This window comes from Nocardioides sp. NPDC006303, assembly GCF_040613175.1.
GTDB lineage: Bacteria > Actinomycetota > Actinomycetes > Propionibacteriales > Nocardioidaceae > Nocardioides.
Genome location: NZ_JBEXRR010000017.1, coordinates 1 through 57,671, shown reverse-complemented (window position 1 = coordinate 57,671; position 57,671 = coordinate 1). Strand labels below are relative to the sequence as shown.

Annotated in this window: 48 protein-coding genes and 1 tRNA gene (1 of these 49 running past the window's edge); 16 read left to right on the top strand and 33 right to left on the bottom strand. The window is 70.1% G+C overall.

Annotated elements, in window-relative coordinates; translation table 11 throughout:
- Positions 1 to 113, top strand: partial view of a bifunctional helix-turn-helix transcriptional regulator/GNAT family N-acetyltransferase gene (locus ABZY89_RS14980; RefSeq protein ID WP_355228337.1) — the end only. It extends 781 nt beyond the left edge of the window; 113 of the gene's 894 nt are visible here — the last part of the coding sequence; its start codon lies beyond the left edge, outside the window; the stop codon is at positions 111 to 113.
- Here the strand turns inward: ABZY89_RS14980 and ABZY89_RS14975 are convergent.
- Positions 110 to 946, bottom strand: a complete 837-nt coding sequence (locus tag ABZY89_RS14975; RefSeq protein ID WP_355228335.1) for a ribokinase — start codon at positions 944 to 946, stop codon at positions 110 to 112. The two genes, ABZY89_RS14980 and ABZY89_RS14975, sit on opposite strands and share 4 nt — an antisense overlap.
- Before the next feature lie 5 nt (positions 947 to 951).
- Complete coding sequence (locus ABZY89_RS14970; protein WP_355228333.1) at positions 952 to 3,321, bottom strand: phosphoribosyltransferase domain-containing protein; 2,370 nt, start codon at positions 3,319 to 3,321, stop codon at positions 952 to 954.
- 137 nt (positions 3,322 to 3,458) lie between these two features.
- Here ABZY89_RS14970 and ABZY89_RS14965 point away from each other — a divergent pair, with 137 nt between their 5' ends.
- Together ABZY89_RS14965 and ABZY89_RS14960 are read left to right on the top strand one after the other, a co-directional pair.
- On the top strand, positions 3,459 to 4,946 hold the full coding sequence (locus tag ABZY89_RS14965) for a cellulase family glycosylhydrolase (protein WP_355228331.1): 1,488 nt from the start codon (positions 3,459 to 3,461) through the stop codon (positions 4,944 to 4,946).
- A 55-nt stretch (positions 4,947 to 5,001) separates the two neighbouring features.
- Positions 5,002 to 5,577 carry a TerD family protein gene (locus ABZY89_RS14960; RefSeq protein ID WP_355018265.1) on the top strand — a complete coding sequence of 192 codons (576 nt, stop codon included), beginning with the start codon at positions 5,002 to 5,004 and terminating at the stop codon, positions 5,575 to 5,577.
- 15 nt (positions 5,578 to 5,592) lie between these two features.
- Here the strand turns inward: ABZY89_RS14960 and ABZY89_RS14955 are convergent, their stop codons facing one another.
- A complete protein-coding gene (locus ABZY89_RS14955; RefSeq protein WP_355228329.1) occupies positions 5,593 to 6,372 on the bottom strand; it encodes a cobalt transporter in 780 nt (259 codons plus the stop codon).
- 219 nt (positions 6,373 to 6,591) lie between these two features.
- Between ABZY89_RS14955 and ABZY89_RS14950 the strand changes: the two genes are divergently transcribed.
- Both ABZY89_RS14950 and ABZY89_RS14945 read left to right on the top strand, forming a co-directional pair.
- Positions 6,592 to 10,836 carry a LamG-like jellyroll fold domain-containing protein gene (locus ABZY89_RS14950; protein WP_355228327.1) on the top strand — a complete coding sequence of 1,415 codons (4,245 nt, stop codon included), beginning with the start codon at positions 6,592 to 6,594 and terminating at the stop codon, positions 10,834 to 10,836.
- A complete protein-coding gene (locus ABZY89_RS14945) occupies positions 10,836 to 11,498 on the top strand; it encodes a hypothetical protein (protein WP_355228325.1) in 663 nt (220 codons plus the stop codon). Before ABZY89_RS14950 ends, ABZY89_RS14945 begins: the two co-directional genes overlap by 1 nt.
- Here the strand turns inward: ABZY89_RS14945 and ABZY89_RS14940 are convergent.
- Together ABZY89_RS14940 and mca are read right to left on the bottom strand one after the other, a co-directional pair.
- On the bottom strand, positions 11,479 to 11,754 hold the full coding sequence (locus ABZY89_RS14940; RefSeq protein WP_160024995.1) for a hypothetical protein: 276 nt from the start codon (positions 11,752 to 11,754) through the stop codon (positions 11,479 to 11,481). The genes ABZY89_RS14945 and ABZY89_RS14940 overlap by 20 nt on opposite strands.
- Before the next feature lie 33 nt (positions 11,755 to 11,787).
- Positions 11,788 to 12,774 (bottom strand): mycothiol conjugate amidase Mca, encoded by a 987-nt coding sequence (gene mca / locus ABZY89_RS14935; protein ID WP_355228324.1) that lies wholly within the window; start codon positions 12,772 to 12,774, stop codon positions 11,788 to 11,790.
- Positions 12,775 to 12,970: 196 nt separating this feature from the next.
- Between mca and ABZY89_RS14930 the strand changes: the two genes are divergently transcribed.
- Positions 12,971 to 13,354, top strand: coding sequence for a DUF4307 domain-containing protein (locus ABZY89_RS14930; RefSeq protein WP_355228322.1), 384 nt, complete (start codon positions 12,971 to 12,973; stop codon positions 13,352 to 13,354).
- Between the two features lie 82 nt (positions 13,355 to 13,436).
- Here ABZY89_RS14930 and greA read toward each other — a convergent pair whose 3' ends face one another.
- The 5 genes from greA to ABZY89_RS14905 all read right to left on the bottom strand — a co-directional run bounded on the left by greA (position 13,437) and on the right by ABZY89_RS14905 (position 19,379).
- Positions 13,437 to 13,946 carry a transcription elongation factor GreA gene (greA, locus tag ABZY89_RS14925; RefSeq protein ID WP_355228320.1) on the bottom strand — a complete coding sequence of 170 codons (510 nt, stop codon included), beginning with the start codon at positions 13,944 to 13,946 and terminating at the stop codon, positions 13,437 to 13,439.
- A gap of 216 nt (positions 13,947 to 14,162) precedes the next feature.
- A complete protein-coding gene (gene ilvA, locus ABZY89_RS14920; RefSeq protein WP_355228439.1) occupies positions 14,163 to 15,386 on the bottom strand; it encodes a threonine ammonia-lyase in 1,224 nt (407 codons plus the stop codon).
- Between the two features lies 1 nt (position 15,387).
- Positions 15,388 to 16,821, bottom strand: coding sequence for an AI-2E family transporter (locus ABZY89_RS14915; RefSeq protein WP_355228319.1), 1,434 nt, complete (start codon positions 16,819 to 16,821; stop codon positions 15,388 to 15,390).
- 10 nt (positions 16,822 to 16,831) lie between these two features.
- Positions 16,832 to 18,223: a glutamate mutase L gene (locus ABZY89_RS14910; protein WP_355228317.1), complete on the bottom strand. Its 1,392-nt coding sequence runs from the start codon at positions 18,221 to 18,223 to the stop codon at positions 16,832 to 16,834.
- On the bottom strand, positions 18,210 to 19,379 hold the full coding sequence (locus ABZY89_RS14905) for a cystathionine gamma-synthase (RefSeq protein ID WP_355228315.1): 1,170 nt from the start codon (positions 19,377 to 19,379) through the stop codon (positions 18,210 to 18,212). The genes ABZY89_RS14910 and ABZY89_RS14905 overlap by 14 nt, the downstream gene beginning before the upstream one ends.
- A 104-nt stretch (positions 19,380 to 19,483) precedes the next feature.
- Here ABZY89_RS14905 and msrA point away from each other — a divergent pair, with 104 nt between their 5' ends.
- Positions 19,484 to 20,137 carry a peptide-methionine (S)-S-oxide reductase MsrA gene (msrA, locus tag ABZY89_RS14900; RefSeq protein ID WP_355228313.1) on the top strand — a complete coding sequence of 218 codons (654 nt, stop codon included), beginning with the start codon at positions 19,484 to 19,486 and terminating at the stop codon, positions 20,135 to 20,137.
- A gap of 2 nt (positions 20,138 to 20,139) precedes the next feature.
- On the opposite strand, the gene ABZY89_RS14895 is transcribed toward msrA, so the two are convergent.
- Entirely contained in the window at positions 20,140 to 20,631 is a 492-nt protein-coding gene (locus ABZY89_RS14895) for an N-acetyltransferase (RefSeq protein ID WP_355228311.1), read from the bottom strand.
- A complete protein-coding gene (locus tag ABZY89_RS14890; RefSeq protein ID WP_355228309.1) occupies positions 20,631 to 21,170 on the bottom strand; it encodes a DinB family protein in 540 nt (179 codons plus the stop codon). The genes ABZY89_RS14895 and ABZY89_RS14890 overlap by 1 nt, the downstream gene beginning before the upstream one ends.
- A gap of 76 nt (positions 21,171 to 21,246) precedes the next feature.
- Here ABZY89_RS14890 and ABZY89_RS14885 point away from each other — a divergent pair, with 76 nt between their 5' ends.
- Positions 21,247 to 22,362 (top strand): diacylglycerol kinase, encoded by a 1,116-nt coding sequence (locus ABZY89_RS14885; protein WP_355228307.1) that lies wholly within the window; start codon positions 21,247 to 21,249, stop codon positions 22,360 to 22,362.
- A 158-nt stretch (positions 22,363 to 22,520) separates the two neighbouring features.
- A complete protein-coding gene (locus ABZY89_RS14880) occupies positions 22,521 to 23,324 on the top strand; it encodes an SDR family oxidoreductase (protein ID WP_355228305.1) in 804 nt (267 codons plus the stop codon).
- A gap of 11 nt (positions 23,325 to 23,335) precedes the next feature.
- On the opposite strand, the gene ABZY89_RS14875 is transcribed toward ABZY89_RS14880, so the two are convergent.
- From ABZY89_RS14875 to ABZY89_RS14850, 6 genes are all read right to left on the bottom strand, one after another.
- On the bottom strand, positions 23,336 to 24,319 hold the full coding sequence (locus tag ABZY89_RS14875; RefSeq protein WP_355228304.1) for a GNAT family N-acetyltransferase: 984 nt from the start codon (positions 24,317 to 24,319) through the stop codon (positions 23,336 to 23,338).
- Positions 24,320 to 24,365: 46 nt separating this feature from the next.
- Positions 24,366 to 24,989, bottom strand: a complete 624-nt coding sequence (locus ABZY89_RS14870; RefSeq protein WP_355228302.1) for a YigZ family protein — start codon at positions 24,987 to 24,989, stop codon at positions 24,366 to 24,368.
- 4 nt (positions 24,990 to 24,993) lie between these two features.
- A complete protein-coding gene (locus ABZY89_RS14865) occupies positions 24,994 to 25,773 on the bottom strand; it encodes a TSUP family transporter (RefSeq protein ID WP_355228300.1) in 780 nt (259 codons plus the stop codon).
- Between the two features lie 43 nt (positions 25,774 to 25,816).
- Positions 25,817 to 27,832: a VWA domain-containing protein gene (locus tag ABZY89_RS14860; RefSeq protein WP_355228299.1), complete on the bottom strand. Its 2,016-nt coding sequence runs from the start codon at positions 27,830 to 27,832 to the stop codon at positions 25,817 to 25,819.
- Between the two features lie 111 nt (positions 27,833 to 27,943).
- Positions 27,944 to 29,347 carry a magnesium chelatase gene (locus ABZY89_RS14855; RefSeq protein ID WP_355228297.1) on the bottom strand — a complete coding sequence of 468 codons (1,404 nt, stop codon included), beginning with the start codon at positions 29,345 to 29,347 and terminating at the stop codon, positions 27,944 to 27,946.
- The gene (locus ABZY89_RS14850) at positions 29,344 to 32,190 is read right to left on the bottom strand and encodes a BTAD domain-containing putative transcriptional regulator (RefSeq protein WP_355228295.1); all 2,847 of its coding nucleotides are present in this window, start codon (positions 32,188 to 32,190) and stop codon (positions 29,344 to 29,346) included. Before ABZY89_RS14850 ends, ABZY89_RS14855 begins: the two co-directional genes overlap by 4 nt.
- A gap of 114 nt (positions 32,191 to 32,304) precedes the next feature.
- Here ABZY89_RS14850 and ABZY89_RS14845 point away from each other — a divergent pair, with 114 nt between their 5' ends.
- Together ABZY89_RS14845 and ABZY89_RS14840 are read left to right on the top strand one after the other, a co-directional pair.
- Complete coding sequence (locus tag ABZY89_RS14845; RefSeq protein WP_355228294.1) at positions 32,305 to 32,730, top strand: YchJ family metal-binding protein; 426 nt, start codon at positions 32,305 to 32,307, stop codon at positions 32,728 to 32,730.
- Between the two features lie 96 nt (positions 32,731 to 32,826).
- A complete protein-coding gene (locus ABZY89_RS14840) occupies positions 32,827 to 34,464 on the top strand; it encodes a histidine kinase (RefSeq protein ID WP_355228292.1) in 1,638 nt (545 codons plus the stop codon).
- 3 nt (positions 34,465 to 34,467) lie between these two features.
- Here the strand turns inward: ABZY89_RS14840 and ABZY89_RS14835 are convergent, their stop codons facing one another.
- The 4 genes from ABZY89_RS14835 to ABZY89_RS14820 are packed head-to-tail and all read right to left on the bottom strand — an operon-like array spanning position 34,468 to position 40,969.
- On the bottom strand, positions 34,468 to 35,130 hold the full coding sequence (locus tag ABZY89_RS14835) for a response regulator transcription factor (protein ID WP_350662111.1): 663 nt from the start codon (positions 35,128 to 35,130) through the stop codon (positions 34,468 to 34,470).
- Positions 35,124 to 38,486, bottom strand: coding sequence for a thiol reductant ABC exporter subunit CydD (cydD, locus tag ABZY89_RS14830; protein WP_355228291.1), 3,363 nt, complete (start codon positions 38,484 to 38,486; stop codon positions 35,124 to 35,126). The genes ABZY89_RS14835 and cydD overlap by 7 nt, the downstream gene beginning before the upstream one ends.
- Before the next feature lies 1 nt (position 38,487).
- Positions 38,488 to 39,489, bottom strand: coding sequence for a cytochrome d ubiquinol oxidase subunit II (gene cydB / locus ABZY89_RS14825; protein ID WP_355228289.1), 1,002 nt, complete (start codon positions 39,487 to 39,489; stop codon positions 38,488 to 38,490).
- 10 nt (positions 39,490 to 39,499) lie between these two features.
- The gene (locus tag ABZY89_RS14820; protein WP_355228287.1) at positions 39,500 to 40,969 is read right to left on the bottom strand and encodes a cytochrome ubiquinol oxidase subunit I; all 1,470 of its coding nucleotides are present in this window, start codon (positions 40,967 to 40,969) and stop codon (positions 39,500 to 39,502) included.
- Positions 40,970 to 41,425: 456 nt separating this feature from the next.
- On the opposite strand from ABZY89_RS14820, the gene ABZY89_RS14815 reads away from it, so the two are divergent.
- On the top strand, positions 41,426 to 43,990 hold the full coding sequence (locus ABZY89_RS14815) for a LuxR C-terminal-related transcriptional regulator (RefSeq protein ID WP_355228285.1): 2,565 nt from the start codon (positions 41,426 to 41,428) through the stop codon (positions 43,988 to 43,990).
- On the opposite strand, the gene ABZY89_RS14810 is transcribed toward ABZY89_RS14815, so the two are convergent.
- Positions 43,951 to 44,256, bottom strand: coding sequence for a hypothetical protein (locus ABZY89_RS14810; protein WP_355228284.1), 306 nt, complete (start codon positions 44,254 to 44,256; stop codon positions 43,951 to 43,953). The genes ABZY89_RS14815 and ABZY89_RS14810 overlap by 40 nt on opposite strands.
- Positions 44,257 to 44,389: 133 nt before the next feature.
- The gene (locus ABZY89_RS14805; RefSeq protein ID WP_355228283.1) at positions 44,390 to 45,790 is read right to left on the bottom strand and encodes a cystathionine beta-synthase; all 1,401 of its coding nucleotides are present in this window, start codon (positions 45,788 to 45,790) and stop codon (positions 44,390 to 44,392) included.
- A gap of 87 nt (positions 45,791 to 45,877) precedes the next feature.
- Between ABZY89_RS14805 and ABZY89_RS14800 the strand changes: the two genes are divergently transcribed.
- A complete protein-coding gene (locus ABZY89_RS14800) occupies positions 45,878 to 46,900 on the top strand; it encodes an SGNH/GDSL hydrolase family protein (protein WP_355228282.1) in 1,023 nt (340 codons plus the stop codon).
- Between the two features lie 58 nt (positions 46,901 to 46,958).
- Here ABZY89_RS14800 and ABZY89_RS14795 read toward each other — a convergent pair whose 3' ends face one another.
- Positions 46,959 to 47,807, bottom strand: coding sequence for a Bax inhibitor-1/YccA family protein (locus ABZY89_RS14795; RefSeq protein WP_355228280.1), 849 nt, complete (start codon positions 47,805 to 47,807; stop codon positions 46,959 to 46,961).
- Positions 47,808 to 48,448: 641 nt separating this feature from the next.
- Between ABZY89_RS14795 and ABZY89_RS14790 the strand changes: the two genes are divergently transcribed.
- Positions 48,449 to 48,524: transfer RNA gene (locus ABZY89_RS14790), tRNA-Leu, on the top strand.
- A gap of 24 nt (positions 48,525 to 48,548) precedes the next feature.
- Here ABZY89_RS14790 and def read toward each other — a convergent pair.
- The 7 genes from def to eno all read right to left on the bottom strand — a co-directional run bounded on the left by def (position 48,549) and on the right by eno (position 53,872).
- Positions 48,549 to 49,106, bottom strand: a complete 558-nt coding sequence (gene def / locus ABZY89_RS14785) for a peptide deformylase (protein WP_355228278.1) — start codon at positions 49,104 to 49,106, stop codon at positions 48,549 to 48,551.
- Complete coding sequence (locus tag ABZY89_RS14780; RefSeq protein ID WP_355228276.1) at positions 49,103 to 49,621, bottom strand: ACT domain-containing protein; 519 nt, start codon at positions 49,619 to 49,621, stop codon at positions 49,103 to 49,105. The genes def and ABZY89_RS14780 overlap by 4 nt, the downstream gene beginning before the upstream one ends.
- 86 nt (positions 49,622 to 49,707) lie before the next feature.
- Positions 49,708 to 50,370, bottom strand: a complete 663-nt coding sequence (locus ABZY89_RS14775; RefSeq protein ID WP_355228275.1) for a hypothetical protein — start codon at positions 50,368 to 50,370, stop codon at positions 49,708 to 49,710.
- A 98-nt stretch (positions 50,371 to 50,468) separates the two neighbouring features.
- Positions 50,469 to 51,389 (bottom strand): Ppx/GppA phosphatase family protein, encoded by a 921-nt coding sequence (locus ABZY89_RS14770; RefSeq protein WP_355228273.1) that lies wholly within the window; start codon positions 51,387 to 51,389, stop codon positions 50,469 to 50,471.
- Positions 51,386 to 51,895 (bottom strand): DUF501 domain-containing protein, encoded by a 510-nt coding sequence (locus ABZY89_RS14765; RefSeq protein ID WP_141803236.1) that lies wholly within the window; start codon positions 51,893 to 51,895, stop codon positions 51,386 to 51,388. Before ABZY89_RS14765 ends, ABZY89_RS14770 begins: the two co-directional genes overlap by 4 nt.
- Positions 51,896 to 51,899: 4 nt before the next feature.
- A complete protein-coding gene (locus tag ABZY89_RS14760) occupies positions 51,900 to 52,499 on the bottom strand; it encodes a septum formation initiator family protein (RefSeq protein ID WP_355228272.1) in 600 nt (199 codons plus the stop codon).
- 95 nt (positions 52,500 to 52,594) lie between these two features.
- A complete protein-coding gene (gene eno / locus ABZY89_RS14755) occupies positions 52,595 to 53,872 on the bottom strand; it encodes a phosphopyruvate hydratase (protein WP_355228270.1) in 1,278 nt (425 codons plus the stop codon).
- A 225-nt stretch (positions 53,873 to 54,097) separates the two neighbouring features.
- On the opposite strand from eno, the gene ABZY89_RS14750 reads away from it, so the two are divergent.
- On the top strand, positions 54,098 to 56,443 hold the full coding sequence (locus ABZY89_RS14750) for an esterase-like activity of phytase family protein (RefSeq protein WP_355228268.1): 2,346 nt from the start codon (positions 54,098 to 54,100) through the stop codon (positions 56,441 to 56,443).
- Positions 56,444 to 56,506: 63 nt separating this feature from the next.
- Here ABZY89_RS14750 and ABZY89_RS14745 read toward each other — a convergent pair whose 3' ends face one another.
- Positions 56,507 to 56,860 (bottom strand): helix-turn-helix domain-containing protein, encoded by a 354-nt coding sequence (locus tag ABZY89_RS14745; RefSeq protein WP_350662075.1) that lies wholly within the window; start codon positions 56,858 to 56,860, stop codon positions 56,507 to 56,509.
- 93 nt (positions 56,861 to 56,953) lie between these two features.
- Here ABZY89_RS14745 and ABZY89_RS14740 point away from each other — a divergent pair, with 93 nt between their 5' ends.
- Positions 56,954 to 57,577, top strand: a complete 624-nt coding sequence (locus ABZY89_RS14740; RefSeq protein WP_355228266.1) for a malonic semialdehyde reductase — start codon at positions 56,954 to 56,956, stop codon at positions 57,575 to 57,577.
- Positions 57,578 to 57,671: the final 94 nt, after the last annotated feature.

The window sequence follows — 57,671 nt, the reverse complement described above, 5'->3', positions numbered from 1 at the left end:
GCGACGTCCTCAGCGAGGCGATCGGGATGTACGAGCGGGCCGGCTACGAGCGCGTCGACCGCTACAACGACAATCCCCACGCCACCCACTTCTTCCGCAAAGAGTTGGGCTAGACGTACGTCTCCAACGGGCCCAGCGGCGGCTGGGCGCTGGGGTGCGCGACCGCGGCGGCGCCGACCGCGCAGGCCGTACCCAGTGCCTGCTCGTCCGGTGCGCCGGCCTGGATCGCCAGGGTGAGCGCAGCGGAGAACGCGTCGCCGGCGCCGACGGTGTTGACCACGTCCGGCGCCGGCACGGCGGGGACGCGAGCGGTCTCGGTGCCCTCGGTGATCATGGCCGCACCCGAGGCGCCATAGGTCACCGCGACCCGCCGGGCCGCGCGCAGCTCGGGCATCGCGGCGTACTCCGTCTCGTTGACGATGAACAGGTCGACCCGCTCGACGAGGTCGGCCGGGAGGGGCTGGGCGGGAGCGGCGTTGAGCGCGACGAACCCCGGCGCCCGCGCGGCGACGGCGCGGATCACCTCCAGGGACAGCTCGAGCTGCATCAGCACGGCCTCGTCCGCCCCGACCGAGATCCCGTCGGCGCCGACCGACGCGTTGGCGCCACCGCACACCACGATCTGGTTCTCCCCCGCCGCGTCGACGGCGATCAGCGCCGTGCCGGTCGGCGAGTCGGTGATGCAGACCCCGGCGACGTCGACCCCGGCAGCCCGGATCGTCTCGACCGCCCAGGCACCGTCGGCGTCGGAGCCGACCGCGCCGACCATCCGTACCCGCGCCCCCAGCCGGCTCGCCGCGACGGCCTGGTTGGCACCCTTCCCGCCGACGTCACGGCGCAGCCGACCACCACCGACGGTCTCCCCGGCGCCGGGCAACCGCTCGACGAGCGCCGTCAGGTCGACGTTGATGCTCCCGACGACGACCAGGTCCTGTGGCGGGCGCACCGGCATCAGGGACGTACGAGACCGATGCAGGAGTAGGGCAGGCCGGAGATGCGATCCACCGGGACGTCGCGCGCCTCGGCGAGCTTCTTGACGGGGCCGAGGTCGGTGTCGTGGGCCGGGTCCACCAGGATCTTCGCCGGCTCGCCGTGCAGGAGCAGCCGGAGGGTCTCGTCGACGCCGGCCTGGACGAGGCTGACGTCACCGTCCGCGAACTTCTCCGCGACCTCCTCGACCGCGTCCCAGCCCACCCATGTGGGCGTGTGGTCGCCGCCGAGGTGGGCACCGAGGTCGAGCATCACCTTGGTGCGCACGATCGGGAAGCGGGCCGCGACGGTGTCGATGAACTTCTTGGACACGTCGGCCGGAGCCAGGTCGGCGTGGAATACCGCGCCATGGAAGTCGTTGGGGCTGACCCGGTCGTCGTCGATGACGGGGCGCGAGACGAGGCCCGAGACGGTCGAGCCGAGGGATGCCGACGGGATCAGGTAGTCCTCACGGGTGCCGTAGACCGCCACGCTCCGGCCCGGGTCCGCGAGGACCGCGAGCTCCGGGGAGAACGGCGAGGCCAGATGGGCGTCGAGCGTCGAGTTGGCCTTCTCGACCGAGGCCGCCAGCTCGCGGGCGATCGCGCCCGTGCCGGTCCACCCGTCCACGAACATCACCTGGGCGGGGTCGTGGTGGGCGGCGAGATAGGCGAGCGCGGTCTGGTCGATGCCACGACCGCGGATCATCGAGATCGCGTAGTGGGGCAGGTCGAGCCCGTGCACGCGCTGCGCCCAGCGCCGCATCAGCACCCCGATGGGGATGCCGGCACGCACCAGGGAGACCAGCACGGCGTCCTGCCCGCGCCTGGCCAGCACCTGCTCGGTGACCAGGCCGATGGCGTACGCGACCCGCTGAGCCGATGCGGTCAGGGCCTCGTCGAAGAGCTCCCGGTGAGCCTCCGCGTGCTCCTTGGCCGGCGCCTCGGACGTGTCGGCGGACAGATCCTTGAGCAGCCAGGCGACGTCGTCGCGGTCGTAGGAGCCGAAGGCCGGCCCGTGGAGAGGAGCGGGCAGCTGCCGGGCCGGCTGGTCGTGGCGCGGCTCCGGGGTGTACGCCGGGATGGTCACGACCACGACCCGCGGCGCGAGCCGGGCGAGCTGGTCGACCAGGCCGCCCTCCTCGTGCAGCGCGGGGGTGTCGCCCGGCTCGTCGACCACCAGCACGATCGTCTCGAACGCGCCCTCACGCAGGTTGTAGGCGTAGCGCGGCCCGTCGCCGTCGGCCGGGGCGTCGTGGGACGGGAAGGTGATCGCGGTGCGGATCGCGTAGCCCGGGTCGTCGACGTCGAGCACCGGCGACCGCGTCGTCGTCGAGTAGGTGATCTCGTGGCGCCGGCCCTCGGCCGCGCGCCGGTCCGCCAGCGCGGAGGCGATGCGCAGGGGTGCGTACATCAGCTCCTCGGTGCCGAGGACGTGCACCGGGCCGTCGGGGATACGGCCGGCGACCGCCGCGGCGGTCACCGTGACGGCCGACTCGTAGGAGCCGGAGGCGCTGGCTGTGAAGCCGTGGCGGCCACCCTCCGGGACGGCGCGTGGCCAGGTGGCGACGACCTGGACGACCTCGCCGCGCGGACGCCGGTTCGGCTCGACGCCGGCCAGCTGGCGGAGGTTCTCGACGGTGTCGATGAGCCGGTTGCCGTTGTCGGCGAGGTCCTCGGGCAGCTCGATCTCGCCGCTCGCGAGGGAGACCACGTCCAAGGTCGCGCGCAGCCGCTTGATCGAGCGTTCCATCCGGCCGCGGTCGGCCTCCGAGCGCAGGTCGACGAGCGCGGCCACGACGTAGTGCTTGTGCGGGAACTTCTTGTGCAGGGCGCGGATGGTGTTGACGACGGTCTTGCCGGTGATGACCTCGTCGTCGACCAGCACCAGGGTCTCGGCACGGGCGAGGAAAGCCGGGTCGGCGGGGAGCAGCCGGTGGGCGGTCGCGTGCGAGTGCTCCTCGAAGAAGTCGGCGACGGACTCGATACCGTCGACGACCCGGCGGGTGGAGTGCAGGTAGGGCGCTCCGAGGGCGTCGGCGACGAGATGGCCGAGCGCGGTCGCGGTCTCGGCGTAGCCGAGGACCACCGCGTCACCGGTGGCCGCGGCGCGCGCCTTGGCCCCCAGGCGCAGCCCGGCGTCGGTCACCAGCCGCGGGTCGGTCGGGATGTGCTTCCCGAGGACTGAGGAGACCAGGAGCTGCGCCCGGCGGGGGTTGCGTCGCACCGCCAGTCCGACCAGATCGGTGAGCATCATCCCGCTCGGCGCGTCGGTCGTCCGCAGTCGCACGCCCAGACGTTCGGCCACCCAGGTGCCTGACCAGCCGCTCGCTTCGTCTCTCACAGGTGACATTCTCCCCCAATGCTCCTCGTCTGACTCAACCGCACGTAGGGCACCCATGTCCACTGCAGACCCCGTCCTGGCGGGCGATACGTCCAGAATGAGAACACGTTCTTGTCGGTGGTGGCGGGGACCAATAGGTTCCGGACATGCCTCGTCGCTCGGGAAGCTTCGGAATAGTGGCCGCCGCGGCGGCCGTGCTCGCCTTCGGGACCTCGCTGCTGAGCCCGGTCGGGCCTGCCGGCGCGGACCCGGCGGAGGCTGATCCAACGAAGGGGGCCCAACGTCTGTCCCGGGAGGGGCGCTGGCTGGTCGACCAGCACGGCCGGATCGTGCTGGTGCACGGGCAGAACCTGGTCTGGAAGCACGATCCGTACGTCCCACCCGACTCACCCGAGGGCTTCACCGCGGCCGATGCGGAATGGCTGGCGGAGCACGGCTTCAACGGTGCCCGGATCGGCACCCTGTGGGCGGGCGTGACCCCGGACGCCCCCGGGCAGGTCGACGAGGACTACCTCGACGACTGGCAGCGGGTGATCGACCTGCTCGCCGACAAGGGCATCTGGATGCAGTACGACTTCCACCAGGACATGTGGCACGAGACCTACGGCGGCGAGGGCGTACCCGACTGGGCGGCGAAACGGCCGGCGCCCTACAACCTGCACCCGCCGATCAAGCTGTCCTTCCCGGCGACGTACATCACGCCCGAGCTGGCCACCGTCTACGACAACTTCTGGGCGAACAAGAACGGTGTGCAGGACGGCTGGGCCGCGGCCTGGGGTGCGGTCGCGCAGCGGTGGGGCGACCAGCCCTACTCGATGGGCTACGACCTCATCAACGAGCCGTGGGCGGGCCGGGAGTGGCTGACCTGCCCGATCACCGGGTGCGCGAGCTCCTACCGGAACGAGTTCCAGCCGGCGTACGAGAGGGCGACGGCGGCGATCCGCCGCTCCGACCCCGACGGGATCGTCTGGTACGAGTCGCAGCTGCTCGCCAACCAGGTCCCCAACTCGAGCTTCGGTCCGGCCAACGACGACCAGGTCGGCTACTCCTGGCACAGCTACTGCCCCTACGGCTACCTCGACTCCCAGGGCATCCCGATCGGGGTCAGCGGCTGCAAGGACTACGACGAGACGCACAACCTCAAGGCGCTCGAGCAGGCCGAGACGATGGGCGCGACCAACCTGATGTCGGAGTTCGGCGCGACCGACAACACCGAGCTGCTGGCCATCGACACCGCCTCGGCCGACGACCACTTCACCTCCTGGATGCACTGGGCCTACAAGCACTGGGACGACCCGACCACCGCCGACGGCGCGCAGGGGATGTTCGCAGACGACGCCGATCTCTCGACGGTGAAGTCCGAGAAGCTGCGTACGCTGGTCCGCACCTACCCGCAGGCCACGGCCGGCACCCCGGTCGACCTCTCCTTCGACCCCGCCACCGGCGCGTTCAGCTACACCTACGAGCCGTCCGCGGAGATCGACGAGCCGACCGAGATCTTCGTGAGCCCGATCCACTACCCCGACGGGCCCGACATCGCCGTCGAGGGCGGCCGGGTCGTCGGCGAGGCCGAGCACAACCGGATCCTGGTCGAGGCGACCGGAACCGAGCCGGTGACCGTCACGATTGACTAGGGTGGTGGTGTCCCGCCCGCTCCGGCCCGCGTCGGTCCAGCCCTCGGAGGATCAGTTGTCCGTCTCGCTCGCCAAGGGACAGTCGGTCTCGCTCACCACCGGTGACGGCAGCAGCATGACGCACGTACGCATAGCGCTCGGTTGGGACGCGGTCAGACAGGGTCTCTTCGGCGGGTTCCGTGGCGCCGACGTCGACATGGATGCCTCCGCGATCCTCTACGACGCTGCCGGCGGCCACCTCGACCAGGCCTGGTTCCGGCAGCTGAAGTCCAGGGACGGCGCCGTCGTCCACACCGGCGACAACCGCACCGGTGCCGGCGAGGGCGACGACGAGTCGATCATCGTCCACCTCGACCGCGTGCCCGCCGAGGTCGCGCAGATCGTGTTCACGATCAACTCCTTCACCGGACAGAGCTTCGCCCAGATCCAGAACGCGTTCTGCCGGCTGGTCGACGAGAACACCCACACCGAGATCGCCCGCTTCGACGTGAGCCAGACCGGCCCGCACACCGCGGAGATCATGGCCAAGGTCAGCCGTCAGGACGGTGGCTGGGCGATGACCGCGCTCGGCGAGATCGGCAACGGGCGTACGTTCCAGGACCTGCTGCCCTCGATCGCCCCGACACTCTGAGCAGTGAGGTCGCGGTCAGCCGAGTGAGCCGACGCCGACAACGGTGAGGCCGGCGCCGAGGACCGTGACGCCGAGCGCGGCCAGGATCGGGGTGACCTTCGCCGCGACCTGGAGGTAGGTCTTCGACTCGGCGACGCGGACGACGAGGTTGTTGCCGGCCAGGGCCAGCAGGCCGACGCCGAACAGGATCGTCGCGATGCCCAGGCCGAAGGTGATCACCAGCAGCAGCGCGAACGCCGAGCGGCCGGCGAACAGGCCGGTCACCAGGACCAGGAAGGCGCCCGGGGACGGGGTCAGGCCACCGGAGATGCCGAGCAGGACGATGCCGGGGCGACGTACGCGTGACTGGCCGTGACCGTGCCCGCCCGAGTGGCCATGTGAGTGCCCGTGGGAATGCCCGTGCCCGGTGCCCGAGCGGGCAGCGCGCCAGTGCCGGCGCAGCAGCCAGAGCCCGGTGCCGATGATCAGCACCCCGGCGACGATCTGCAGCCCGGCGGTGAGGTTCTCCAGGCGTACGAGATCCGAGAGCGAGAAGAACGCCCACGCCACCGCGATGACCAGGACCGAGAAGGTGTGCATCACCGCCACCGAGCCGCCCAGCCAGGCCGCGTCGCGCACCCGGCCCTCCGCGCCGATCAGGTACGCCGCCGCCAGGGTCTTGCCGTGGCCCGGCGCGATCGCGTGCGCCGCGCCGGCGGCGAAGGCGAGCACGAAGGCGGCCGCGGCGATGCCGGGCTCGTCCAGATAGCCCTGCACCCGCTCGACCAGGGCCGCCGCGCCTAACCAGTCGCCCATCAAGAAATCGTCCATGTCAGGCGCAAACGATGGCACAGAGTTTCGTCCCCGGATACGGCTGAGGCAAGCGTTTACCAACCGGACAGACGGGCGTCAACAGCGGCGCTCGGCCACGTTCACCGGATCTCAGGATCCTCGTCCAATGGCCGGGCGTGTGCCTCGGCCGTTCGGCACCTCGGGCGATGCCGCACGTCATGCCGCACGACCCCAAGGAGCATCGTGTTCGCACCAACGAGTGCCAGCCTCGCCAGACCCGGACGTAGGCGACTGGTCGCCGTTGCCGCCGGTCTGGCCCTCGCCGGCGGTGTCATCGCCGCCCTGCCCGGTGACGCCGTCGCCTCCGCCAGCGCGTCGACCTACACCTCCGTCGGCGCACCGCTGACCGGCCCGCCGCGCGCCGCGCTGGCGACCGTGGACGCGCCGACACCCGACGTACTCGACATCGACTTCGAGGGCGGCGCGCCGCACGAGCGCGCCCAGTCGCTCGAGCCGCGCACCTGGGGTGCGCCGACGTACGGCACCGACGACACCCTCGCCGAGCCGCCGACCGATGTCATGACCGTCGACGGCACCGACGACGCGGTCTCCGTCGAGCACGACCCGTGGGCCGACCTGCAGCAGGGCTTCACCATCGAGTGCGTCTTCCGGGTCGAGACCACGCTGCCCACCACCAACGAGAAGGACCTCTGCTCCAACAAGGAGGCGGGCGGCTACTCGGTCTACGTGACCGGCTCCAACCTGGGCACGATGGCCCACATCGGCGGCGGCTACAAGACGGTGCTGACCCCGATCACGGCCAACCGCTGGTACCACGTGCTCTCGGTCTGGGACGGCCAGACGCTGAGCCTGTACGTCAACGGCACCAAGGCCGGCTCGACCGCCGCCACCGGCGCGCTGCAGGCCCCGGCCGCGACCTCGCGCCGCTTCGTGGTCGGCGCCGACTCGGCTCCCACCGGGATCGGCCAGCCGGCGCCGCCCGCCTCGTTCGCCGCTGCCTCCCTCTTCGCCCGGGCGGTGACCGATGCCGAGGCCGCGGCGCTGGCCGGCTCCTACGACACCGCTCCCCCGGTGCCGGCCGCGGACGTGCTCGACGTCGACTTCGACGACGGCACCCCGGCCGACGACACCGGTCGCGCCGTGACCCCGGTCGGGGAGCCAGTGATCTCCGACGACACCGCGCTGGACGCGAAGGTCGCCTCCTTCGACGGGGCCAACGACGCGTACGCCTATGCGATGGGCTCCTCAGCCTGGGGCCAGATCGACGAGCAGGTCTCCATCGAGTGCACCTTCAAGGACAACGGCATCTTCCCGAACGGGACCGAGCACTCGATCTGCTCGGAGAAGGAGGGCGGCGGCTACTCGATCGTCGTCTACAGCGGCAAGCTGACCTTCGCGGTCCACGCCGGCGGTGCCTACCGCAACGCCCAGGTCGAGATCGAGTCCGGCCGCTGGTACCACGCCGTCGGCACCTGGGACGGCTCGACCGCCCGCCTGTACGTCGACGGCGCTTTGGCCGCCTCGATCGCCGCTCCCGCCCCGCTGACCCGTCCCGGTGGCAACGCCCTCAACTCCTTCTACGTCGGGGCCGACTCGGTCAACCAGTTCTGGTCGCCGGTCACCGTACGCACCGCGCGGATCTTCACCGACGTGCTCACGGCCGACCAGGCCAACGCCCTCAACGTGGCCGCGCTCGGTGACGTACGCGACGCCGGAGTGGTCGTCAACGGCACCACCCCCGCGGCCGGTTCGCACATCACCACGCCGACCGAGTTCGCCGTCGACATCACCAACCAGGGCAACGCCTCCGGCTGGACGTACACGCTCGACGGCGACCCGATCCTGCCCGGTCAGGAGATCGGCGCCGGCCTCGCTCGCGGCGAGCACACCATCGAGATCGCCGCGAAGGACGTCTTCGGACGTCCGGTCGCACACACCTCGACGTTCACCTCTGATGCCATCCCGACCGGCGGCGGCACCGACACCGGTCAGGGCAAGGGGAAGGTGACGCTCACCGCGATCGCCAACAGCCCCGACGGGTCGGACGTGACCACCACCTTCAAGGCGGCCTCCGCCTCGGGCGCCGACGGCGGCTTCCAGGGGGTCGTGCCGGTGCTCCCGAGCGCGCTCGAGTTCGACTACTCCTCCCCCGAGACGATCGCCGGGAACCAGAAGCCGGACGGGCAGACCACCGACAGCGTCTCGAGCAAGCTGATCCCGTTCCAGCGCTACGACGTCTCCGTCCCGGCCTCCGACTCGCGTCGCCACGTGGTCTGGACCGGCACGGCTGACCCGGCCCGCTCGGTCTCGCTGCGGGTGTGGAACACCGTCGAGAGCCGCTGGGACGAACTCGCCTCCGGCCGCGGAATCGCGGACGGCGACACCACGCTGCAGGGCCGCGCGCTCGCCGCCCACGTCGACAACGGCGTCGTGCACGTCCTGGTGACCGGCATCGACCCGTTCGCCGACGACCTCTCGCCGCGCGACGACTCGGCCGCCGATGACAAGGACCACTTCGAGAACCCCGACGACTACGACTTCTCCTTCGCCCACTTCACCGACACCCAGTACATCGCCGAGGGTGCGGCCGGCGGGACGTACGAGAACTTCAACGGGATCGAGGAGCCCTCGGACGTGCAGCTGGTCGAGGAGCAGGCGGTGTGGCAGCGGGCCTACCGAGCCGAGACCGAGTGGATCCGCGACAACGCCGACCAGCGCAAGATCGCGTTCACCTCCCACACCGGTGACGTGACCGAGAACGACACCAAGGACCCGCTGGCCACCGACGCCAACGGCAACCTGCTCTACCCGGGGCTCGACGAGCAGATCACCCGCGAGTTCGAGTTCACCTCGGACGCGCAGGGGATCCTCGACGAGGCGGGCGTGGTCAACCAGGTGGTCGCGGGCAACCACGACAACCAGGGTGGCCGCGAGACCGGTGCGCAGTCGCGGTTCAGCCGCTACTTCAGCCCGGAGCGCTACTACCAGGCAGCACAGGGATGGCCCGAGGGCGCGTCCTACCACGCCTGGGACGAGGTGACCGACGGCTCCGGCAATGTGGTCACGCCGGGCACGGACAACCAGAACAACTACGTGCTCTTCTCCGCCGGCGGGCTCGACTTCGTCGCCGTCGGTCTCTCCTACGGCGTCACTCCGGAGGAGGCGGACTGGGCGAGCGAGATCTTCGCGCGCTTCCCGGACCGCAACGGCATCCTGAGCACCCACGCCTACCTGGCGCCCTCCTCGGCTCCCGACGGGCGTGGGGCCAACTTCTCCACCGACGGCTCCCGGCTCTTCGACCAGGTCGTAGAGGCCAACCCCAACGTGTTCCTGGTCCTCGCCGGCCACGAGCACGGCGTCGGCACCAACCTCAAGCGCGGCATCGGCGCCACGGTCTCGCACAACGTCGTGGAGCTGCTCGCCGACTACCAGTTCTACAAGGTGACCGCCGGTGAGCTCTTCCCCGACTCGGTCGACGCGGCCGGCAACATCGACCTGAACGGCGACGGGACGGTGGACCACAAGTCGACCGACCTGCTGCAGTTCGGCGCCTCCTACCTGCGCCTGCTGCAGTTCGACACCGAGCGCGCGGAGATGTCGATCGACACCTACTCCCCGCACTTGGACGACTTCGGGGCGACGGAGTACGACGACCGGCACCGCTACAACGGCGCCGAGGACAACCTCACGCTCCCCGTGGACCTCTCCACCAGGCGTACGTCCTTCACGACCGATGCGCTGACCGTGGTCACCCCGACCGACACCGTGATCGGCACCGACACCGCGCGTTCGGGCTGGCCGGCGACGGCGGAGTGGGCCGGGCTGACCGAGGGCGAGGTGTACGCCTGGACCTCGACCTCACGCACCGGTGAAGCCCAGACGCTCGGCTCGATCGACCAGTTCGGCGGCGTCTTCCTGGCCACCGCGGCCGGCACCGACGCGACGCCGCCGGTGCTGACGGTCCCGGCCTCGACGACGATCGAGGTGGGCGCGGAGTTCGACCCGCTGGACGGGGTCAGCGCGACCGACAACACCGACGGCGACCTCACCGGCAGCATCCAGGTCTCCGGCAGCGTCGATGTGAACACGCCGGGCGCCTACCCGCTGACCTACACGGTCACCGACTCCAACGGCAACCAGGCCGTCGCCTCGCGCGCGGTCGTCGTGGAAGAAGCCGACACGCCCGAGCTGACCCCGGTCACGCTCACCGCGAAGGACGTCACGGTCCGCTTCGGGCGGGACCTGGTGTTGCGTACGTCGGTCGCGCCGCGCAGCGCCACCGGCACGGTGCAGTTCCTCATCGGTGAGGACGTCCTCTGCGAGGCGCGCGTCCGACGCGGCGGCGCCGAGTGCGAGGTCGACGTGCTGCCGCCGCCGGGCCGTCACCAGGTACAGGTCTTCTACCCGGGTGACGACACGCACGCACCGGCCACGACGGACCTCTCGCTGACGGTCAGGCAGCGTTAGTGGCTCGTCTCCTCCGGGCACTCGCGGTGGTCGCCGGCCTCGTGCTGGCGGCCACCGCGGCCGTGCCCGCCTCCGCTCATCCGTTCGGAGCCCCTCAGACCGCGACCATCGCCGGCACCACCGGCTCTCCCGAGGTGACCTGGCGGTTCGGGGCCACCGACGACATCGCCTACCTGGCGGTGCAGGTCGGGGCCCTGCCGCCGGACCGGATGACGCTCGACGGCGTCGTCCTCTACGAGCCCGGTGACGAGAAGGCGCTGGCGCGGTCGGAGGCCTACGCCGACTACGTGCTCGATCACATCCGGATCGAGGGCTGCGACGGGTCGGTCGAGGCGGGCGAGGATCTGATCGCCGACGGCACCACGGTCACCTTCGACTGCCCGTCACCGGCCTCGGCCACGAAGATCGAGATCGACATGATGACCGACCTGCATCCGGCGTACCAGACCCTTGCCTCGGGGCCGAACGGTCAGAAGGCGGCGTACGCAGGGACCACCCGCTCCCACGGCTGGTCCCTCGACGAGTCCCGGCCCGCGGCAACCGGCCTCAGCGCTCTGCTCCAACTCGGCGGCACCCTCGGCGCGATCGCGCTGGTCGGTGCCGGCGGGTGGTGGCTCGTGCGACGCCGCCGGCAGGCGGAAGCTAGCGCTTCAGCTTCTTGATCTCGTCCTTGGCGGCCTGCTGGGCGATCGCCTCGGCCTGGGCCTCCTCGCCGAAGACACCCTCGACCTTGGCCTTCTCGACCTTCTTGAACTGACGCAGCATGCTCCACGCGATCACCGCGACGGCGACGCAGAGCGCGATGAAGATGCCGAAGGCGGTCCAGCCCGCGACCACGTCCTCGTCCTGCGGCGGGGTGGGCTCAGGAGCGGGCTGGGAGGTGTGCAGTGTGTGCGTCGTCATCGGGAGGCCGGACATACCGACATTGTCTCACCCTCTCCTGAGGAAAGCTCAGGCGGTGACGACCTTGCCGAAGCTGATGTCGCGTCCGACTGCGGCCTTGCCCTCGTCGTCGGCGGTGGAGACCTCGAGACCGGCGAAGAGATCGGTCTCCTCGCGCTTCTCCGCCTCGGGCACCGGCACGTAGGAGGTCACCAGCTCGTAGTCCTCGGTCGGCCAGGCCTCCTTCTCGATCTCCCGGGGCACCGCGAACCAGGGGCCGTCGGGGTCGATCTGGGTGGCGTGCGCGAGCAGGGCCTGGTCACGTACGCCGAAGAACTCGGCGCACTCGACCTTCGTGGTGACCCGCTCGTCCCAGCCCGGATCCGGCTTCCACTCCTCGAGGCGCTCCTCGTACGGCGAGGCCAGGCCATGACGCTTGATCGCCTCGTGCAGGGCGATCATGCGGGGGTAGTTGAAGGTGTGGCTGTAGTAGAGCTTCAGCGGCTGCCACGGCTCACCCGCATCCGGGAACAGGTCAGGGTCGCCCGCCGCCCGGAACGCCTCCACCGAGACCCGGTGGCACATGATGTGGTCCGGGTGGGGGTAGCCACCGTTCTCGTCGTACGTCGTGACCACATGCGGCCGGAAGGAGCGGATGATCTCGACGAGCCGGCGCGTGCTCACCTCGAGCGGCGTCCGGCCGAAGCAGCCCTCGGGGAGCAGCGACCAGTCCTTGGCCCCCATCTCCTTGACCAACATGAACTCCTCGACCCAACCGGAGTCGACGAAGCCGAGCCAGTCCTGCTTGATGCCGAGGATGTCGCGGGCGCGGTGCATCTCCTCGCGGCGGATCTCGTGGATGTTCTCCAGGATCCCGGGGCGCTCCATCTTCGGGTTGAGGATGTCGCCCCGCTCGCCGCCCGTACACGTCGCGACATGGACGTCGACCCCTTCGGCGACGTACTTCGCGGTGATCCCCGCGCCCTTGCTCGACTCGTCGTCGGGGTGCGCGTGCACGTGCATCAGGCGGAACGCCTGCTGGAGCTGCTCTGGCATGGGTTCAATCCTAACCACGCTCCGTCTCACCAATCGGTTACCCGCTCCCACTCCGCGGACAACTTTGGTGGTAGGCGTCCGGGGACGGATGTGCGGTCTCCTTCGGCGAGGTGGGACCATGTTTCCCGTGAGCACGCCGTCATCTGCCGAAAGCGGATCCCGAAGCCGTGAGTCTGCTGAAGCGGAGCCCGAAGCCATGAACTCTGAAGAATCCCGCATCGCGGCCCGCTACGGCCGCGGCCCGCGCCGTCGGCCGGGCGTACTCATGGTCGGGCTGGTCCTCGCCCTAGTCGCCGTCGTCGGCTGGTTCGGCTGGGCGCTGTGGATGGCCCTTCACCCTGAGGTCTCCTCCGGGCTGGAGAAGTGGGAGGCGGTCAGCGAGAACGAGGTCGAGGTGACCTTCGTCGTACGTCTCCACGACAAGGACGCCAAGCCGGTCTGCTCCGTCGAGGCCGAGGACGACCAGGAGGAGAAGGTCGGCCACCTCGAGTTCACCGCCACCGAGGGGCGCCAGACGATCACCATCCCGACCGAGCGCCGCGCGCTGCGGGTCGAGTGGGGTGAGTGCACGGTCGACTGACCGTACTTCTCAGGCAATCCCTGCACTTCTCTGGCGTTGCATTGCCAGAGAAGTGCAGGGATCACCGGTTAACCGGGTATTCCTACCCGGTGAAAACCTCAGTCTTCAGGATCTCGACCTTGAGCGGCCCGCGAGGACCCTCGTAGGTCACGGTGTCACCGACGCTGGCACCGATGAGGGCAGCGCCGATGGGCGAGGCGGCAGAGGAGATCTCGACGCCGCCCGCGTAGTCCTTCATCTCGATCGAGGCGATGAGGCGGGTCTCGGCCTCGTCGTCGTCATCGCCCTCGAACTTGAACGTGACCAGCTTTCCGACCGAGACGACACCGTCGTCCTCGGGGACGGTGGTGTCGGCCTTGCGCAGCAATGCCTCGAGCTGCTGGATCTGACCCTCGAGCTTGCCCTGCTCCTCGCGAGCGGCGTGGTAGCCGCCATTCTCCTTGAGGTCACCTTCGTCGCGGGCAGAGCTGATCTCGGCAAGGATCTCCTGGCGTCGGGGGCCCTTCAGGTCTTCCAACTCGGCGGTGAGCTTGTCGAATGCACCCTTGCTGAGCCAGATAGTGGCAGCCGTGGTCTCGGTCGACTGAGTCATAGCGAGTTACTCCTGATGGGTAGTGAATAGGTAAGGGGCGCCGGTCAACCCCCATCAACCGGCGCCTTTTCTCCCTGCTTTGCGGGCATGGTTTCACCCAGCCGAACGTTCCGCGGGAGATTGTCAGAAGGTTCAGTTTAACAAGGCAACCACACCCGAAGACAGTTCGCGACCGAAACGTCGCGCAATCTGACCTCGGGACCGTTCCCCGGAACGTCAGGCGTGGCCTTGGTACGTGGTCGCCGGATATCCCTTGCTGCGCAGCTGTTCGAGCACTCGCTCGGCGTGGGTCTGACCTCGGGTCTCCAGTTGGAGCTGCACCCCGACCTCGGCGAGCCGCAGTCCGGGGTTCGTACGCGAGTGCACAACCTCCATGACGTTGGCTCCGGTGTCGCCGATCACCGACAGCAAGGTGGCCAGCGCCCCGGGCTGGTCGGGGATCGTCACCGCGACCGGCAGGTAGCGCCCGGCCAGCGTCATGCCGTGCTGGATCACCTTGCCGAGCAGGAGCGGGTCGATGTTGCCGCCGGAGAGCACCACCACTACGGGGCCCTCGAAGGCCTCGGGCGCGTCCATCAGAGCGGCCACACCGACCGCGCCGGCGGGCTCGACGACCAGCTTGGCCCGCTCGGCGAGCGCCAGCAGCGCGCTCGAGATCGCCTCCTCCGAGACTGTACGGATCTCGTCGACGTAGGTCTGGATCATCGGGAAGTTGGTCTCTCCCGGCAGGCCGACCGCGATGCCGTCGGCCATCGTCGGCATCTTGTCGAGCCGGATCGGACGGCCCTCGCGCAGCGAGACCGGGTAGGCGGCGGCCGTCTCGGCCTGCACGCCGACCACCTTCACGTCGGGGTGCTTCGCCTTGATCGCGAGCGCCGCACCGGCGAGCAGGCCGCCACCGCCGAGCGGGATGACGACCGTCTTCACGTCCGGTGCCTGCTCGAGGATCTCGAGCCCGATCGTCCCTTGGCCCGCGACGACGTCGGGGTGGTCGAACGGGTGGATCATCACGGCACCGGTGCGCTCGGCGAAGGCCATCGCGGCCTCGAGGCACTGGTCGACGTACTGCCCCTCGAAGATCACCTCCGCGCCGTACGCCCGGGTGGCCTTCTCCTTCGGGATCGGCGCGCCTTCGGGCATGAAGACGGTGGACGGGATGCCGAGGGTGGTCGCCGCCAGCGCGACGCCCTGGGCGTGGTTGCCCGCGCTCGCGGCCACCACCCCGTTCTTGCGCTGCTCCTCGGTCAGCCGGGCGATGCGTACGAAGGCCCCGCGGGCCTTGAAGGAGCCCGTACGCTGCAGGTTCTCGCACTTGAGGATGACCGTGTCGCCGATCATGTCGGTGAGCCAGCGGGCTCCCTGGACAGGCGTCTCGGTGATGTGGTCGCGCAGCAGCTCGCGGGCCTCGAGGATGTCGTCGTACGTCGGCTGACCATGCATCTCAGGCACTGCCTGCTCCTGGGCTCGGCGGGGGTGGGGAGGTCGGCCCGTTGGCCGGCAACGGAGGCGGAGGCGACGTCGGCGCCTGAGCCGGGGCCGTGGCGGTCAGGTGGTTGGCCACCGCGTTGAGGGCCGCCACCAGCGGCACGGCCACGAGCGCACCCGCCACGCCACCGAGCACGATGCCGGTCGCGACCGCCAGGATGACGCCGAGCGGGTGGACCCGGACCCAGCGGCCGAGCAGGAACGGCTGCAGGCCGTGGGCCTCGAGCTGCTGGACCAGGATCACGCCGCCGAGCATCAGCAGTGCCGTCACCGGTCCCTGGGAGACCAGCGCGACGAGCACGGCGACCGCGCCCGCGACGGTGGCACCGATCAGGGGCACGAACGAGCTCAGGAAGACGAGCACGCCGATCGCCGCGACGAACGGGACCTGCAGGGCTGTGGCGATGATCATGATGCCGACCGCGTCGACCGCGGCCACGATGACCGTCGCCCGGGTGAACTGGGTCAGCGACACCCAGGCGACCCGGCCGGAGCTGTCCATCCGGCTGCGGGCGGCCCGCGGCGCGAGGCGGACCAGCCAGCCCCAGATCCGCTCGCCCTCGGCGCAGAAGAAGTAGGTGGAGAAGAGCACGATGAACAGGCCGGCGAAGACGTCGAGGGCGACCCCGCCGACCTCGCTGACCCGGGAGAATGGGTTGGAGGCGTACGACGCCGCCCACTCCTCCAGGGTGTTCTGCACCGTGTTGAGCCAGGTGTCGATCTGGGTCTCGCTCGCGTTGAACGGCCCGTTGATCAGCCAGTCGCGGATCTCGTCGAGCGCCTTGACGGTCTGCCCGGCCAGGTCGTTGAAGCCGTTGGCGACCTGCGTGCCGGCGAAGCTCAGCATGGCGATGACCGCCACGAGCACGCCGATCACCACGAAGAGCGCCGAGATGCTCCGCTTCAGCCCTATCCGGGCCAGGCCGTTGACGATCGGGGAGACGAGCGCGGCGATCAGCAGCGCGATGACCACCGGGACCACGACGATGCTGAGGTAGCCGAGTGCGCGGACGATGAGGTATCCGGCGGCAACGATGACCAGGAACCGCCAGGCCCACTGCGCGGAGAGCTCGACGCCATAGGGGACGTAGGTGCGGCTGACGGCCTTGGGCGGCGTCACCGGCTCGGGGGCGGCCAGCTGCTCCTGGCGCTCCTCGCGCAGGCGCTCGAACTGGTTGACGAGGCGCAGCGCGAAGTTCTCGGCCGACTCACGGGCCTCCGCGGCGGCCTCCTTGGCAACCTCGGCGGACTCGCGCGCGTCGGCTTCCTCCTGGGCGAAGCGATGTGCCTCGCGCGTCTCTCGGCTGCGTCTGAACGCGCCCTTCATCCGCTCGAGGCCATCCTTGGCGGTCCGCTTCTCGCCCCCGGGAACATCCCCCTGATCTGTCACCTGACAGAGGCTACCGGGAGGGTGTGAGGTGGGTCGCAAGGTGCCGGGCCGTCGCGGGGCGCGACCTCGCAAGCAGGCCCACCGCGGCGAGCACGTAGTCGCTGTCGACCGCCCGCAGTGGTCGCTCCGGGAGCTGCCATCCGCCGCGCGCCGACCAGCGCATCACCCGCTCCTCGATGCCCCGGCGACCGTGCCGGAGAACGCCGCCGGAGCCGATCACCACGCCGACCCGGCGCAGGTCGGTGCCGGTGCGCTCGATGACCTTGCCGCTCGGGGACAGGACGACCCGGGAGCGTCCCGCGTGCCGCTGCAGGGCCGTGGAGATCGCGATCCTCGCCAGAAGCTCGTCGATGTCCTTGTCCTGCTCGGTGCGCGGCAGCCAGCCGGGGTGGTTGCGCCGATGCTCGACCTCGCCGGAGAGATCCGACTCGGCGAGGCTCGGGTCGGAGTGGTCGGCCGCCGCGAGGGTCGTGGTCGCCGACCAGCGCATGCCCAGATCGCCCTCGACAGTGCGGGTCACAGGGGTGACGGCGACGACCTCCTCGCGTACGTGCTCCGCCTCGGGGTCGGGACGGACCACGCTGTGCACGTCGGTCGTGGCGCCGCCGACGTCGACGACGACCACGTCCTCGCCGAGCACCTCGGCCAGCGTCTCGACTCCCTGGAGAACGACATCGGGCGTCGCCCCCTGGACGATCCGCCGGAAGTCGGCCCGGCTGCTGAGGTTCTTGCCGCCGATCACGTGCTCGAGGAACATCTCCCGGACCGCCGCGCGGGCGCTCTCGGGGGCCAGCACGCCGATCTTGGGAACGACGTTGTCGGCGACAATGACGTCGAGGCCCACCTTGGTGTTTGCCATATACCCGGCGGCCTGATCAACAACCGCGTTGTTGCCGGCAACTACCACCGGGCCGTGCCACACGCCGGCGCGTGTTGCCGCTGCCAGTTCCTCCGCGCCCTGGAGCAACGCCTCCCCGTTGCCTCCATCCGTTCCTCCCGTGAGCAGCACAAGGTCCGGCTTTGTCGTGTCGAGTGTGCGGCGAAGTGCGGTTCTGGCGTCAGGTGAGGCCATCGAGACGACCGCGACGACCTTGCCGCCGCTGGACAGCGCCACACGCCGCCCGGCCTCGGCGGTCACCAGCTCCTCGTTGCCGACCACGGCGATCCGGAGACCACCGCCGGCCGACGAGCAGGCGAGGATCTCGGCGTCGGCCGCCCGGGAGTCCTTCTCGGTGAGAGCGGCCAGGCAGGCGTCGTACGCCTCCATCACCTCGTGCAGCGACGTCGGTGCGCTCGCGGTGCCGAGGATCTCGCCGGAGACGAGGTCGACGTGGAGCGCCTTGGTCCAAGTGGAGCCGAAGTCGACGCAGACAGCGGTCTGGGGCGCTTCAGCTCTGGTCAAGGGCCTGCTCGAGGTCCGCGACGAGGTCCTCGGCGTACTCGATCCCGACGGAGAGCCGCACCAGGTCGGCCGGCACCTCGAGGTCGGTGCCCGCGACCGACGCGTGCGTCATCCGCCCCGGGTGCTCGATCAGGCTCTCGACACCGCCGAGCGACTCGCCCAGCGTGAAGATCTTGGTGCGCTCGCACACCGCGAGCGCAGCGGCCTCGCCGCCCTCGACGCGGAAGGAGATCATGCCGCCGAACCGCTTCATCTGCTTCTGGGCGGTCGTGTGGCCGGGATGCGTCTCCAGGCCCGGGTAGATGACCTCGCCGACCTTCGGGTGCGAGGTCAAGAAGTCGGCGACGCGCTCGGCGTTGTCGCAGTGTCGGTCCATGCGTACGGCCAGGGTCTTGAGGCCGCGAAGCGTCAGCCAGGCACCGAACGGGTCGGCGATCGCACCGGCGGCGTTCTGGAGGTAGCCGATCTTCTCGGCGAGCCCGAGGTCGCGGACGACCACGGCGCCGCCGACGACGTCGGAGTGGCCACCGACGTACTTCGTCGTGGAGTGAACCACGACGTCGGCGCCCAGGGTGAGCGGCTGCTGCAGGTAGGGGCTGGCGAAGGTGTTGTCGACGACCAGCAGTGCACCGGACTCGTGGGCGACCGAGGCCAGGGCCGAGATGTCGGCGATGTTGAGCAGCGGGTTGGTCGGCGTCTCGACCCAGACGACCTTGGTCTTGCCCGGCTGGATCGCGGCCGCGACCGCGTCTACGTCGGCGACCTGAGCCGGCGTGTGCGCGATCCCCCACTGGCTCTCGACCTTGTCGATCAGCCGGTGGGTGCCGCCGTAGGCGTCGTCGGGGATGACCATGTGGTCACCGGGACGCATCAGACTGCGGATCAGGGTGTCCTCGGCGGCCAGACCGGAGGCGAAGGCGAACCCCTTCTCGCCCTCCTCGACCGCCGCCAGCGCACCCTCGAGCGCGGTGCGGGTCGGGTTGGCGGAGCGGCTGTACTCATAGCCGTTGCGCAGGCCACCGACGCCGTCCTGCTTGTAGGTCGTGGTGGCGTAGATCGGCGGGATCACCGCACCCGTCGTCGGGTCGGGCTCGTAGCCCGCGTGGATCGCCTTGGTCTCGAAACCGGCCTTGCCGAGGTGCTGCTGCTCGCTCACACCGCGAGCCTACGTCCGATCCCACCTCGCGGCCCATCCGGGAACGTTCGCACGTCGAACTGTGTTGGAGACTGATAGTAACCCTGACTTTCTGGAGGTCACTCATGTTCGGTCGACCACGACAGCTCTTCCCCGAGGACCGCACCCTCGCCGGGCGCGACCAGGCCCTCTTCGACCTGCCCGCCAAGCACCGCGTCCTGGGGACCCCGCTGCTCGCCTCCGCCGAGGACGGCACCGCGCCGGAAGGGGCTGAGGTGGCGTACTTCGGTCTCGGCTGTTTCTGGGGCGCCGAGGAGATCTTCTGGCAGACACCGGGGGTCTACTCGACCGCCGTCGGGTACCAGGGCGGCACCACGGCCAACCCGACCTACGAGGAGGTCTGCAGCGGCCAGACCAACCACACCGAGGCGGTCCGGGTCGTCTTCGACCCCACCGTGGTCTCCTACGCGGACCTCGTGAAGAAGTTCTTCGAGGTGCACGACCCGACGCAGGGGATGCGGCAGGGCAACGACGTCGGGACCCAGTACCGCTCGGCGCTCTACTACGTCTCCGACGCGCAGCGGGAGACCGCTGAGGAGCTGACGAAGGTCTACGGCGACGAGATCGCCCGGCGGGGCTACGGCGAGATCACCACCGAGATCCGCGAGGTCCCGACCTTCTACGCCGCCGAGCCTGCGCACCAGCAGTACCTGGACCGCGTTCCCAACGGCTACCGCTGCCACGCCAACACGGGCATCGCCTTCCCCGCGACCGCCTGAGGTCAGGCCAGCGGCAGATACATCACATGGAGGCCGACCCGGCCGTGCGACGTCGAGTCGAACGCGTCCGGGACGGTCCCGATGATCTGGAACCCAAGGGACTTCCACAGGCGTACGGCGGTGGTGTTGGTCTCCACGACCGCGTTGAACTGAATGCCGTGGAAGCCCTGCTCGCGGTGCCAGCTCACGCAGTAGTCGCCGAGGGCGCGGCCGACGCCCTTGCCGCGGGCGTTCGGCGAGACCATGAACGAGGCGGTGCCGATGTGGCCGCCGCGGCCCGGGCGGTTGGGGCCCATCTTGGCGCTGCCGAGGATGTGCTCGTCCTTGGCGTCGCCCTCGACCGCGACGACCACGTGGTCGTACATCCACAGGTCCTTGGCCTCCTCGGAGGACAGGCCTTCGGGGTAGGCGTAGGTCTCCCCCGCCGCCACGATCTCTGACCAGAACGGGTAGATCTGCGGCCAGTCCTCGGCCGTCGCTTCGCGGATCTGCATCAGAGGTCAACCTTTCCGTCGATGGCCTCGCGCATGAGGTCGGCGTGGCCGCAGTGGCGGGCGTACTCCTCGATCATGTGGACCAGGATCCAGCGCAGGCTGATCGACTGGCCGTCGCGGGTCGTGCCGGCCGCGATCTGGTCGAGGGAGCCAGCCGCGTCGGTGAGCTCGTTGGAGCGAGCGATCGCGTCGCGGAGCAGGGTGCACAGCGCCTCGGGATCATCCTCGGAGGCGCTGGTGAACTCCCAGTCCTTGTCGTCGTCCCAGGGAGCCGTGTCGAACGGCGGGACCGGGCTGTTGCCCGCCAGGCGTACGCCGAACCAGATGTCTTCCACGTACGCCATGTGCTTGAGGAGTCCGGCCAGCGTCATGGCGGTGGGCGGGAAGGGACGGTTGAGCTGCTCGTGGTCGAGGCCCGCGACCTGCCTGAGCAGGGTCGCCCGGTGGAAGTCGAGGAACGTGCGCAGGGTCGTGGACTCGTCCGCGACATAGGGGGCACCGGTCGGATGGCGGGTGTCCTCGAAGAGTGCCTCGGTCATGGGCGCCAACGTAGCGGCGGCGAGTTTCCTCGGCGAATCACTTTCGCGAAACTGAAACGCGTTCTAGATTTGGGCCATGCCCCACGCGCCCCGAGGTCCACAGAGTCCCGAGAAGCCGCTCAGAGTCGTCGTCTGGTCCACCGGGACGGTAGGTCGTCATGCGATCGCGGGAGTCGATGCCCATCCCGACCTGGAGCTGGTCGGGGTCTGGACCTCGACCCCGGCGAAGGCGGGTCAGGACGCCGGGGAGCTGGCCGGGCTCGGACGTACGCTCGGGGTGGCGGCGACCACGTCGCGCGACGAGCTGCTCGCGCTCGCCCCGGACTGCGTCGTCCACGCGGCGATGACCGACGACCGGGTCTTCGAGGCGATCGAGGACCTGACCGGGCTGATCCGGGACGGGGTCAACGTCGTCTCCTCCGGGCCGGTGATCCTGGTGCACCCGCAGGGGACGCTGCCGGACGAGATGATCTCGGGCATCGACGAGGCAGGCCGCGAGGGCCGTGCGTCGCTGCACGTCAACGGCATCGACCCGGGCTTCGCCAACGACGTCCTGCCGCTCGCGGTGACGTCGCTGTCCCAGCGGATCGACCACCTCCGGGTCAGCGAGATCGCCGACTACTCGACGTACTTCCAGCCGGTCGTGATGAAGGATCTCTTCGGCTTCGGGGGCTCGCTGGAGGACAAGCCGTTCCTGTGGGAGCCGGGCGTGCTGAGCACCGCCTGGGGCCCCGTCGTCCGGGTCCTCGCCGCCGGTCTCGGGGTGACCCTCGACGAGCCGCTCGTCGAGCATGTCGAGCGCCGTCCGGCGGTCAAGGACACCAAGACTGTGTCGGTGGACATCGCGGAGGGCACCCAGGGCTCCGTACGCTTCACCGTCACCGGCAGCGTCGACGGAGTCCCCCGCATCACTCTCGAGCACGTCACCCGGACCGACGCGGAGTCCGACCCCGATTGGCCCACCCCGGCGAACGGCGATGGCTGCTACCGCATCGAGATCACCGGCGAGCCGTCGATGACCGTCGAGTTCAGCCACCACGGCGAGCACGGCGACCACAACGTCTCCGGGATGATCGTCACCGCCCAGCGCCTGGTCAACGCCATCCCCGCCGTCGTCGCCGCCGAACCCGGCCTGGTGAGCCCCCTCGACCTCCCCCTGATCACCGGCCGCGGCCTCGTAGCCGCCGAGTAGGCAGTTGTGGGCGCCGAAACCGCACCTTTGGCGGCCGAGATCGCAGAAGTGGCGAGCGAATCTGCAGTTCTGGCGAGCGCCAGAACTACCAACTCGTACGCCACAACTACAGATTCGGCCACCACTTCTACCTTCTCGACGAGACTTCAGGAGACACGATGAGCATTCTCGAACGATTCAGGCTGACCGACCATGTGGCTGTCGTGACGGGAGCGGGGCGTGGGATCGGGGCGGCCACCGCGGTGGCGCTGGCCGAGGCCGGGGCGGACGTGGTGATCGCCTCGCGCACCGAGAAGCAGCTTCGGGAGGTCGCCGAGAAGGTCGAGGCTGCCGGTCGGCGGGCGCTGGTGGTGCCGGCGGACCTGGCCGACACGGACGCGACGGCGGGGCTGGCGGCGACGGCGTACGAGGAGTTCGGGCGTCTCGACATCGTGGTCAACAACGTGGGCGGGACGATCCCGAACACGTTCCTCGACACCGACGAGGGCTACCTCGAGGAGGCCTTCCACTTCAATGTGACCACGGCGCACGCGCTGACGCGGGCGGCGGTGCCGTACCTGGTGAAGAGCCCGGACGGACAGCAGTCGGTGGTGTCGATCAGCTCGATGATGGGACGCACCGCGGGACGCGGCTATCTGGCCTACGGCACCGCGAAGGCCGCGCTGGCGCACTGGACGCGGCTGGCCGCGACAGACCTGGCACCGCGGATCCGGGTCAACGGCATCTTCGTCGGCTCGGTGCGTACCAGTGCCCTCGAGTTCGTGGCGGGCGATGACACCATGCGCGGCGAGATCGAGTCGAAGACCCCGCTCGGACGGATCGGGGAGGCGGAGGACATCGCCGCCGCGGTGGTCTATCTGACCTCCCGGGCCGGGCAGTTCGTCACCGGGAAGATGCTCGAGGTCGACGGCGGCACCGAGGCGCCGACGCTCGACCTCAAGCTCCCCGACGTCGGCGCCTGATCCTCACACGGCTAGACCGTGACGTCCTTGTGCCAGGACTCGGTGACGTAGTCGGTCACCCAGCCCATCGACTTGTAGAGCCCGTCTGCCCCGGTGGGGCTGTCGGCGTCGACCTCGAGCGAGACCCGGTCACGGCCGCGCTCGATGGCGTCGCCGATGACGGCGTAGAGCAGCCCCTTCGCCACCCCGCGGCCGCGGGCGTTGCGGTTGACCCCGATGTACTCGACGTACGTCCCCTCGACCCCGGCCGCATTCGCGGGCAGCACCGAGGCGACCAGCGAGCCCGCAGGCAGCGTGTCGTCCACATACGCGAGCCACCAGTGGTCCCAGCGGTGACCCGGGTCCTCACGGAGGCGCTGTACGAACTCCGGGAAGCTCTCCCGGTAGGAGTTGAAGTGGTCCTGGAAGGACTCCTCCAGGGTCTGGTGGACCGTCTGCAGGTCGGCCGCGACGGGCATGCCGTTCTCGTGGGTCTCGACCGGGCGGATCGTCACCCCTTCGCGGAGCGGGGGCACCTTCTCGTCGGGCAGCACCGGCCGGCTCATGTGCAGCCAGGTGCGCTTGTTGGTGAACTCCGCCGCGGCCAGCCACTCCCGCTGCACGGTGTCGTCGGCGAACGGGCTGGCGTCGAGGTGGGACTCGGTGATGCCGCGCAGCGCGGCCATCGAACGTGCCTGGTCCTCGAGCCAGGCGTAGAGCCCGGCCGCGACCTCGGCGGCTTGGGCGATGGTGCGGTCGACGTAGAGGTAGACGAGCGTGCGGCCTGCGGCGCGGTCGTGGGCGATGGCCCAGGCGCGGATGTCGCCGGCGGGGTCGACCGCGACGAGCTGCTGGCGGGTCCAGGAAGCGGGGCCGGCGATCTCGCCGGTGATGGCGTCGGCATCGACCTTTCCGGAGCCCTCGAACGGCGTCTTGTCGACCGCCCGCAGCCTCAGCAGGGCGGGCAGGTCGTCGAGGTCTGGGACCTTCGCCGTCCATCCGGCAGGGAGTTCCACGGGCGTCTCGCTATGGTCGCTCACCCGTCCATTCTCCCAAAGCGAGTCAGCGGTCGACCCAGCGGTCCGTGCCTGGGACCAGCGACGATGCTCCGGCGGTCAGCTCGGCGAGCAACGATTCCAGTCGGTTCTCGTCCTCCGGAGGAGCTCCGATCCGCAGGGTCACGGCGGTCCCATAGGCAGTGTCGAGGACGGTCACACCGGCAGATCGCAGGTCGGTCTCGAGGCGGCCGGCGGCATCGTACGGAACCTCGATCCGGTACTCCCGGACCAGCTCTCGCCGTAGCGTGCCGACCTCGTCGAGCGCGGTGCGGACGGCGTCGGAGTAGGCCCGGACGAGGCCACCCGCGCCGAGCAGGGTTCCGCCGAACCAGCGAGTCACGACGGCGACCGTGTCGGAGACGCCGGCGCCGCGGAGCACCTCGAGCATCGGCGCCCCGGCGGTGCCGGCCGGCTCGCCGTCGTCGTTCGAGCGCTCGACCGGCTGCGGCGGCGGGCCGATCCTGAAGGCGGAGCAGGTGTGGCGGGCGTCCCAGTGCTGCTTGCGCAGCCGCTCGACCACCGCCCGCGCGTCGGCCTCGTCCTCGACCCGGACGAGCGTGCACAGGAACCGGGACCGCTTCTCCTCGATCTCGGCGGCGCCGTCGCGGCCGATGGTCAGGTAGTGCACGGTCTCACCAGATCCCCAGCACGCTGCCGCCGAGACGGATGATGAACCCGGCGACCACGACGATGAAGAAGACGCGTACGAACCCGGCGCCCTTCGCCACCGCCGTCCGCGCTCCGAGGTAACCGCCGATCAGGTTGCAGACACCCATCACCAGGCCGGTCTTCCACAGCACCGCGCCCTGCGGGATGAAGACCACCAGGGCGGCGAGGTTGGTGGCGACGTTGGCCATCTTCGCCTTCGCGCTCGCCTCCAGGAAGGAGTAGCCCAGGAGGCCGACGAGCCCGATCACCAGGAAGCTGCCGGTCCCGGGGCCCAGCGCACCGTCGTAGAAGCCGACCGCGAACCCGACCGCCATCGCGCCGATCAGGTGCCGGTGACCGTCGTACCTCAACTCGGTCGCCTCGCCCAGGGACGGCTTGAAGAGCACCCACGCGCCGACCAGGATCAGCGCGATCAGGACGATGGGCTCGAAGACGCTCTCCGGGAGATAGGAGGCGACGCCCGCGCCCAGCGCGGACCCGGCGAACGCGAGGATCATGAGCGGGATGAACGTCTTCGGGTCCGGGCCCACCCGCCGGTAATAGGTCGCCGCACTGATCGAGGTGCCGAAGATCGAGGCCAGCTTGTTGGTCGCCAGGATCTGCACCGGCGCGGCGCCGGGAAGGAAGAGCAGCAGCGCCGGGAGCTGGATCAGCCCGCCACCGCCGACCACCGCGTCCACGTAGCCGGCGGCCAGGGCCGCGATCGCGAGAAGGGCAAGTACGTTCAGCGTCTCCTCGGGCACGAGCGCAGATTACGCGGCCGGATGCTCACCGAGTTAACTCGGTTCAGCCGGCCCACCAGCCGCGGCCGCCGAAGGCGTCGGGGTAGCCACCGTAGGAGTTAGACGTACGCCGCGCGGTCCTGTCCCCGAGATAGGACCCGACCACGGCCGCGCCGAGGTCGTCCAGCTCGGGCGCGACGACGCGGCCCTCGACGCGGCGGGCCATGGAGTCGATGAAGCGGGCCAGACCGGGATCGTCGCCGAGGCGGAAGAACGTCGTCTGGGCGCCGAGGCGGCGGGAATTCTCCAGCTCCTCGACGGACCGGGCGATCGTCACCGGGTGCGGCGGGTAGGAGAACCAGACGTCACCGCCCGCCTCCAGATGGGCGGTGGGCTCGCCGTCGGTCACGATCAGGAGCACCGGCTGGGCGCCGGGGTGCTTGCGGAAGTGCCGGTTGGCGAGCAGCAGCGCGTGGTGCAGGTTGGTGCCCTTGTCCCAGATCGCGTCGAGCGCAGTCAGCTTCTCGATCTCCATCGTCTGGGCATAGCGACCGAACGAGATCAGCTGCAGGTCGTCGTTGCGGAAACGGCTCTTGATCAGGGTGTGCAGGGCCAGCGCGGTGCGCTTCATCGGCACCCAACGGCCGTCCATCGCCATCGAGAAGCTGGTGTCGACCAGAAGGGCGACCGCTGCCTGCGTACGGGCCTCCGTCTCCTGCACCTCGATGTCGTCGACACTCAGCCGCACACCCGGGCCGCGTCGGCCCTCGCCGACCTCCCGGATGACGGCGTTCGTGATCGTGCGAGGTACGTCCCAGGGCTCGGTGTCGCCGAAGGCCCAGGGCCTCGAGGAGCCGGAGAGGTCGCCCGCCGCACCGGCGCGCTGGAGGTCGCGCTCGCCCTGGCGACCGGAGAGCCGCTGCGCGACGTCGCGGAGCAGGGCCTTGCCGAGCTGGCGCATCGCCTTCGGGGTCAGCCGGAGGTCACCGTCGGAGCCGCGCTCGAGCTGGCCGGAGTCGCGCAGCGCCTGCTCGAGCTCCTGCAGGGTGCGCGCGTCGACCGCGGCCTCGTCACCGAGCTGACGGGAGAGGGCGTCGAGGTCGATGTCGTCGAGCCGCGAGCCGGCGTAGGACTGCTGGAGCTGCTCGGAGAGCTGGTCGAGCTCGGCGATGTCCTGCAGTACGCCGGTGCCGTCACCGAGGCCCAGTCCCTCGCCGCCGCCGAACTCCTCGGAGCCGTACCAGTCCTCGCCGGGCCGCGCTGCCTGCAGGTTGGCGTCGAGCTGTGCCATCTGCTCCATCAGCGCGGGCGACCCGAAGGCCTGCTGGGAGAGCTCCATCAGCTCGCGTCGCTGCTCGGCCGACATCGAGTTGAGCATCCGCTGCGCGGCCGCCGAGCGCTGCGCGAGGGTGTCGAGCAGCTCGTCGATGTTCTGCGGGTTCTCCGGGAAGTACTGGCCGTGCTTGGTCATGAACTCGTCGAAGTCCTCGGGGGTGTCCTCCCCGCGGTTGTGCTTGTCGAGGAGCTCGTTGAGATCGCGCAGCATCTCCGCGATCGCCTCACGGTCCTCGTCCGTGGCCCCTTCGAGCGCCTGCTTCATCCCGGCGAACCGCTGGTCGAGGAGCTCACGGCCGAGCAGGTCCTTGATCTCCTCGTAGGCCTCGCGGGCCTCGCGCGAGGTCCAGTCGTACGAGGCGAGCTCGCTGACCGCGGCGGCGGTGTTCGGCGAGAGGTTGTCGATCTGCATCTCCCGGAACGCGCGGTCGCCGTCGTCCATGGTGACGTCGCGCGCCAGCTGCTTGCGCTCCTCCAGGACCGCCTTGTCGAGCAGCTCACGCACCTGCTCGAGCGTGCCGTCGAGGTTGTGCCGCTGCAGCAGCTCACGGCGCCTCTCCGCGACCTGCCGGGCGATGTCGTCGAGCCCGCGCTGGTCCTGTCCCCCACGCCGCAGGAACTCCCGCATCGCCCGCTCGGGCGAGTAGCCGGACATCACGTCCTCACCGATCGCGTCGAGCGCCTCGGCGATGTCGACCGGTGGCGCGAGCGGGTCACCCCCGGCGTACTTCTTGTAGCGGCTCATGGTCGGTGCTCCTTCACGCATGTAACACGCTGTTCGTAGGTCTATCCGGTCGTTCTGATAGGGCGAGTAGTCCTACGAACGACGTGTTACCCCCTGCCGATGCCTCCCGGCTCAGCCATAGATCGTTTCCCCATCAGCCGTGTCCTTGCCGATCTTTCTCGCTAGGAACAGGCCCTCGAGGGCCAGCTCGATGGCGCTGGCCAGCTGGCCGTCGTTCTTGGGGCCGCCGGTGGACTCGTAGACGCGGTCGCCGATCTGGTCGTAGAGGTCGGACTCGCCCAGGACGGGGAGGCCGGCCAGGAAGTCGGCGGCAGCGACCTTGGTGCCGGTGGTGACCATGCGGCCGTCCTCGATGGCGTCGATGAGCAGCGCGAAGTCGAGGCCGCGGAAGGACTTGCGGACGGTCTCGGCGATGGCCGTACGCAGCAGGTGGGTGAGGATCTCGGCCTCGCGGCCCTCCTCGCCGGACTCGAACTCGATCTTGCCGGAGAGCACCTCGACGGCCGTCTCCAGGTCGACGATGCGGGCGACCGCGTCGGCCTCGCCCTGGACGGTGGCGCGGTGCAGGGCCGCGGCCGCGACGGTCTCCGCGCCCGCGATCGAGAAGCGGGCGGAGACGCCGGAGCGCTGGTCGACCGCGGAGGAGCTGCGCAGGTGACGGGTGAAGACGGCGAGGATCTCGAGGAGGTGGTCGGGTACGTCGGCGACCAGGGCGGCCTCCTGCCGGATGACCGCCATCTCCGCGGCGAGCTCGCGCGGGTAGTGGGTGCGGATCTCGGCGCCGAAGCGGTCCTTCAGCGGCGTGATGATCCGGCCGCGGTTGGTGTAGTCCTCCGGGTTCGCGGAGGCGACCACGAGAAGGTCGAGCGGCAGCCGCAGCACGTAGCCGCGGATCTGGATGTCGCGCTCCTCCATCACGTTGAGCATGGCGACCTGGATCCGCTCGGCGAGGTCGGGCAGCTCGTTGATCGCGACGATGCCGCGGTGGGAGCGCGGGATCAGGCCGAAGTGGATCGTCTCCGGGTCGCCCAGCGAGCGTCCCTCGGCGACCTTCATCGGGTCGACGTCGCCGATCAGGTCGGCCACGGAGGTGTCGGGGGTGGCCAGCTTCTCCGAGTAACGCTCGGAGCGGTGCTTCCACGCGATCGGCAGCGCCTCGCCGGCCGTCGCCGCCAACCGCTGGGACCCCACGCTGACGGGCTCATAGGGGTGCTCGCCGAGCTCGGATCCCTCGATGACCGGGGTCCACTCGTCGAGCAACCCCACCAACGTACGCAGCAGCCTGGTCTTTCCCTGACCACGCTCGCCCAGCAGGACGACGTCGTGTCCGGCGATCAGGGCACGCTCGAGCTGCGGGATGACGGTGTCCTCCAGGCCGTGCAGCCCCGGCCAGGGGTCCTCTCCGGCTGCCAGCTTCGCCAGCAGGTTGTCGCGGATCTCCTCGCGGAGCGACTTGAACACATGGCCACTCGCGCGAAGCTGGCCGAGGGTGCTGATCGTGGGTGCGGCAGTCACGGACGCAACGCTACGCCGCCGCCCAACCCCTGGGCGGCCTCGGCGTCGACGTCCCGATCCGCGGATGCGGAGGACCCGACGCTGGCGAGGAGCTCCTCGACCCGCTCCCGGGTCAGCGCGGTGCGGTCGAGCTCTCCCACCTCGTCCAGGATCGCGACGACCTCGTGGAGCGTCGCCCGGGCCTGCGCGACACGCTCGGTCTCGCGCTCGACCACGGCCCGGCGTACGAGGACGTTGGCCTCACCCCACCGGTTGCGCTCCTCGAGGCGGTGGGCCAGCTCCAGCCGCAGATGGGTCTCGGCCTCGGCGTAGCGCCGCAGGCCGATCAGGGCATCGACCAAGGTCATCCGTGGCGAGGCGGAGGAGTCGACGTCGACCGACGCGTAGCCGATCTCCTCCTCGACCAGCCGCACGGCGTCCTCGTAGCGCTCCATCCGGACGTAGACCTCGGCCAGCCCGATCAGGCTGGCGCGGGCACGGTCGTCCATCCCGGCCGAATCCGCGACGGCGTACGCCTCCTCGAGGACCGAGACGGCCTCGTCGAGGGAGCCGGTCATGCTGAGCGCCTGGCCGCAGTTGGACAGCGCCATCTCCAGGCCGGCCGCGATCCCGGCCTCGCGGAAGACCTCGGCGGCGCCACGGAACTCCGAGATCGCCCGGGTCAGGTCGCCGACCCGCGCCCGGCTGATCCCGAACTGGTTGCGGATGTAGGCCGCGTCGACGTGCTGACCGGCGCGGAGGGCGGCGTCGAGGCCGAGCTCCTGAAGGGGAATGGTCTCGGCGGGTGGGTGCCGCATCGAGAGGCTGAACATCTTGTTGACCAGCTGGTACGCAGGGCCCAGCAGCCCCGCGCGCACGGCGAGACGTACGGCGCTGCCCATGGTCAGCCACTCCCGGTCGCCCCAGGCGCGGGCCTGCGGCGAGGTGGCGAAGCTCAGCGGCGTCACCCCGTCGACCACGGGGTCGAGGCTCATCAGCCGGAAGGACCGGCCGTCGGCCTCAGAGGCCGCGACGAGGGAGTGGGTGTACCAGCTCACCAGCCGCAGCAGCGCCTCGCCGGACTCCTTCTCGGAGCCCATCTCCAGGGCGTAGTCGCGGATCAGGTCGTGGAGCACGAAGCGTCCGGGGCGGTGCTCGCGGACGAGGTTGGCGTCGACCAGCTTGTCGACCAGGCGCCGGGCGGCGGCGATGTCGACGGCGAAGAGCGCCGCCATCGCGGGCATCCCGATCTCATGACCCGGGCGGAGGCCGAGGAGGCGGAAGGCACGCCGCGACTCCTCGTCGAGGGAGTCGTAGGACCAGGAGAAGACCGCGCGCAGGTCGGAGATGGGGTCGAGCGGTGCCTCCAGCGCCGCCAGCCGGCTGGTCTCGCCATCGAGCTCGGCGACCAGGTCGGTCAGCGGGAGGTCGGGGTAGCGGCTGCAGCGCTCGGCCGCGACGGCGAGCGCCAGCGGAAGGTGTCCACATCGATCCGCCAGGGCGCGGATGTCCGCCTCGTCGGCCGTCCGGTCGATGAGCCGCTGCCTCAGGAAGGCCGCCGACTCCGCCGGTGCGAGCGTGTCCAGCGCAAGCCGGCGGGCGCCCTCGCGGGTCGCCAGACCACGCAGCTGGCTCCGGCTGGTCACCAGCACCAGCGAGTCACCACCCGGCAGCAGGGGCCGCACCTGGGTGGAGTCGCGAGCGTTGTCGAGCACGAGGAGCATGCGCCGCTGCGCGAGGGTCGTACGCAGCAGGGCCGATGCCGCGTCCACCTCGGCCGGCACCGAGGCGGCGTCGACGCCGAGCCCGATCAGCAGGGTCGTGAGCGCCTGGGCGTGCGAGAGTGGCTCTCCCGGCCCGAAGCCGCGCAGGTCGATGAAGAGCTGACCGTCGGGGAAGTGCTCGGTCCGGGCGCGGGCCCAGTGCACCGCGAACGCGGTCTTGCCCACCGCCCCGATGCCGTGCACGGCCACCACGCTCGGCCAGCCGGCGTCGTGGGAGATGGTCACCGCATCGAGCAGCCGGAGCTCGGCCTCACGCCCGGAGAAGCTGGGGATGTCGGCCGGGAGCTGCCTCGGAACCATGTCCTCCTCCGAGACGCGCTGCGCGGGCACGGTCGCCTGACCCTGGGAGACCTCCGGGGCCGGCGAGGAGCCGGTCAGCAGCCGGGTGAACGTGGAACGCAGCTCCGCGCCGGGGTCGGCGCCGAGCTCGTCGGCCAGCCGCGCCCGGACCTCCTCATAGGACTCCAACGCCTCGGCCGTACGCCCCGCCGCGTCCAGCGCGTCCAGGAGCACCACCCACAGGGACTCCCGCAGGGGATGGTCGCCCACCACCCGGCGCACGTCGGCGACCGCCTTCGCAGCCCGGCCGGCGGCGATGTCGAGCTCGGCGCGATGCTCCAGCGCGGCCAGGTAGCGGTCGACCAGCCACGGCCGGGTGCGCTCGGCCAGCGAGTCCCCGGAAGGCTCGTCGAACGGCTCGGCACGCCACAGCGCGATGGCCTCCTCGAGCCGGTCGTAGGCCTCCGGGCCCTCGGCCGCGTCGAGCAGGTCGATGAAGGCCAGCGCGTCCACCGAGGAGCGCGGCAGGTCGAGGATGTAGCCGCCGGCGGCGCGGCGTACGACCTCCTTGCCGAGCACCCGACGCAGCCGCCCGATGTAGGTGTGCAGGCTGCCGCGCGGGTTGTCGGGGAGCTCCTCGCCCCAGATCCGGTCGGCGAGCAGGTCGGCGGAGACCGGGGTGCCGGCCTCCAGGGCCAGCAACGACAGCAACGTGCGCGGACGTCGTCCCGGGACCTCCACGGGCTCGCCTGCGCGCGTGACGATCAGGGGGCCCAGCAGACAGATGTTCACATCCGTCACCGATGCACCCCCGCCGTCCCGAGCCGCTTGCGCCTGAGAGCCACCCCCACACAATAGACGGGGCGCTTAGGGCCTACGACGAGAATGCGCCCTTTCCAGTACACAATGGGGCGCATGTCTCCCTTCGGCCGCACCGCCACCGGATCGCCCCTGACCGAGGAGTGCCCGTGCGGCAGCGGGCGGCGCTATGCGATGTGCTGCCACCGGCTGCACCGTGGCGGCGCCCTGGCCGAGACTCCCGAGGAGCTGATGCGCAGCCGCTACGCGGCGTACGCCCTCGGGGACTGGGACTACATCTTCCGCACCTGGCATCCGGGGACCCGCCCCGACGACCTGGGCGTGGCCGCACCCGACTCACGGCTGACGTGGACGGGGCTGCAGATCGAGGGCTCCGGGCTCGATGACGACACCCACGGCTGGGTGGCGTTCCGGGCGTCCTACCAGGCACCGTCGGGCGACGGGGTGCTCGCCGAGCACAGCCGGTTCGAGGTGCGTGCCGGACGGTGGCTCTACGTCGATGGCGAGATCGCGAGTCAGTGACCAAACGCAAGCATTCGCGTGAGTTTGAGGCAGACAGTGGAGAAACTGTTGCCGATATGTGGACGCGACAGGGTCCGGCACGACAGACTCTGACAAGTGACCACTGACGCGACCGAGGACCTGACCGGTCTCGAGCCATCGGCGCGCTCGCTCTTGGACGCGGTCATCGCGATGTCGAGCGAGCTCGACCTGAGCGCCATGCTGGAGAGGATCACCCGCTCCGCCTGTGAGCTGACCGGGGCGAGCTACGGCGCCCTCGGCGTCCTCGGCCTCGACGGCGAGCTGCAGAACCTCATCACCTACGGCCACCAGCAGGAGCCGACGCTGCAGGTCGTGGGCAAGAGCCGCGGCCGCCGGGCTCGGGTCGACGTCGAGGACGACGGCGAGCCGGCATCGACGACCCGGCCCAGGGGGATCACCGCTCCCGAGCCTCTCCTGCTCGTCACCCCACGCACCTCTGAAGGCGGCGGCAACCACGCGCTGCGTACGGGCGACCCAGGCAAGCGCAAGTTCATCGAGGTGCCGCTGCGCATCGACAACCGCGACTTCGGCCACCTGCTCCTGTCCGAGAAGGTCGGCGGTGCCGAGTTCACCAGCCACGACGAGCAGCTCGTCGTCGCCCTCGCCCGCGCCGCCGGCGCCCAGATCGACAAGGTGCGCGAGCTCGAGCTCAGCGAGCAGCGCCGCAGGTGGCTCGAGGCGAGCGCCGAGCTCAGCCGCGCCCTGACCCCGCCGCTGGACCACCTGGTCGCGCTCGAGCGGATGTGCGAGACCGCGCTGCCGCTGATGCGGGCGATCGGGGTCGGTGCCGGCACCCGCATCGAGCACGGTCTCGTCTCCGGTGTCGCTGCCGCGCCCGGTCATGAGGAACGGGTCCGCGCGGTCACCGAGAAGGTCCCGCTCCTGATCGACCGTCGCATCGTCGAGCCGCTCGACCTCGAGGTCGACGGACTCTACGTCGTGGTCGCTCCGGTGCGCTCCTCGCTCGCCGGCCGAGGCGCGCTGCTGGCGATCTACGACAACGCCGGCGCCGCCCACGACGAGCACGAGCGCGAGCTGTTCTTCGGCTTCGCCGGCCAAGCCGCCCTCGCCCTGGACCGCCTCCGCGCGGTCGAGGACCGGGCCGACCTCGCCGTCATCACCGACCGTGACCGGATCGCCCGCGACCTGCACGACGTGGTCATCCAGCGCCTCTTCGCGATCGGTCTCCAGCTCGAGACCCTGGGTCGCAACCCGCAGCGGGTCGAGGACCTGCCCAAGCGGCTCTCGGAGCAGGTCGACGCGTTGGACCAGACCATCAAGGACGTACGCGGCTCCATCTTCGACCTCAGCAACCACGACGCCTCCTCGCTGCGCGCGCAGGTGCGCGAGGTCGTCCGGGAGTACGCGGGCGTCATGGACTTCACGCCGGAGATCAAGATCACCGGGCCGGTCGACACCGCGGTGCCCGACTCGGTCCGCAACCACCTGCTGCCGGTGCTGCGCGAGGCGGTCTCCAACCTCGCCCGGCACGCCCAGGCCCACAGCGCCCAGATCGAGCTGACCCTTCAGGACGACGAGATCAAGCTGGTCGTACGCGACGACGGCGGCGGCGTCCCCGAGGAGGCCGAGGAGAGCGGGCTGAAGAACGCCCGCTGTCGCGCGGTCCAGCTCGGTGGCCAGCTCGAGATCGGCCCGCGCTCCCCCAGCGGCACCGAGCTCGTCTGGCAGGTGCCGTTGGGCGCTGGGGTCTGATCCCTACTGACCCCGGCGGGGGTGGAGCAGCTCCTTGGCCATCAGCGCCGCCTGGGTGCGCCGCTGCACGCCGAGCTTGGCCAGGATGCTGGAGACGTAGTTCTTGACCGTCTTCTCGGCCAGGAACATCCGCCCGGCGATCTCGCGGTTGGTCAGGCCCTCGCCGATGAGCGCGAGCAGGCGCTTCTCCTGGGGCGTGAGCGCCTGCATCTGCGGCGACTCACCGTCGGGGTTGCGCATCTTCTCCATGACCTTCGCGGTCATCAGCGGGTCGAGCAGCGAGCCGCCACCGGAGACGGTGCGGATCGCCTCGACCAGGTCGTTGCCGCGGATGTCCTTGAGGACGTACCCCTTGGCCCCGGCCATGATCGCCGAGAAGAGCGCCTCGTCGTCGTCATAGGAGGTCAGGATGAGCGCGAGCATCTCCGGGTAGGCCGCACGGACCTCACGGCACACCTCGATCCCCGAGCCGTCGGGCAGGCGGGCGTCGAGCACGCACACGTCCGGCTGGAGGCGGTCGATGTCCTCGCGTGCCTGGGCGGTGGTGCCGCCCTGGCCGACGACGGCGATGTCGTCATGACTGTCGAGCAGTGTCGTCAACCCTTGGCGCACGACCTCATGGTCGTCGAGCAGGTAGACCCGGATCGTCCTTGTCTCGGTCAACACCGTCTCACTTCCCCCATTCGTTGAAGGGAGACCACGGTATCGGTCAGCCCCAGTCCGGTCGATGTGTGAGTCATCCACAATACGGTTTTCGTGCCGCCATGCGGACCAGGCTCTGCGCCAGCTGTCGAGCCATCCTCCCGCGCGAGCACCTCACGCGCCAGCGACGCGGCGGTCGCGGTGTCCAGATGAGCCAAAGGTTCATCCAGAACTAGGACCTTGTGCCCTGCCAGCAGCGACCTCGCCACCGCCAGCCTTGCTCGCTCGCCGCCGGAGACCTCGGCGGCGCCGTCGCCGAGCCTGGTCTGCATCCCGGCGGGGAGGGCATCGAGCCAGTCGCCGAGGTGGGCACGCCGGATCGCCTGCTCGACCTCCTCGTCGGTGGCTCCGGGCCTGGCGAGGCGTACGTTCTCGACGAGGCTGGAGGCGAAGACGTGCGGGTCGTCGTCGACGAGACCGACGATCTTCCGTACGTCCTGTGGGTCCATGTCGCGCGTCGACCGGCCGCCGAGCGTGATCGTGCCGGTGTCCGGGTCGAGGAAGCGCAGCAGCAGTGCGGCCAGGGTGCTCTTGCCGGAGCCGGACGGACCGACGATGCCGATCCGCGCGCCCGGCTCGAGGTGCAGGTCGGGGATCTCGACACTCTGGCCGATCGTCTGGCCGCCGGGGTGGGCGGTGACGCCGGTGATCGTGATCGTGGTGTCGTCGGTGGGCCGCTCGGGGTGCTCCGGGGCTACGACCGCCGGCGGGCGGCCGGTGAGGTCGTCGAGCCGGCGCTGCGCGGCCCTAGTGCGGGCCCGGGCCGCACCGGCGTCGGCGAGCGTGGCCGCGGGCTCGGCCAGCGCCAGCGGGACCAAGGTGAGCAGCGCGAGCATCGGTCCGTCACCGACGGTGGCGTAGGCAGCGGTCGCGGCGACCGCCGCGCCGGCGGTGACCAGCACGATGGCCTTGGCGAGCGAGGAGGCCGAGGCCGCTGTCGTGGTCGCCTTGGTGGCTGCGCCGGCCAGGTCGTCGAGGGTCTGCAGCACCGGCTCGCCGGCCTGCCACATCCGGCGCTCGGTCGCCGTCTGGGTCGCCTCCACCACCTGCTCGGACACCCTCGCCCGCACCGTGACCGAGATGTTCTCGGCGCGTGCGGCGCCTGCGTACGCGATCCCGAAGGCGGCGCCCGCCGCCACCACCGTGGCCATGGTGAAGGCCCCGGCGACGGGGTCGATGAGCGCGGTCGCCAGGACCGCGAGGGCCGCCACGACGGCGTACTCCCGGATCGGCAGCCGCACCCGCAGCTCCTCGTCGAGCACCGCGTCGACGTCGTCGACGACGCTGGCCAGCACGTCTCCCCTGCGGCCGGGCAGCGCGCCGGGCACCAACGGCACCAGCGCGTCGTAGATCTCGACCCGTCGCTTGGCCAGCAGCCGCAGCGCACTGTCGTGCGACCACAACCGTTCCAGGTAGCGCAGCACCGGCCGCGCGATCCCGAACGTACGCACCCCCACCATCGCGGCCACCAGCGTCAGGATCACCGGGTGGTAGGAGGCCTTGATGATCAGCCACCCCGCCAGCGCCGTCAGCGCCACCCCCGATGCCCAGCTCAGACCACCGACCACTGCCGACCCCCACAGCGCCACCCGCGCCGAGCCGTCAGGTACGTCGGCCGAAGCGTCAGGTACGTCGGTCGACACGTCAGCGGTTGCCGTCTCGACCGACGGGAGCGACGTCTCGGCCGACGCGGGCGACGCCTCGACGGGCGGGGTTTCGGCGGAGAGGGTGATGACCTGGTCGGCGATGTCGATGAGCGCCTCGCGGTGGGCGACGAGGACGACGGCTCGATCGCGGGCGAGGTCGGTGACGGTGTCGGCGATGATCCGCTCGGTGTCGGGGTCGAGGTGGGCGGTCGGCTCGTCGAGGAGGACCCAGGAACGATCGGAGAGTACGACGCGGGCCAGCGCCAGTCGGGCCCGCTCGCCGGCCGAGAGGGAGCGGCCGTCCTCGGCCAGGTCGGCGCCGAGACCGCCGGGGAGGTCGGCGATCCGGTCGGCGAGGGCTACCCGCTTGAGTACGCGCCACAGGTCGCTCTCGGTCGCCTCCGGCGACCCCAGCCGCAGGTTGTCGGCGATCGTGCCGCTGACGAACACCGGACGCTGGGGCAGGTAGGCGAACCGTCGTCGCCACTCGTCACCCGCGGCCGGCGTCTGTCCGTCGAGCTCGACGGAGCCCGCGTACGTCTCGTGGAGACCCGCGATCGTCGCCAGCAGCGTGGACTTCCCGCAACCGCTCGGCCCGACGATCGCGGTGATCCCCCGAGCGGGGACCGTCGCGGAGACCGGCGCCAACGCCGGCCGCTCGCGGTCCGGATAGGTGACGGACACGTTGCCGAGCTCGAGCCCGCGCGCGTCGGTCGAGCCGCCGGAGCCGCTAGGCGAAGGCGTGTCGAGACCAACACAGTCCGCGGTGGCCTCGAGGGTGGCCGTACCCTCGGCGGCCGCATGGAACTCGGTGCCGACGCGACGCAGGGGCCAGTAGGCCTCGGGGGCGAGCAGCAGGACCACGAGAGCCGTCTGCAGGTCGACCGAGCCGGCGGCGAGCCGGACCCCGATGATCACCGCGACCAGGGCGACCGAGATGGTCGCGACGAGCTCGAGCACGGCCGAGGAGGCGAACGCGATCTTCAGGGTCTCGAGCGTGCGGCGGCGGTAGCGGTCGGTGATCGTGGCGATGACCCGCGACTGGGCCGTGGCGCGACCGAAGGCGACCAAGGTGGGCAGACCCTTCATCACGTCGAGGAAGTGACCGGCCAGGGCCGACATCGCCCGCCACTGGCTGGCCGCCTGGTCACGCGTGGCGAGCCCGACCAGCACCCCGAAGATCGGGATCAGCGGCAGCGTGAGCCCCACGATGAGACCGCTGAGCGGGTCAGTCCAGACGATCACCGCGAGCACCATGACCGGCAGCACGCACGCCAGCACCAGCGCCGGCACATAGCGCGTCAGATACGGCTCGGCGGCCGAGACCCCGCGCGTGGCCAGCGCCGAGAGCGAGCCCGAGCTCTCCGACCGGCCGCGCAGGATCGCCCCGACCACCCGGCGCCGCAGGTCCGCCCCGACGACACCGGCGGCCCGGGCACCGGCCACGTCGGAGACCACTCCGACGACGGCGCGCCCGGCGAAGACGGCCACGACCGCCAGGGCCCAGCCGCTCACCGACCCCGTGTCGCGGATCGCGGAGATGAGCAGCCCGGTGATGGCGTACGTCTGGGCGATCAGCAGCACCGCACCCAGCACCCCGGCGGCCACCACGACGGCCAGCGGCCGCCGGGCTACCGACAGCTGGGCGCGCAGTCGCGGGTCGTTCGGGCGCATCTCAATGGGCGGCGGGGATGTGATGGATCGAGATCCGCTTGCGGAAGATCCAGTACGTCCAGGCCTGGTAGCCCACCACGATCGGCGTGAACACCGCCGCCACGATGGTCATCAGCTTCAGCGTGTAGGGCGTCGCCGCGGCGTTGGTCGTCGTCAGCGAGTTCGCGACGTCCGTGCTCGAGGGCATCACGTCGGGGAAGAGCCCAACGAAGAGCCCCGCCACGGCCAGTCCGATGGCGAGGAAGGTGCCCGCGAAGGCGAACCCCTCACGACCGACGTACGCAGCCGCCAGCCCGCCCACGAGCGCGAGCGCCGCCACCACGAAGATCACGGCGGTGCCGAGGTTGCCGGTCAGCCCCTGCGTCCACACCAGGAACACCACGGCGAGCACGGCGGCGACGACCCCGACGCGGAGCGCCAGCGCACGGGCCCGGCCGCGGATCTCGCCGTCGGTCTTGAGGGCGATGAACAGCGCACCGTGGGTCACGAACAGCGACAGCGTGACGAGTCCGCCGAGGAGGCCGTACGGGTTGAGCAGCGTCAGCACCGTCCCGGTGAACTCGAAGTCGGCGTCGATCGGCACCCCGCGCACGATGTTGGCGAAGGCCACACCCCACAGGAACGCGGGGACGTAGGACCCGAAGATCACCGCGCGGTCCCACCAGCCTGCCCAGGTGACCGAGGGCCGCTGGTGGCGGTACTCGAAGGCGACGCCACGCACGATCAGCGCGATCAGGATGAGGAACAGCGGCAGGTAGAAGCCGGAGAACAAGGTGGCGTACCACTCCGGGAACGCCGCGAACGTCGCCCCGCCCGCGGTCAGCAGCCAGACCTCGTTGCCGTCCCAGACCGGGCCGATCGTGTTGATCATGACGCGCCGCTCGCGGTCGTCGCGGGCCAGCACCGGGAGCAGCATCCCGACGCCGAAGTCGAAGCCCTCCAGGACGAAGTAGCCGATCCACAGCACGGCGATGAGGCAGAACCAGACAGTCGTGAGTTCCATCAGTTGCTCCTCAGTACGCGAAGTTCATCGGCTCGTCGGCGTCCGAGTCGGAGCCGCGCAGGGAGGGGTCGGGTGGCTCGACGAACGGGTCCGGAGCCTTCTTCACATACTTGATGAGGAGGCCGACCTCGACCACCGCGAGAACGGCATAGAGCAACGTGAAACCGATCAGCGACATCCACACCTCCCAGGGCTCGACGCCCGGCGAGACGCCGTTGGCGGTCGTCAGCACCCCGAAGACCACCCATGGCTGACGCCCCATCTCGGTGAAGATCCAGCCCATCGAGTTGCCCAGGAGCACCATCACCGGCGCCGAGATCGCCAGCGCGGGCAGGAAGCGCCCGACCAGCCCTGTCGGCGTACGTCCCCGGCGGGTGAACCAGAGCACCGCCAGCCCGATGAGGCTACCGACGACGCCCAGGCCCATCATCCAGCGGAAGGTCCAGTAGGTGACCGGGATGTTCGGGGTGTAGTCGCCGGGTGAGTAGTAGGTCGCGCCCGGCGTCGAGCCGTACGTCTCCCGATACTGCTCCTGCAGGTCGTAGATGCCCTCGACCTTGCCGTCGAATGTGCCGGTGCCGAGGAAGGAGAGCACGCAGGGCACCTCGAGCGCCCACTTCTCGTGCTTCCCGTCGCGGGTGCCGATCGTCAGAATGGAGAACGGCGCGCACGAGTCGGAGGTCTCCCACAGCGCCTCCGCGGCCGCCATCTTCATCGGCTGCACCTCGGTCATGATCTTGCCCTGGATGTCGCCCGAGACCGCCACCCCGATGCCGGAGAAGACCATGATCCAGGCCGCCAGCACCATCCCGCGCCGGTGCATCGGACGGTCGGCGTTGTTCTCGCCGGGCCGGCGCAGGTAGAGCCAGCCCAGGATGCCGAGCATGAAGGCGGCCGAGGTGAGGTACGCCGCGAGGATGACGTGCGGGAACGTGCCCAGCTGCACCTTGTTGAACATCACCGCCCAGAAGTCGGTGAGCTCGGCGCGGCCGGTGATCTCGTTGAACTTGTAGCCGACCGGGTGCTGCATCCAGGAGTTGGCCGCCAGGATGAACCACGACGACGCCAGGGTGCCGAGGTGGACGATCCACATGCACGCGTTGTGCAGCGCCCGCGGCAGCTTGTCCCAGCCGAAGATCCACAGCCCGAGGAAGGTCGACTCCAGGAAGAAGGCGAGGAGCGCCTCGATCGCCAGCGGAGCCCCGAAGACGTCCCCCACGAAGCGGGAGTAGTCCGACCAGGTCATCCCGAACTGGAACTCCTGCACGATCCCGGTGACCACACCGAGCGCGAAGTTGATCAGGAAGAGCTTCGCGAAGAACTTGGTCAGCCGAAGCCACTCAGGGTTCTTCGTACGCAGCCAGATCGTCTCCAGCACGGCGACGAGCATGGTGAGTCCCACCGTGAGCGGGACGAACAGGAAGTGGTAGACGGTCACGATGCCGAACTGCCACCTGGCTAACTCCAGGACGCTGTCCACGGCAGTCACTATGTCACTGGAGCAACACGAACCTCATCACCCCCTCCCGGGGGCATACGTTTCTTGTGAGCCACCGCACCTCGACCAGTCGTGGGCACAGTCGCGGGCACACAAGAAACCCGGCCGCCCTGGGCTCGAGGTCACGACCGCGGGGGGATGATCGCGACCTCGAGTCCGGGACGGCCGGGCTCTCAGGTCTTCGTGCCACCAGGGCCGCATACAGATGGGGGAGCCGATGCGGCAACCTGGTGTCACTCAGTGCTACAGGCCGAGGAGAACCTCAGCCCGTGAGATCACTATCTCATCATCTGTGGCCAGAGGTTGCGGTCTGGGACGGACTGTTTACGTACTGTAAACAGGTAACCTGCGTATCAGTAGACCTAATACGCGGGCGATACAGCGTCCCCACAGAAAATCCGGTATGCATTTGGATGTACCTTGAGGTAGGGGGTGAGCATGTCGGATCGCGAAGGTGTCCTCGCGCGGGTGGTCGACGAGGTCATCGACTACGTCGGTGCGGGCCTGAGCGTCCACCTGGTGGGGCCCCGCGGATCCGGACGCAGCGAGCTCTGCTCCCTGGTCGCCAACCGGCTCGAGGACGAAGGCCGGTCCGTGCTGCAGATCAGCGGCCACCGCGCCTGGCAGAACGAGCCTTTCGCCGCGCTCACCGCCGCCGGCATCGGCAGCGCGACGCCCACCGGCCCCCGTCGCACCATCGGCGAGATGACCACGGCACTGAGCAAGCAGCTCGGCAACGGCACCGTCCTGGTGATCGACGACGCCGACGCGCTCGACACCTACTCGGTCGGCGCCCTGCGCAACATCCACCGCCAACGACGACTCCTGGCCGTGACCAGCAGCCGCCACCAGCACCCCGTCGCCGAGAACACGCTGATGCTCGGCATCGCTCCGTCGGTCCAGGTCCGCTGCCCCGCGCTCGAGGTCGACGAGGTGCACGAGGTGTGCCGCGGCATCCTCGGCGGGCCGGTGGAGGCCGGTTCCCTGGCCCGGATCGCGATGGCGACCGGCGGCCTGCTCGGCCTGGTCCGGGCCATCGCCACCGTCGGGCCGCGGGCAGGGGTCCTGGAGCAGCTCGACGGACTGTGGCGGCTGCCGCGGCGTACGGGCTGGGCTCCTGAGCTGGCCTCTGCCGTCGAGCCGCTGGTCGCCGGGCTCGACCAGGCCGCCTGGGACGGCGCGACCGCGCTCGCGGTGACAGGTCCGGTGCCCCTGGACGAGGCCGAGAAGATGATCGAGCGCAACGTGCTCGACGCGCTCTTCGCCCACGGCCTGGCGCGGCACAGCGAGGACGGCCCGGGCAGTGGCGTCGTGGGCCTCTACCCGCCGCTCATCGGCGACTACCTGATCACCGAGGGCTCGGCGTTCGGTCTGGTGATCGCGCGCAACCACCTCGCCGCCGAGCAACCGCTCCTCGACTACGCCACCCACCGTCCCCGCGGCGCAGACGCCGCCCTGCTCCACCAGCGCTCGCTGCGCCAGATGGCCGACGAGGTCACCCGCGCGCGCCGCTCCTGGACCGAGATGCCTTCACCCGAGACGGCGCTGCCGCTGCTGGTCGCCCTCCGCAACACGGCGGCGCCCAGCGACCAGATCGAGGAGGTCGAACGGCGTACGCCGCTGACCGACACCCAGGAGTCGGCCTGGATGCTGGCCTGGTTCGCCACCTGGAAGGCGGTCGAGCTGGGCGATCTGAACGCCGCCAAGGCCGTGCTCGACGACGGGCTGAAGCGGCTGCCGACCTTCGCCGCGACGCTCGAGGCCTCCCGTGCCCACCTGCAGTTCCAGACGGAGTACGTCCCCGAGGTGCCCACGGTCGATCCCGACCCGCGCGACACGGTCGGCCCCGAGATGCTCGGAGTTGTCGCCGCCGAACGCCTCCTCGCCGCCGGGATGGTCGAGCAGGCGCGCAACCTGCTGGAGAGCCAGCGCCCGGAGAACCCGCTGCCCGCCGGTCTGCACGCCTTCCTCATCGGGCTCGCCGACATGCTCGGCGGCGACCTGGAACGTGGCATCGACTTCGCCCGCGAGCAGCTCGAGGCGGCCAACCAGAGCTCGAGCGCCATGCTCATCCAGGCCCACGCCTATCTCTGCGTACTCGGTCTGAGCATCGCCGGCCGGCTGACCGAGGCGAGCCAGGCGGCCTTCCAGAGCCTCGCCTCCTCGAGCGTCGCGGCCTACCGCGATGTCGCCCACACCGGCATTCTGACCCTCGGCGCCGAGATCGCGATGGCGCAGGGCCGCCCGGAGTACGCCCGCAGCCTGGCCTCCCAGATCGGCGGCGCGAAGGTGGCCTTCGGCCCCTGGCCCGGGATGGTGGCCAGCATCATGGCCCCTGCCAGCGGCCGGATGCCCAGCCTCAAGGAGCTGTGCGAGCTCGTCGGCCAGCGACTGGACGCCGGCTACATCACCGGCGGCATCTTCCTCGCCGTCGAGGCGGTCGAGCGCGGCGCCAACGAGAACAAGCACATCACCCGGGCCGCCAGCCTGGCGGCCGGCACCGAGAGCCCGCTGCTGCAGGGCATGGGAGCGTACGCCGCGACCACGGCCGCCGGCGACGTCGACGGCCTCCGCGAGGCGATCGTGAAGCTCGCCGACGCCGGCGCCCTCGTCTTCGTGACCAGGGCCGCGATCTCGCTGGCGATCCTCCAGCGCGAGGCCGGCGACCTGGCCGGCGCCGCCGAAACGCTCGACACCGCCTGGGAGCGCTCCGAGATCTCCGGCAGCCGAGCCGGCATGTTCCGTCGCGCGGCCACCCACATCGGCCTCTCCGGACGCGAGAGCGAGGTGCTTCGGCTGCTCCCGGAGGGACCCACGACCGCCTCGCTGGCAGCGGACCTGGAGATGAGCACCCGCACCGTCGAGACCCACCTGCACAACATCAGCCGCAAGACCGGGGTCTCGGGTCGCGAGGACCTCGCCCGGGTGGCCGACACCTGGCTCCGGCCGGCACCGAACGGCGACTACTCAGCCGGCGACAGGCACTTCACCAGCGGCTCGTAGAGCTCCTTGCTGGCCTTCTGGTCCGCCTCCGAGAGATCCTCCGGGCTGATCTTGGAGACGTCCTCGGCCTCGACCAGAAGGCGTACCGCCTCGTCGGAGAGGTCCGACTCGTAGTAGGTCTTCGCCAGGCATGCGGCCTGCTTCTCGGTCACCTGGTCCTGGCTGCTCTGGGTGATCTGTCCCTCGATGTCCTCGACGCTCGGCCGATCACCACCGCCGCTGCTGTCCCCACCACCACATGCAGTCAGGGAGACCAGGGAGATCACAGACGCCGCAGCAATCGCTACAAGGCGACCAGAAGTGCCTCGGGCTCCGCTTCGGCGGTGGGGGTTCGCCATCATGAGCACGCATCATGGCGTACGCGACCCTCCCCCGCTAGGGGGGAGGGTATCCGCGGACTCAGGAGCTGGTGAGGAAGAAGAGCAGGTCCTGACGGGTGAGGACACCGACGGGCTTGCCGTCCTCGTGCACCAGCAGCGCGTCGGAGGAGCCCAGGGTGTGGGCGGCGTCGTGTGCGTCGGCGCCGGAGCCGATCGAGGGCAGCGGCGGGGACATGTGCTCCTCGACGGAGTCGGTGAGCTTGGCCTTGCCGGTGAACAGCGCCTCCAGCAGGGTCCGCTCCGAGACCGAGCCCGCGACCTCGGCGGCCACGATCGGCGGCTCGGCGCGGACGACGGGCATCTGCGAGACGCCGTACTCCTGCAGGATGTGCACCGCCTCGGCGATGGTCTCGCCGGGGTGGGTGTGGACCAGGTCGGGCAGCCGGCCGGACTTGCCGCGCAGCACGTCGCCGACGGTCTGCTTGCCGGCCTCGCCGGTCGCGAAGCCGTACTGCGCCAGCCACTCGTCGTTGAACACCTTGGTCAGGTAGCCGCGCCCGGAGTCGGGCAGCAGCACGACGATCACGGCGTTCTCGCCCTCCGGCGTGCCGGCCAGCTCCGCGGCGAGCTGCTTGGCGGCGTACGCAGCCATGCCGGCGCTGCCGCCGACGAGCAGCTGCTCCTCGCGGGCGAGCCTGCGGGTGTAGGCGAAGGAGTCGGCGTCGGAGACCTCGATGATCCGGTCGGCGACATCGCGGTCGTACGTCTCCGGCCAGAAGTCCTCACCGACACCCTCGACCAGGTAGGGCCGCCCGCTGCCGCCGGAGTAGACGCTCCCGGCGGGGTCGGCGCCGATCACCTGGACGTCGGGGTTCTGTTCCTTGAGGTAGCGGCCGATCCCGGAGATCGTGCCGCCGGTGCCGACACCGGCGACGAAGTGGGTGATCTTCCCCTCGGTCTGGCGCCAGATCTCAGGGCCGGTCTCCTCGTAGTGGGAGCGCGGGTTGTTCGGGTTGGCGTACTGGTTCGGCTTCCAGGCACCGGGCTGCGAGGCGAGCCGGTCGCTGACGTTGTAGTAGGAGTCGGGGTGCTCCGGCGGCACGGCCGTGGGCGCGACGACGACCTCGGCGCCGTAGGCCTTCAGCACGTTGCGCTTGTCCTCGCTGACCTTGTCGGGGCAGACGAAGATGCACTTGTAGCCCTTCTGCTGAGCCACCATCGCCAGGCCGACACCGGTGTTGCCGGAGGTGGGTTCCACGATCGTCCCGCCCGGCTTCAGCTCACCGGACGCCTCGGCCGCCTCGATCATCCGGGTGGCGATGCGGTCCTTCACCGAACCGCCCGGGTTGAGGTACTCCACCTTGGCCAGAACCAGCGGTCCCTCCCCCGGTTGGGACGCCCCGGCGCCGTCCAACGCACGCTCCAGCCGAACGAGCGGAGTGTTGCCGATAAGGTCGAGAAGCGAGTCCACGTACTCCATGGCCACAGCGTATGTCCACTAGGTGAGATCCCCTATATCCCGATACTGAGTGCCCGGTAATGGGCCGAAGACTTTAGAGTGGTCCCCGTGGCGAAGAAGAGTCTGGCACGCAAGACCGCGTACGCCGGCGGGGGTGTTCTGGCCGCGACGGCCGCGTTCGCCGGGGTCCTCGTCGCGGAAGCGGCGCTTGCCGTCAAAGCGACGCATCAGGTCAAGATGCCGGTGGCACCCTCCCCGACCGGGTGGTACGGAGCACGGCATCCGGGCCGACCGATCAGCATCGCGCTGCTCGGCGACTCGAGTGCCGCAGGCTATGGAATGACCGAGGTCGAGGACACGCCTGGCGCCGTCCTCGCCTCCGGCGTCTCCGAGAAGGCGCACCGGCCGGTGCGCCTGCACGACCTCTCCGAGATCGGCGCCAAGTCCTCCGACCTGCACCCGCAGGTCGAGAAGGCGATCGCCGCCGACGCCGACATCGCGGTCATCCTGGTCGGCTCGAACGACGTGATCCGCCGGGTGCGCCCGCGGGTCGCGGTGAGCCACCTCGCCCAGGCCGTCATCCGGCTCCAGGAGGCCGGCGTGACCGTGCTCGTCGGCACCGTCCCCGACCTCAGCACCGCCACCCCGATCCTGCCGCCGCTGCGGTCGATCATGCGGGCCTGGTCGATCCGTATCGCCGCCGGCCAGATCTTCCACGTCATCCGCGCCGGTGGCCACACGGTGTCGCTGGGTGACGTCCTCGGTCCGGCCTTCAAGGCCACCCCGGCGTTCTGGTTCGGCGCCGACCAGTTCCACCCCTCCGCCGCCGGCTACCACGCCCTCGGGGAGGTGCTCGTGCCGCCGACGCTCTCGGTGCTCGGCCTCGTCGGCGACGAGAACGCCATCCTGGAGACCTACAACGGCAAGCAGGTGATGCCGCTGGCAGCGGCCTCCCTCCGCGCCGTCATCCGGCCAGGAACCGAGATCGACCCGGCTCCGCGCCCCCGTGGCCGCTTCGGCCGCAACTGGGCCCGCGCTCGTTCTTTCGAGAACGAGCACCGCGAGCCTCGCCGGGGCGAGCGCCCCGACGAGACTCCCCCGGTGGCCGAGCCCCACCACTCCCAGCGCTGACGACAAACAAACCGCCCCGCTCCATTTCGGAGCGGGGCGGTTCTGTTGGTTCGTTCGATCAATCCTGCTGGAAGATCGCCAGCAGGCGGAGCAGGTTGGTGTAGATCCAGACGAGGCTGACGGTCAGACCGAAGACGGCGCGCCACGACTCGCGCTCAGGGAGCTGGGCACGGATGCCGTACTCGATCTGGTCGAAGTCGAGGATCAGCATGAACACACCGAGCGCGAGGCCGGCGATGGCGGTGATCATGCCGAGCGTGCCGAAGCCGAAGAGGCCGAAGCTGGCGCCGAACATGCCGAGCACGAGCTCCATCAGGCTCAGGCCCACCATGCCGAACATGGCGGCGATCACGAAGGTGCGGAACTTGTTGCCGACCTTGATGTTGAAGAACTTGTAAGCAGCCAGGGTGCCCGCGAACGCGGCGAAGGTGCCGATCACGGCCTGGACGACGATGCCGCCCCCGAACAGAGCGTCGAAGGTCTTGCTGAGCGCACCCAGGGCGATGCCCTCGGCGAGAGCGAAGGCCAGGACCAGCGCCGGGCTGACCACGCGCTTGAACGAGTTGACCAACGACAGGATGAACGCGGCACCGGCACCGAGAGTCGCGGCCAGGTAGAGCGGCGCGAGGTTGGCGTCGGAGCTGATGTCGGGGGTCATGATCCACGTCGCGATGGCCGCCAGGAAGACCACGCCGAGCGTGATCGCACCCTTCTGCACCACCGAGTCGATCGTCATGGGGGCGCCCGTGGCGGGAGCCTCGGGGCCGCCGGTCGACCACTGGCTCGGGTCCTGCCCGTAGCCGGCGTACGAAGCCCCGTTGCCACCGTAGGTCGCGTTGCCGTAGGCGTTCTGCGACGGCTGCCCGAAGCCCTCTGCCCTACGGAACACCGGGTTGTTGCTCTGCATCTGGGGGTCACTCCTCGAAAGCGACTGGAAAGGTTCCGCCACGGTGGCGGCTCCTGTGGCCAGCGTACCGGCCCTGTGTCTCACTCAACGTCCGGGACAACCCCGATGTTCCATGGTCGCGTCCCCCGCAAGTCGCATCAACGGCAGACGCATTGACGTGCCATACTGACTCGTATGCCGGGTCAAGCACGGGCATGGACAGCCAGCGATCTCGAGCACGCGGTGATTGCATCCATCTCCATTGCCCAAGTGCTAAAGCGACTCGGCCTACGCCCCGCAGGGGGCAATTACCGCGTAATTCGTGGGGCGATCGAGCAAGCGAACCTAGATACGTCGCACTTCAAAGGCCAGGCGTGGAACAAGAATGTTCCCTTGGGACCGAGGCGCTCCCTCGAGGCGTACCTTTCAAACCAGTATCCAATCAGCTCCCACCGACTCAGGTTGCGCCTGATCGATGAGGGGGTTTTCACTGCTACATGCAACAGGTGCGGTGGAACGGAATGGCTCGGCCAGCCGATTCCGTTGGAACTTGAACATCGAGACGGCAACTCTGCAAACAACAGTCTCGAGAACCTTGAGCTACTCTGTCCGAACTGTCACGCTCTGACCCCCACCTACCGCGGCAAGAACATGAACCGCAAGCGGGCGTAGGCCAACGGCGAGCCGGGGACCTTAAAAGTCCTGTCGAACGTGTGGGTTCGAATCCCACCGCCCGCACCCAGCATCAACAAACCCTTGGCGTCACAGGTACGTCTGCCGCTGGTGCAGCGCGTGGGCGCCGGCGACGCGGTCGATGAAGAGAAGGCCGTTGGTGTGGTCGATCTCGTGCTGCAGGCAGCGGGCCTCGAAGGCGTCGGTGACGATCTCGACGGTCTCGCCGGTGACCGGGAGCTGGCCGCGTACGGTCAGCCGGGAGGCCCGCTTCACGTCACCGGTCAGGTCGGGGACGGACATGCAGCCCTCGCGTGCCTTCTCGTTGCGGCTGGCCTCGACGACCTCCGCGTTGCACAGGACGTACGTCCCGTGGTGGGTCTTGGTCTTGACGTGGGTGGAGACGTCGACGCAGAAGACCCGGGCCGAGACGCCGACCTGGTCGGCGGCCAGGCCGACGCAGCCGGGCGAGACCCGCATGGTGGCGATCAGGTCGGCGGCGAGCTGGACGGTCTCGGGGGCGGCGGGGTCGACGTCCTTGCCGGGCACGGATAGGACCTGCGCGGGAGCGCGCACGACCTCGAGGACCTTGCCCTCGACACCCAGCTCGGCCTCGGTCCAGGCCAGCACCCGTTCGTTGATCGTCACAGGTCGTCGGCCTCGATCGGCCGCAGGGTGGCGTCGACGCCGAGCTCCTGGGTGACCCGCTTGATCGACGCCTCGAGGACGGAGACGTCGACGTCCGCCGGCAGCTCGAGCTCGGCGACGACGACATAGAGGTCCCCGGAGAGACGGGTGGTCAGGTCGGTGATGTTGCCGCCGACGGCGGCGATCTCCGCGGTCACCGTGGAGACGATGCCCGGGCGGTCACCGCCGTGGACGGAGAGCACGAAGAGCTGACCGGCGCCGGCCGGAGGCTGCTCCTCGGGGAGCTCGTAGACCGTGACCGTCAGGGTGCCGTCGGCCGCGATCGGCTCGAGATCGGCCTGAATGGCCTCCGTGGTCGCCACACCCGCGCAGAGCAGCGTCATCGCGAAGTGACCGCGGAGCCGGGTCATCGTCGAGTCCTCGATGTTGAGTCCGAGTCCGGCCAGGCGGGCGGTGGTGTCGGCGATGATCCCCGGGCGGTCGTGTCCCAGGACGGTGATGGCGTGGATGGTCACCAAACCATTGTCACCCGCGGCCCGCCATTGGCGGACCGCGGGTGACTCAGATGGCCCCGCTATAACAGATCAGCTCTAGCTGCGGCTCAGCCGCGGAACCACTTGTCCTTCTCCTCCTCGGGAGAGTCGACCGGCTCGGGAGCGAACTCGGGCGTGCCCTCCGAGGTGGGCTTGACCGCGGTGTCGCCACCGCCCAGGTCGTCGTAGGACGCCTTGTCGGGGTCGGCCGGCGGGGGCGGCGGAACCTCGGTGGCGTACGGGTCGGCCGGGGCGATCGGGTCGGTGAGCGGGTCACCGGTGACCCCGGCCTGCGGAGCAGACGGCGAGGGCGGAACCGGCGGAACCGGCGGAGCAGGCGGGTAGCCGCCGTACTCGCTGCTCGAGGACGAGCCGGTGGTCGACTCCGGGGTGGATGTCGGGGTGGACTCCGGGGTGGAGCCGTTGCGGTGCAGCTTTTCGGAGGCGACCTCGGCGGCGGCCGAGACCTTCTCCTTGGCCTGCTCCGCGTAGGGACCGGCCTTCTCCTTCACCGTGGCGGCGTAGGGACCGGCCTTGGCCTTGGCGGCTTCGGCGTAGGGAGCAGCCTTCTCCTTGATGGGCGCCGCCTTCTCCGAGGCGGTCGCGAGGGCCGACTGGACGCGCGGGTCATGGGTGACCTTGTTCGCGCCGGCCTTCAGCTGCTCAGACTTGTTCTTGACCAGCACGCCGACACCAGCGGCGGCGATGGCAAGCAGGATGAGCTTTTTCACGTCTTGACCTTCCGAGAGACAGCTTTGGTTCTGTTTGATGGGTACGCCGGTGAACCCAAACCTAGGCGTCAAACACAAGATCAAGTCCCCCGACATGCCTAGTCTCTAACGGACCAGGCGATTCCGTCGAGGATGTCGGACTCGGAGACCAGCAGAGACTCGACCCGCGAGCGCCTCAGGATCCGGCTGAGGATCACTCCACCGGCGGCGATCACGTCGGCTCGGCCGGGGTGCATCCAGGGCAGCGCCAGCCGCTCCTCGACGGTCATCGCCAGCAGGCGGTCGACAAGCCGGTAGACGTCCTCGGGCGCGACCTCGGCGTGGTCGGTGGCGGTGCGGTCGTACGCAGCCAGCTCGAGCAGCCCCATGGCCAGCTGGATCATGGTGCCGCCGACGGCGACCACGGTGTTGGCGGCCGCCGGGTCGACGGGGCAGTCGTCGAGGTGGGCGTCGATGTCGCGTACGCAGGCCTCGATCTCCTCCCGCGTGGGCGGGTCGGAGCGCAGGTGACGCTCATGCATGCGCACCGAGCCGATGTCCATGCTGTCGGACGCGCCGACGCCCAGCGCCGGGCCGTCCCCGAGGATCAGCTCCGTGGACCCGCCGCCGATGTCGATCACGAGCACCGGCGGCTCCGGGGTGCCGCGCAGGTTGCGGACCGCGCCGCCGAAGGAGAGCGCCGCCTCCTCCGCCCCGGTGACGACCTCGGGCGTGACTCCGAGCCGAGCGCGTACGCCGTCGATGAAGGTCGCCGCGTTGGCGGCGTCCCGGGTGGCCGAGGTGGCCACGAAGCGCACCTTCTCGACACCGTGCTCGCGGATCAGCGTCGCGTACTCGTCGATGGCCCCGAAGGCGCGCTGCAGGGCCTCCTCGGCGAACACGCCGGTGCGGTCGATCCCCTGGCCGAGGCGGACCATGCGGGCCTCGCGTACGTCCTCGTTCAGGCCGTCGGCGGTGACCGTCGCGATCAGGAGCTTGATGGTGTTGGTGCCGCAGTCGATCGCAGCGACCCTCGTCACTGCTCCTCGTCCTCCAGCTCCAGGTCCACGCAGGGACCGGACTTCCACCACTCGCCGAGGCGCTCGAGCACCTCGTCGCCGAGCGGGTTGACGCCGGGGCCCTGGGCGAGCGCCTGGCCGGCGAGGACGTGCAGGCACTTCACCCGGTTGGGCATCCCACCTGCGGAGATGCCGTGGATCTCGGGCGGGTCACCGAGCTCGTAACGCGCCTCGAGATAGGCCTCATGAGCCTTGGCGTAGGCGGCGGCGAGCTCCTCGTCGGACGCCAGCCGCGCCTCCATGTCCTTCATCACGTGGGTGCCCTCGAGGGTGCCGATCTTCGAGGCGGCACGCGGGCAGGTGAGGTAGAAGGTCGTCGGGAACGGGGTGCCGTTGGGCAGCCTCGGCTCGGTGGTCACCACATCGGGCAGCGAGCACGGGCAGCGGTGCCCGACCTCGTGGATCCCCCGTGGCTCGCGTCCCAGCTGTGCCGTGATCGCTGACACGTCCTTGGGATCGATCGCCATGTCTTCAGTCTTTCTTCTGCTTGGGCGGGTCGATCTCCGACTCCGGCCCGTCTCCTGTCTGCTCCGGCGGGTCACCGGCCAGCAGCACGGAACCCCACGCATCGTCCCACCAAGCCTTCGGCTGCTCCGCACTGCCCACCTTGCCGGGGTCGGTGAGCTCCGGCTCGGTCTGGATGCGCTCCCCGTTCTCGTCGAGGGCGACGTACGCCGTCTCGCCCGGCATCACGAAGCCGAACCGCTCCCGGGCCTGCTGCTGGACGTAGGCCGGGTCCTCCCAGCGACGGGTCTGCTCCTCGAGCTGCTTGATGTGTTCCTTGCGCTCGGCGATCTCGGTCTGGAGGGCGTTGATGTCGTGGCGCTGCTGGATGTAGGCGCGCAGCGAGGAGGCGTAGGAGATCACCATCACGGCGGCCACGACGATGATCATCATCGCCCGGCCGGTGAGCTTGGGCCGGCGCAGCCGCTTGCGCAGCGCATCGATGCCGCCGATGCCGCCGATCGACGGCGGGCGGGCCGGGATGGGGGCACGCGGCCGTCGCCCCGGCCCCTGCGGGGCCCGAGGACCGCGTACGCGCTTGCTCTGACCGGGTCCCTGCGTTGCCACGTCGCTCATCCTCCCATCCACGACCTACCTCCTGGCGGCAGACGCGCGGCGGCCCGTGTCCTGAGGACACGGGCCGCCGCGGCGTACGGAACTGTCTACGCCTGGTAGCGCGGGAACGCGGAGGCGCCGGCGTAGCGGGCGGCCTCGCCGAGCTCGTCCTCGATGCGGAGGAGCTGGTTGTACTTCGCGACGCGCTCGGAGCGGGCCGGGGCGCCGGTCTTGATCTGGCCGGAGCCGACGGCGACGGCGAGGTCGGCGATGGTGGTGTCCTCGGTCTCGCCGGAGCGGTGGGACATCATCGTCTTGAAGCCGGCGCGGTGAGCCATGTCGACGGCGTCGAGGGTCTCGGTGAGCGTGCCGATCTGGTTGACCTTGACCAGCAGCGCGTTGCCCTGACCACCCTCGATGCCGCGGGCGAGGCGCTCGACGTTGGTGACGAACAGGTCGTCGCCGACGAGCTGGGTCTTGGAGCCGATGGCGTCGGTGATCGCCTTCCAGCCGTCCCAGTCCTCCTCGTCGAGGGGGTCCTCGATGGAGACGATCGGGTAGGCCGAGACGAGCTCCGCGTAGTAGGCGGTCATCTCCTCGGCGGTCTTCTTCGCGCCCTCGAAGAGGTACGCCCCGTCCTCGTAGAACTCCGAGGCGGCCACGTCGAGCGCGAGGACGACGTCCTTGCCGAGCTCGTAGCCGGCCTTGCCGATCGCCTCGGCGATCAGGTCGAGGGCGGCGCGGTTGGACTCGAGGTTGGGCGCGAAGCCACCCTCGTCACCGAGGCCGGTGGCCAGGCCCTTCTCCTTCAGCACGGACTTGAGCGCGTGGTAGACCTCGGCGCCGATGCGCAGCGCCTCGGCGAAGGTCGGCGCGCCGATCGGCGCGATCATGAACTCCTGGATGTCCACGTTGGAGTCCGCGTGCGAGCCACCGTTGAGGATGTTGAGCATCGGCACCGGGAGCACGTGGGCGTTGGGGCCACCGACGTAGCGGAACAGGGAGAGGCCCGCCGAGTCGGCGGCGGCCTTGGCGACCGCGAGCGAGACGCCGAGGATCGCGTTGGCGCCGGCCTTGGCCTTGTTGGGGGTCGCGTCGGCCTCGATCATCGCCTGGTCGATGGCGCGCTGGTCGTCGGCGTCGAAGCCCTCGATCGCGGGGGCGAGGGTCTCCACGACGGCGGTCACGGCGTTCTGCACACCCTTGCCGCCGTAGCGCTCGCCACCGTCGCGCAGCTCGACGGCCTCGAAGGCTCCGGTCGAGGCGCCACTGGGGACCTGGGCGCGGGCGAAGGTGCCGTCGTCGAGGACGACCTCAACTTCGACAGTCGGGTTGCCTCGCGAATCGAGGATCTCGCGGGCGCCTACGGCGTCGATCGATGCCACTGAACTACTCCTGGGTCAGGGACGGGACGGGGTGTCGTCCGTCAGCCTATTACTCGGCCGGATGGGCCTGGCGATTGGAACGTTAACCGGTCGGTAGGGCCACTCCGACCCACGCCCACCTGGTGTTCACGTCGAGGTCGGCACCTCGTCATCACGTCGATGCCTCCGGGTGCGGTGCCGCCCGGATCGTTCCTCCGGCAACAATTCCCCGAGAGGAACCCTCACATGCTTCTCCGCAAGAACCGCCTCGCACTCGCCGGGGTCGGCGTCCTGGCCATCGGGGGCCTGGGCGTCTCGCTGATGACCGTCCTCGGTGGCACCGCCACCGCCGATCCGGGCCGGCACCGCGAGTTCAGCCGGCTCGCGACCTATCCGGTCCTCCAGAACGTGCCCGCCGGGGTCGACCCGGCCGACCCGACCGTCGCCGAGATCTCGGCCGTCTCCGAGGACGGCAGGACGCTGGCCTACACCGACGCGGCCGGCGGCCGGATCGGCTTCCTGGACATCACCGACCCCTCCTCCCCGAAGGGCATCGGCAGCCACGACGTCGCCGGCGCGAAGGGCGGCTCGCCGACGTCGGTCTCGATCGTGGGCGACTACGCGCTCGTCGTCGTCGACGAGTCGACCTACCCCGGTCTCGAGGACACCGAGTGGGAGGACGAGGAGCCTGCCGTCGGCACCCGTGCCGGGCGGATCGACGTGATCTCGCTGGCTGCCCCGCACGAGGAGGTGGCCTCGTACGATCTGGGCGGTCAGCCCGACTCGATCGCGGTCAGTCCCGACGGGACGTACGCCGCGATCGCGATGGAGAACCAGCGCAACGAGGCCGCCACCCCTGACGGCGGCGAGGAGGGTGACCTGCCCCAGGCGCCAGCCGGATCGGTCAAGATCGTCGGCCTCGACGGCGGGCCGGCCGAGTGGCGGATCACCGACGTGGCGCTGCCCGCCTCGCTGTTGAAGGGGCTGGACACCCCGGAGGACGCCGAGCCGGAGTACGTCGACATCAACGCCGACAACCAGCTCGCGCTCACGCTGCAGGAGAACAACGGCGTCGCGATCATCGACCTCCCGTCCGCGACCGTCGAGACGGCGTGGAGCGCCGGGAACGCGGTCGTCTCCGGCGTGGACGCGAGCAAGGACGGGCTGTTCAACCCGGTCGACACCATCGACGCGCCGCGCGAGCCCGACTCGATCCAGTGGGTCGGCAAGGGCCTGGTCGCCACCGCCAACGAGGGTGACTGGAAGGGCGGCACCCGCGGCTGGACCGTCTTCCGCGCCGCGACCGGCGAGGTGGTCTGGGACGCCGGATCCACGTTCGAGGACCTCGCCACGAAGTACGGCCTGCACAACAACGACCGCGCCGCCAAGAAGGGCGCGGAGCCCGAGGGGCTGGCCTTCGAGACCTTCGGTGGCGTCCCGTACGCCTTCGTGGGCTCCGAGCGCAGCAACTTCGTGGCCGTCTACGACATGCGTACGCCTTCGGCCCCGAGGTTCACGCAGGCGCTGCCCGCGACCAACGGCCCCGAGGGACTGCTGCCGATCCCGTCGCGCAACCTGCTGGCCATCTCCTCGGAGGAGGACTCGGCCGAGGACCTGGTGCGGGCGTCGGTCTCGCTCTACGGCTTCGGGCGGAAGTCGTCGTCCTTCCCGACCCTGGAGTCGGCCTCCCGGAACGGCAAGCCGATCGGCTGGGGTGCGCTCGGTGCGCTCTCGAAGGTGCCCGGCGAGCCCGGCAAGCTCTACGCCGCCAGCGACGCGGCCTACGCCACCGGCCGGATCTACACCCTCTCGGTGAACCGCTCCCCCGCCGTGATCCACGACGTCCTCGAGGTCACCGACGCCTCGGGCGAGGTGGCCGAAGGGCTCGACATCGAGGGCCTTGCCGCCCGTCGTGACGGCGGCTTCTGGGTGGCCAACGAGGGTGGGACCGGTGCCGGGAACGCGCTGCTCCGCCTCGACCGCGACGGCCGGATCGCCGAGACGGTGCCGCTGCCCACGGAGATCGCCGAGAAGGTCGGCAAGTGGGGCCTCGAGGGCGTCACGGTGACCGGGAAGCGCCGCACGGAGAAGGTGTACGTCGCGCTCCAGCGCCCGCTGTGGGCCGACTCGACCGCGAAGAAGCCCGGCGTCGACGGCGCTGGCACCGCCCGGATCGGTCGCTACACCCCGGCGACGGGCGAGTGGGAGTGGTTCGGCTACGGCCTGGAGTCGACCTCGGTGGCCGGTGACTGGCTCGGCCTGTCCGAGATCACCGCCGTCGACGAGGACACCCTCGCCGTCATCGAGCGCGACAAGCAGAACGGCACCACCGCCGCGATCAAGCGGGTCTACACGATCGACGTGCCCCGCCGAGGCGTCACCGGGCTCAGCGCCGTGACCCCGCTGCGCAAGCGCCTGGCGTACGACCTGCTGCCTGCACTGCAGGCCACCAACGGATGGACCCAGGAGAAGCTCGAGGGCTTCACGATCGGCGCCGACGGTCGCGCCTACGCGGTCACTGACAACGACGGTCTCGAGGATGCCACCGGCGAGACGGTCTTCCTCGACCTCGGTAGGGCAGCCAAGCGCTGAGGATCGGCATCAGGCCGGCCCGCCACCGTCTCGGTGGCGGGCCGGCATGATTTTTCGGACTGGTCAGTCTTCGGAGCAGCGGTCGGCCGGAAGATGCGTGCCGGCCCACTCGGTGAGCGCGCCGAGGGTCGGCGCGAGCGCGGCACCGGATCCGGTGAGCGCGTAGCGGACCGCCACGGGCGGGCCGGGGTCGACCTCGCGGGCGAGCAGGCCCAGGCCGGCCAGCTCGCTGAGCCGCTCGGAGAGCATCGAGTCGCTGATGCCGGCCACCGCTCGCTTGAGCTCGGCGAAGCCGAGCGGGCCCTGGGTCAGGCTGCCGAGGATGACGCCGTTCCAGCGCTTGCCGAGGAAGTCGAAGGCCCGCACGAGCGCGGCATTGCACACCTGCGGATCGTGTGCGGGCTTCGTCGCGGGCATGGGTCCCAGCGTACAGGACTTGCCTGAATCCCGAGGTACTACTATTTTCGAAGTAACCGGAATATCCCTAGTAACCACGGAGTTCAGAGCAACATGACCGAGACCACTGCCCTCGAGACCACTACGCTCGAGAAGCTGGACGACCGCGGCCGCCAGATCGTCTTCACCGGTGCGCGCACGTCCAACACCTTCGCCGACACCCCTGTCACCGACGATGAGCTCGCCGACGTCTGGGAGCTCACCCGCTGGACCCCGACGATGGCCAACACCCAGCCGCTGCGTGTCGTGTTCGTGCGCACGGGAGAGGGCAAGGAGCGCCTCCTCCCGCACATCGCCGAGGGCAACCTCGAGAAGACGAAGGCCGCCCCGGCGACCGCGATCGTCGCCTATGACAACAACTGGCACGAGGAGATCCCGAACGTCTTCCCGATCCGCCCGGAGATGAAGGACTACTTCGAGGCCGACGAGACCGCCCGCCACGGTGCCGGTGGCTGGTCGGCAGGCCTGCAGGCCGGCGCCTTCATCCTCGCCGTCCGCGCCGCCGGTCTCGCCGCCGGCCCGATCGCGGGCTACGACACCGCGGGCGTCGACAAGGAGTTCTTCCCCGAGGGTGACTGGACCACCAAGATGATCGTCAACATCGGCCACCCGGGCGAGAACCCGTGGTTCGACCGTCTCCCCCGCGTGGAGACCGAGGCCGCGGTGAAGTGGGCCTGACCTGCTGAACACCTTCGTCCTCCGGTCCGCAAGCGGGGTCGCCTCCCACGCGCGTCCGCGACCTCCAGCGCGCCCTCAGCGCCACCTCCGCGCC

Coding starts and splice junctions, on each gene's coding strand:
- ABZY89_RS14970 (WP_355228333.1), bottom strand. CDS start 3,321: ATGTCACCTGTGAGAGACGAAGCGAGCGGCTGGTCAGGCACCTGGGTG.
- ABZY89_RS14965 (WP_355228331.1), top strand. CDS start 3,459: ATGCCTCGTCGCTCGGGAAGCTTCGGAATAGTGGCCGCCGCGGCGGCC.
- ABZY89_RS14955 (WP_355228329.1), bottom strand. CDS start 6,372: ATGGGCGACTGGTTAGGCGCGGCGGCCCTGGTCGAGCGGGTGCAGGGC.
- ABZY89_RS14940 (WP_160024995.1), bottom strand. CDS start 11,754: ATGTCCGGCCTCCCGATGACGACGCACACACTGCACACCTCCCAGCCC.
- mca (WP_355228324.1), bottom strand. CDS start 12,774: ATGCCAGAGCAGCTCCAGCAGGCGTTCCGCCTGATGCACGTGCACGCG.
- ABZY89_RS14930 (WP_355228322.1), top strand. CDS start 12,971: ATGAACTCTGAAGAATCCCGCATCGCGGCCCGCTACGGCCGCGGCCCG.
- greA (WP_355228320.1), bottom strand. CDS start 13,946: ATGACTCAGTCGACCGAGACCACGGCTGCCACTATCTGGCTCAGCAAG.
- ilvA (WP_355228439.1), bottom strand. CDS start 15,386: ATGCATGGTCAGCCGACGTACGACGACATCCTCGAGGCCCGCGAGCTG.
- msrA (WP_355228313.1), top strand. CDS start 19,484: ATGTTCGGTCGACCACGACAGCTCTTCCCCGAGGACCGCACCCTCGCC.
- ABZY89_RS14895 (WP_355228311.1), bottom strand. CDS start 20,631: ATGCAGATCCGCGAAGCGACGGCCGAGGACTGGCCGCAGATCTACCCG.
- ABZY89_RS14890 (WP_355228309.1), bottom strand. CDS start 21,170: ATGACCGAGGCACTCTTCGAGGACACCCGCCATCCGACCGGTGCCCCC.
- ABZY89_RS14885 (WP_355228307.1), top strand. CDS start 21,247: ATGCCCCACGCGCCCCGAGGTCCACAGAGTCCCGAGAAGCCGCTCAGA.
- ABZY89_RS14880 (WP_355228305.1), top strand. CDS start 22,521: ATGAGCATTCTCGAACGATTCAGGCTGACCGACCATGTGGCTGTCGTG.
- ABZY89_RS14860 (WP_355228299.1), bottom strand. CDS start 27,832: ATGAGCCGCTACAAGAAGTACGCCGGGGGTGACCCGCTCGCGCCACCG.
- ABZY89_RS14845 (WP_355228294.1), top strand. CDS start 32,305: ATGTCTCCCTTCGGCCGCACCGCCACCGGATCGCCCCTGACCGAGGAG.
- cydD (WP_355228291.1), bottom strand. CDS start 38,486: ATGCGCCCGAACGACCCGCGACTGCGCGCCCAGCTGTCGGTAGCCCGG.
- cydB (WP_355228289.1), bottom strand. CDS start 39,489: ATGGAACTCACGACTGTCTGGTTCTGCCTCATCGCCGTGCTGTGGATC.
- ABZY89_RS14815 (WP_355228285.1), top strand. CDS start 41,426: ATGTCGGATCGCGAAGGTGTCCTCGCGCGGGTGGTCGACGAGGTCATC.
- ABZY89_RS14805 (WP_355228283.1), bottom strand. CDS start 45,790: ATGGAGTACGTGGACTCGCTTCTCGACCTTATCGGCAACACTCCGCTC.
- ABZY89_RS14795 (WP_355228280.1), bottom strand. CDS start 47,807: ATGCAGAGCAACAACCCGGTGTTCCGTAGGGCAGAGGGCTTCGGGCAG.
- ABZY89_RS14765 (WP_141803236.1), bottom strand. CDS start 51,895: ATGGCGATCGATCCCAAGGACGTGTCAGCGATCACGGCACAGCTGGGA.
- ABZY89_RS14750 (WP_355228268.1), top strand. CDS start 54,098: ATGCTTCTCCGCAAGAACCGCCTCGCACTCGCCGGGGTCGGCGTCCTG.
- ABZY89_RS14745 (WP_350662075.1), bottom strand. CDS start 56,860: ATGCCCGCGACGAAGCCCGCACACGATCCGCAGGTGTGCAATGCCGCG.
- ABZY89_RS14740 (WP_355228266.1), top strand. CDS start 56,954: ATGACCGAGACCACTGCCCTCGAGACCACTACGCTCGAGAAGCTGGAC.